At 61.1% G+C, this 55902-nt stretch carries 54 protein-coding genes and 1 pseudogene (2 of these 55 cut by a window edge); 30 read left to right on the top strand and 25 right to left on the bottom strand.

What is annotated here, in order from left to right; all coding sequences use genetic code 11:
• A protein-coding gene (locus V9L13_RS21120) for a zinc ABC transporter substrate-binding protein (protein WP_338800447.1) crosses the window boundary here: on the top strand, nt 1-466 show its 3' portion. It extends 455 nt beyond the left edge of the window; only the last 466 of its 921 coding nucleotides appear in the window; the start codon falls outside the window, past its left edge; it ends in the stop codon at nt 464-466.
• A gap of 128 nt (nt 467-594) precedes the next feature.
• Here V9L13_RS21120 and V9L13_RS21115 read toward each other — a convergent pair whose 3' ends face one another.
• A complete protein-coding gene (locus tag V9L13_RS21115) occupies nt 595-1548 on the bottom strand; it encodes a homoserine kinase (RefSeq protein WP_338800446.1) in 954 nt (317 codons plus the stop codon).
• A gap of 61 nt (nt 1549-1609) precedes the next feature.
• A complete protein-coding gene (locus tag V9L13_RS21110) occupies nt 1610-1906 on the bottom strand; it encodes a DUF2782 domain-containing protein (RefSeq protein ID WP_329696835.1) in 297 nt (98 codons plus the stop codon).
• Between the two features lie 74 nt (nt 1907-1980).
• Here V9L13_RS21110 and polA point away from each other — a divergent pair, with 74 nt between their 5' ends.
• Nucleotides 1981-4785 (top strand): DNA polymerase I, encoded by a 2805-nt coding sequence (gene polA, locus V9L13_RS21105; RefSeq protein WP_338800445.1) that lies wholly within the window; start codon nt 1981-1983, stop codon nt 4783-4785.
• A gap of 412 nt (nt 4786-5197) precedes the next feature.
• Here polA and yihA read toward each other — a convergent pair whose 3' ends face one another.
• Nucleotides 5198-5842, bottom strand: a complete 645-nt coding sequence (gene yihA, locus V9L13_RS21100) for a ribosome biogenesis GTP-binding protein YihA/YsxC (protein WP_338800444.1) — start codon at nt 5840-5842, stop codon at nt 5198-5200.
• 175 nt (nt 5843-6017) lie between these two features.
• Between yihA and V9L13_RS21095 the strand changes: the two genes are divergently transcribed.
• The 7 genes from V9L13_RS21095 to V9L13_RS21065 all read left to right on the top strand — a co-directional run bounded on the left by V9L13_RS21095 (nt 6018) and on the right by V9L13_RS21065 (nt 13351).
• A complete protein-coding gene (locus V9L13_RS21095; RefSeq protein WP_338802889.1) occupies nt 6018-6317 on the top strand; it encodes a c-type cytochrome in 300 nt (99 codons plus the stop codon).
• Nucleotides 6318-6362: 45 nt separating this feature from the next.
• Nucleotides 6363-6974 (top strand): c-type cytochrome, encoded by a 612-nt coding sequence (locus V9L13_RS21090; RefSeq protein WP_338800443.1) that lies wholly within the window; start codon nt 6363-6365, stop codon nt 6972-6974.
• Between the two features lie 200 nt (nt 6975-7174).
• Nucleotides 7175-7816 (top strand): thiol:disulfide interchange protein DsbA/DsbL, encoded by a 642-nt coding sequence (locus tag V9L13_RS21085; protein ID WP_338800442.1) that lies wholly within the window; start codon nt 7175-7177, stop codon nt 7814-7816.
• Nucleotides 7817-7830: 14 nt separating this feature from the next.
• Entirely contained in the window at nt 7831-8709 is an 879-nt protein-coding gene (locus V9L13_RS21080) for an endonuclease/exonuclease/phosphatase family protein (RefSeq protein ID WP_338800441.1), read from the top strand.
• Nucleotides 8706-10781, top strand: coding sequence for a diguanylate cyclase (locus V9L13_RS21075; RefSeq protein ID WP_338800440.1), 2076 nt, complete (start codon nt 8706-8708; stop codon nt 10779-10781). Before V9L13_RS21080 ends, V9L13_RS21075 begins: the two co-directional genes overlap by 4 nt.
• A 100-nt stretch (nt 10782-10881) precedes the next feature.
• Nucleotides 10882-11661, top strand: a complete 780-nt coding sequence (locus tag V9L13_RS21070) for an N-acetylmuramoyl-L-alanine amidase (RefSeq protein ID WP_338800439.1) — start codon at nt 10882-10884, stop codon at nt 11659-11661.
• A gap of 73 nt (nt 11662-11734) precedes the next feature.
• Nucleotides 11735-13351, top strand: a complete 1617-nt coding sequence (locus V9L13_RS21065) for an EAL domain-containing protein (RefSeq protein WP_338800438.1) — start codon at nt 11735-11737, stop codon at nt 13349-13351.
• Here V9L13_RS21065 and V9L13_RS21060 read toward each other — a convergent pair.
• Together V9L13_RS21060 and algB are read right to left on the bottom strand one after the other, a co-directional pair.
• A complete protein-coding gene (locus tag V9L13_RS21060; RefSeq protein ID WP_338800437.1) occupies nt 13348-15138 on the bottom strand; it encodes a KinB sensor domain-containing domain in 1791 nt (596 codons plus the stop codon). The two genes, V9L13_RS21065 and V9L13_RS21060, sit on opposite strands and share 4 nt — an antisense overlap.
• Nucleotides 15139-15148: 10 nt before the next feature.
• Entirely contained in the window at nt 15149-16495 is a 1347-nt protein-coding gene (gene algB / locus V9L13_RS21055) for a sigma-54-dependent response regulator transcription factor AlgB (RefSeq protein WP_003220286.1), read from the bottom strand.
• 426 nt (nt 16496-16921) lie between these two features.
• Here algB and V9L13_RS21050 point away from each other — a divergent pair, with 426 nt between their 5' ends.
• The 5 genes from V9L13_RS21050 (at nt 16922) to V9L13_RS21030 (ending at nt 21378) form a co-directional block, all read left to right on the top strand.
• Nucleotides 16922-17206 (top strand): hypothetical protein, encoded by a 285-nt coding sequence (locus tag V9L13_RS21050; RefSeq protein WP_047297449.1) that lies wholly within the window; start codon nt 16922-16924, stop codon nt 17204-17206.
• 72 nt (nt 17207-17278) lie between these two features.
• On the top strand, nt 17279-17443 hold the full coding sequence (locus V9L13_RS21045; RefSeq protein ID WP_003177151.1) for a DUF1328 domain-containing protein: 165 nt from the start codon (nt 17279-17281) through the stop codon (nt 17441-17443).
• A gap of 2 nt (nt 17444-17445) precedes the next feature.
• Nucleotides 17446-17910, top strand: coding sequence for an inhibitor of vertebrate lysozyme family protein (locus tag V9L13_RS21040; RefSeq protein ID WP_338800436.1), 465 nt, complete (start codon nt 17446-17448; stop codon nt 17908-17910).
• 702 nt (nt 17911-18612) lie between these two features.
• A complete protein-coding gene (gltP, locus tag V9L13_RS21035; protein WP_103519952.1) occupies nt 18613-19944 on the top strand; it encodes a glutamate/aspartate:proton symporter GltP in 1332 nt (443 codons plus the stop codon).
• Between the two features lie 204 nt (nt 19945-20148).
• Entirely contained in the window at nt 20149-21378 is a 1230-nt protein-coding gene (locus V9L13_RS21030) for a nucleoside recognition domain-containing protein (protein WP_338800435.1), read from the top strand.
• Nucleotides 21379-21499: 121 nt separating this feature from the next.
• On the opposite strand, the gene V9L13_RS21025 is transcribed toward V9L13_RS21030, so the two are convergent.
• The 5 genes from V9L13_RS21025 to V9L13_RS21005 are packed head-to-tail and all read right to left on the bottom strand — an operon-like array spanning nt 21500 to nt 26095.
• Nucleotides 21500-22126, bottom strand: coding sequence for an ABC-type transport auxiliary lipoprotein family protein (locus V9L13_RS21025; RefSeq protein WP_103519954.1), 627 nt, complete (start codon nt 22124-22126; stop codon nt 21500-21502).
• On the bottom strand, nt 22123-23061 hold the full coding sequence (locus tag V9L13_RS21020; RefSeq protein ID WP_103483975.1) for an MlaD family protein: 939 nt from the start codon (nt 23059-23061) through the stop codon (nt 22123-22125). The genes V9L13_RS21025 and V9L13_RS21020 overlap by 4 nt, the downstream gene beginning before the upstream one ends.
• A 1-nt stretch (nt 23062) precedes the next feature.
• The gene (locus V9L13_RS21015; protein WP_338800434.1) at nt 23063-23866 is read right to left on the bottom strand and encodes an ABC transporter ATP-binding protein; all 804 of its coding nucleotides are present in this window, start codon (nt 23864-23866) and stop codon (nt 23063-23065) included.
• Complete coding sequence (locus tag V9L13_RS21010) at nt 23863-25011, bottom strand: ABC transporter permease (protein ID WP_338800433.1); 1149 nt, start codon at nt 25009-25011, stop codon at nt 23863-23865. Before V9L13_RS21010 ends, V9L13_RS21015 begins: the two co-directional genes overlap by 4 nt.
• 55 nt (nt 25012-25066) lie before the next feature.
• Nucleotides 25067-26095, bottom strand: coding sequence for a DUF5924 family protein (locus tag V9L13_RS21005; RefSeq protein WP_338800432.1), 1029 nt, complete (start codon nt 26093-26095; stop codon nt 25067-25069).
• A 93-nt stretch (nt 26096-26188) separates the two neighbouring features.
• Here V9L13_RS21005 and V9L13_RS21000 point away from each other — a divergent pair.
• Nucleotides 26189-26287: pseudogene (locus V9L13_RS21000) on the top strand (metal ABC transporter ATP-binding protein); the annotation flags it as partial.
• On the opposite strand, the gene V9L13_RS20995 reads toward V9L13_RS21000, so the two are convergent.
• The 4 genes from V9L13_RS20995 to V9L13_RS20980 all read right to left on the bottom strand — a co-directional run bounded on the left by V9L13_RS20995 (nt 26287) and on the right by V9L13_RS20980 (nt 32096).
• Complete coding sequence (locus V9L13_RS20995; RefSeq protein WP_338800431.1) at nt 26287-27675, bottom strand: insulinase family protein; 1389 nt, start codon at nt 27673-27675, stop codon at nt 26287-26289. The pseudogene V9L13_RS21000 and the gene V9L13_RS20995 overlap by 1 nt on opposite strands.
• Before the next feature lie 176 nt (nt 27676-27851).
• Nucleotides 27852-29510: a Na/Pi cotransporter family protein gene (locus V9L13_RS20990; RefSeq protein ID WP_003220268.1), complete on the bottom strand. Its 1659-nt coding sequence runs from the start codon at nt 29508-29510 to the stop codon at nt 27852-27854.
• A gap of 440 nt (nt 29511-29950) precedes the next feature.
• Nucleotides 29951-30718 (bottom strand): TerC family protein, encoded by a 768-nt coding sequence (locus tag V9L13_RS20985; protein WP_027610258.1) that lies wholly within the window; start codon nt 30716-30718, stop codon nt 29951-29953.
• A gap of 70 nt (nt 30719-30788) precedes the next feature.
• Nucleotides 30789-32096 (bottom strand): CitMHS family transporter, encoded by a 1308-nt coding sequence (locus V9L13_RS20980; RefSeq protein ID WP_007954069.1) that lies wholly within the window; start codon nt 32094-32096, stop codon nt 30789-30791.
• A 416-nt stretch (nt 32097-32512) separates the two neighbouring features.
• Between V9L13_RS20980 and V9L13_RS20975 the strand changes: the two genes are divergently transcribed.
• Genes V9L13_RS20975 through V9L13_RS20965 form a run of 3 tightly spaced genes read left to right on the top strand, consistent with a single transcriptional unit; the run spans nt 32513 to nt 34446 of the window.
• Nucleotides 32513-33526 carry an ATP-binding protein gene (locus V9L13_RS20975; RefSeq protein ID WP_201136160.1) on the top strand — a complete coding sequence of 338 codons (1014 nt, stop codon included), beginning with the start codon at nt 32513-32515 and terminating at the stop codon, nt 33524-33526.
• Complete coding sequence (locus V9L13_RS20970) at nt 33523-34029, top strand: hypothetical protein (protein WP_103483982.1); 507 nt, start codon at nt 33523-33525, stop codon at nt 34027-34029. Before V9L13_RS20975 ends, V9L13_RS20970 begins: the two co-directional genes overlap by 4 nt.
• A 15-nt stretch (nt 34030-34044) precedes the next feature.
• Complete coding sequence (locus V9L13_RS20965; protein WP_338800430.1) at nt 34045-34446, top strand: GFA family protein; 402 nt, start codon at nt 34045-34047, stop codon at nt 34444-34446.
• Here V9L13_RS20965 and V9L13_RS20960 read toward each other — a convergent pair whose 3' ends face one another.
• The gene (locus tag V9L13_RS20960) at nt 34447-34773 is read right to left on the bottom strand and encodes a DOPA 4,5-dioxygenase family protein (RefSeq protein WP_338800429.1); all 327 of its coding nucleotides are present in this window, start codon (nt 34771-34773) and stop codon (nt 34447-34449) included. It lies immediately after the preceding gene.
• An 80-nt stretch (nt 34774-34853) separates the two neighbouring features.
• Here V9L13_RS20960 and V9L13_RS20955 point away from each other — a divergent pair, with 80 nt between their 5' ends.
• Nucleotides 34854-35516: an NAD(P)H-binding protein gene (locus tag V9L13_RS20955; RefSeq protein WP_338800428.1), complete on the top strand. Its 663-nt coding sequence runs from the start codon at nt 34854-34856 to the stop codon at nt 35514-35516.
• A 4-nt stretch (nt 35517-35520) separates the two neighbouring features.
• Here V9L13_RS20955 and V9L13_RS20950 read toward each other — a convergent pair whose 3' ends face one another.
• A complete protein-coding gene (locus V9L13_RS20950) occupies nt 35521-36471 on the bottom strand; it encodes a LysR family transcriptional regulator (protein ID WP_338800427.1) in 951 nt (316 codons plus the stop codon).
• Between the two features lie 114 nt (nt 36472-36585).
• On the opposite strand from V9L13_RS20950, the gene betC reads away from it, so the two are divergent.
• The 3 genes from betC (at nt 36586) to V9L13_RS20935 (ending at nt 40816) form a co-directional block, all read left to right on the top strand.
• A complete protein-coding gene (betC, locus tag V9L13_RS20945) occupies nt 36586-38100 on the top strand; it encodes a choline-sulfatase (protein WP_338800426.1) in 1515 nt (504 codons plus the stop codon).
• 15 nt (nt 38101-38115) lie between these two features.
• Nucleotides 38116-39036: a choline ABC transporter substrate-binding protein gene (gene choX / locus V9L13_RS20940; RefSeq protein WP_338800425.1), complete on the top strand. Its 921-nt coding sequence runs from the start codon at nt 38116-38118 to the stop codon at nt 39034-39036.
• Between the two features lie 211 nt (nt 39037-39247).
• Nucleotides 39248-40816 carry a SulP family inorganic anion transporter gene (locus V9L13_RS20935; RefSeq protein ID WP_003220253.1) on the top strand — a complete coding sequence of 523 codons (1569 nt, stop codon included), beginning with the start codon at nt 39248-39250 and terminating at the stop codon, nt 40814-40816.
• A 90-nt stretch (nt 40817-40906) separates the two neighbouring features.
• On the opposite strand, the gene aroE is transcribed toward V9L13_RS20935, so the two are convergent.
• Together aroE and hemF are read right to left on the bottom strand one after the other, a co-directional pair.
• The gene (aroE, locus tag V9L13_RS20930; protein WP_003220251.1) at nt 40907-41728 is read right to left on the bottom strand and encodes a shikimate dehydrogenase; all 822 of its coding nucleotides are present in this window, start codon (nt 41726-41728) and stop codon (nt 40907-40909) included.
• Nucleotides 41729-41737: 9 nt separating this feature from the next.
• Nucleotides 41738-42652, bottom strand: coding sequence for an oxygen-dependent coproporphyrinogen oxidase (hemF, locus tag V9L13_RS20925; protein WP_003220249.1), 915 nt, complete (start codon nt 42650-42652; stop codon nt 41738-41740).
• A gap of 164 nt (nt 42653-42816) precedes the next feature.
• Between hemF and V9L13_RS20920 the strand changes: the two genes are divergently transcribed.
• Nucleotides 42817-43794 carry an NADPH:quinone reductase gene (locus V9L13_RS20920; protein WP_262142534.1) on the top strand — a complete coding sequence of 326 codons (978 nt, stop codon included), beginning with the start codon at nt 42817-42819 and terminating at the stop codon, nt 43792-43794.
• Nucleotides 43795-43859: 65 nt separating this feature from the next.
• Here V9L13_RS20920 and V9L13_RS20915 read toward each other — a convergent pair whose 3' ends face one another.
• The 4 genes from V9L13_RS20915 to V9L13_RS20900 form a co-directional block, all read right to left on the bottom strand.
• A complete protein-coding gene (locus V9L13_RS20915) occupies nt 43860-44534 on the bottom strand; it encodes a hypothetical protein (protein WP_003220245.1) in 675 nt (224 codons plus the stop codon).
• A 239-nt stretch (nt 44535-44773) separates the two neighbouring features.
• Complete coding sequence (locus V9L13_RS20910) at nt 44774-45331, bottom strand: L-threonylcarbamoyladenylate synthase (protein WP_003220243.1); 558 nt, start codon at nt 45329-45331, stop codon at nt 44774-44776.
• 55 nt (nt 45332-45386) lie between these two features.
• Complete coding sequence (gene dprA / locus V9L13_RS20905) at nt 45387-46484, bottom strand: DNA-processing protein DprA (protein ID WP_338800424.1); 1098 nt, start codon at nt 46482-46484, stop codon at nt 45387-45389.
• A gap of 82 nt (nt 46485-46566) precedes the next feature.
• Nucleotides 46567-47592 carry a LysM domain-containing protein gene (locus V9L13_RS20900; protein ID WP_338800423.1) on the bottom strand — a complete coding sequence of 342 codons (1026 nt, stop codon included), beginning with the start codon at nt 47590-47592 and terminating at the stop codon, nt 46567-46569.
• Between the two features lie 159 nt (nt 47593-47751).
• Between V9L13_RS20900 and def the strand changes: the two genes are divergently transcribed.
• The 5 genes from def (at nt 47752) to V9L13_RS20875 (ending at nt 52448) form a co-directional block, all read left to right on the top strand.
• The gene (gene def / locus V9L13_RS20895; protein WP_027610272.1) at nt 47752-48258 is read left to right on the top strand and encodes a peptide deformylase; all 507 of its coding nucleotides are present in this window, start codon (nt 47752-47754) and stop codon (nt 48256-48258) included.
• Nucleotides 48259-48315: 57 nt separating this feature from the next.
• Nucleotides 48316-49275, top strand: coding sequence for a methionyl-tRNA formyltransferase (fmt, locus tag V9L13_RS20890; protein ID WP_338800422.1), 960 nt, complete (start codon nt 48316-48318; stop codon nt 49273-49275).
• Nucleotides 49272-50582: a 16S rRNA (cytosine(967)-C(5))-methyltransferase RsmB gene (gene rsmB, locus V9L13_RS20885; RefSeq protein WP_338800421.1), complete on the top strand. Its 1311-nt coding sequence runs from the start codon at nt 49272-49274 to the stop codon at nt 50580-50582. Before fmt ends, rsmB begins: the two co-directional genes overlap by 4 nt.
• Nucleotides 50583-50604: 22 nt before the next feature.
• Entirely contained in the window at nt 50605-51981 is a 1377-nt protein-coding gene (trkA, locus tag V9L13_RS20880; RefSeq protein WP_003220233.1) for a Trk system potassium transporter TrkA, read from the top strand.
• A 152-nt stretch (nt 51982-52133) separates the two neighbouring features.
• Complete coding sequence (locus tag V9L13_RS20875; protein WP_103483994.1) at nt 52134-52448, top strand: tetratricopeptide repeat protein; 315 nt, start codon at nt 52134-52136, stop codon at nt 52446-52448.
• A gap of 1 nt (nt 52449) precedes the next feature.
• Here V9L13_RS20875 and V9L13_RS20870 read toward each other — a convergent pair whose 3' ends face one another.
• The 3 genes from V9L13_RS20870 to V9L13_RS20860 form a co-directional block, all read right to left on the bottom strand.
• Nucleotides 52450-52689 (bottom strand): PilZ domain-containing protein, encoded by a 240-nt coding sequence (locus V9L13_RS20870; RefSeq protein WP_003220229.1) that lies wholly within the window; start codon nt 52687-52689, stop codon nt 52450-52452.
• Between the two features lie 110 nt (nt 52690-52799).
• Nucleotides 52800-53687 (bottom strand): lysophospholipid acyltransferase, encoded by an 888-nt coding sequence (locus V9L13_RS20865; protein WP_027610276.1) that lies wholly within the window; start codon nt 53685-53687, stop codon nt 52800-52802.
• A 40-nt stretch (nt 53688-53727) separates the two neighbouring features.
• Complete coding sequence (locus V9L13_RS20860; protein ID WP_003220226.1) at nt 53728-54285, bottom strand: DNA-3-methyladenine glycosylase I; 558 nt, start codon at nt 54283-54285, stop codon at nt 53728-53730.
• A gap of 81 nt (nt 54286-54366) precedes the next feature.
• Between V9L13_RS20860 and glyQ the strand changes: the two genes are divergently transcribed.
• Nucleotides 54367-55320, top strand: coding sequence for a glycine--tRNA ligase subunit alpha (gene glyQ / locus V9L13_RS20855; protein WP_003187265.1), 954 nt, complete (start codon nt 54367-54369; stop codon nt 55318-55320).
• Nucleotides 55317-55902, top strand: partial view of a glycine--tRNA ligase subunit beta gene (gene glyS / locus V9L13_RS20850; RefSeq protein ID WP_338800420.1) — the 5' portion only. Its footprint extends 1469 nt past the window's final position; 586 of the gene's 2055 nt are visible here — the first part of the coding sequence; it begins with the start codon at nt 55317-55319; its stop codon lies off the right edge, out of view. Before glyQ ends, glyS begins: the two co-directional genes overlap by 4 nt.

Here is a 55902-nt window from a genome sequence, read left to right as displayed (position 1 = left end):
CAAAATGGCCGCCGACCTCAGCGCAGCCGATCCGGCCAACGCCGAGCGCTATCAGAGCAACGCCAAGGCTTTCGATGAGCGCCTCGACGCACTGGATGCACGCTTGAAAAAGCGCATGGCTGATGTCGAGGGCAAACCGTACTTCGTGTTCCACGAAGCCTTCGATTACTTCGAGGACGCTTACGGCCTGAAACACACTGGCGTGTTCAGCGTGGCCGCCGAAGTGCAGCCGGGTGCGCAGCATGTGGCTGCGATGCGCAAGCGCCTGCAGGAAGTGGGCAAGACCTGTGTGTTCAGCGAACCGCCGCTGCGTCCGCGCCTGGCGGAAACCCTGGTGGCAGGCCTGCCGGTGAAGCTGGCGGAGCTGGATGCATTGGGCGGTTACACCCCGGCAACCGCTCAGGGTTATGAGCAGGTGCTGGAGAAATTGGGCAACGATCTGGCCGGGTGCCTGGAATCGTTGTAACCCCACAAGACCTGTGGCGAGGGAGCTTGCTCCCGCTTGAGTGCGCAGCACTCACAAAATATGGGCTGAATGCCAGAATTTTGGGGGCCGCTTCGCAGCCCAGCGCGAGCAAGCTCGCTCGCCACACTTTAGAGAGCGAATGGTAGCGGCGTATGCACCTGCTGCCGCTGCGCCAAACGCTGCTCGAACTCCTGCGGATCGTGAATCAGCACGTCCTGCCCGGCAAACTGCTCGGCGGCGATCAACCGCGACAACCAGAACCGCACACACGCCACGCGCAACATGGTCGGCCATAGCTCCGCTTCAGCGGCCGTGAACGGACGTAGCGCCGCATAGGCACCGAGGAATGCGCGGGCACGCGGCCCGTCAATCAAACCTTCCTCGTCCGAACACCAGTCATTCAAGGCAATCGCCACGTCATAGAGCATCGGCCCCGAGCAGGCGTTGTAGAAGTCGATCAACCCGGTCAGGTGCGTGCCTTCGAACATCGCATTGTCGCGGAACAGGTCAGCGTGAATGTTGGCCCGTGGCAGCGCGAGAATTCTGTCTTTCTGGTGGGTGATTTCATCCAGTGCCTTGTGCAGCAACGCACGCGGTTCGTCACTCAGGTGCGAAAGAAACTCGGTGCCCTCCTCCAGCATCCAGTCCAGGCCACGGTCGGTCTTGCGCTTGATCATGCGCTCGCCCTGGGTCGCCAGGTGCAGATGCGCCTGCAACTCGCCGACCTGCGCGCAATGCTGGGCGTTGGCGACCTTGATGTGCTTGCCGGACAGGCGCGGCTGCAGCAGCGCCGGTTTGCCCTTGAGCTCACGCAGCGCCACGCCGTCGGTGGTACGCAGCGCGTAGGGCACCGGCAGATCGGCCTCGTGCAGTACGTCGAGCAGGTCGATGAAGAACGGCATTTCCTGCACCGGGCCGCGTTCGACCAGGGTCAGGACGAACTCGCCCTGCTCCAGGCTGATAAAGAAATTGGTGTTTTCGCTGCCGGCGGCGATCCCCTGGAAATCAAGCAGACGGCCGAGCCCGTAAGGGGCGAGAAAGGTTTCCAGCTCGGGCCGAGCCAGGGGGGTGAACACAGACATGGTTAAAAACTGCTCAGTTCGGGCGCCGCAATCAAGCGACGCCGATTAAAAGTCGGGAATCTTACTTCCAGGTAAAGATTTCCCACGACGGAATCAGCATATCCGGTTGGTCGGAACGGATGTAGTTCACGTCCGAACCATCGGCGCGCACCAGAAAATACGGTTTGCCGCCCTTCGGCGTGACCTTGATCGCATACACGAAGCCACTGCGGCTGTATTCCTGAATGACCTTGTCGCCTTCGGTGTGCGTGTTGATGGTAACTTCCGGCTCCTTTGACGGCGCATCATCCGCCGCCATCGCGGCCATTGGTGAGGCAGCAATCAAACCGACCAGCAGCAAGCGATTTAACGTACGCATGATAACCTTGTCCCTTTGTCGTCAACGGTCCCGCTATTCTAGCGCCGGGCCCGCCGAAAAGGTTGATTCTGCTCATGAGCCAAGCCCCCCTCGTCCTGGTGGACGGTTCGTCTTACCTGTACCGCGCGTTCCATGCACTGCCACCGCTGACCACCTCCAAAGGCCTGCCGACCGGCGCGGTCAAAGGTGTGCTGAACATGCTCAAGAGTCTGCGCAAGCAGTACCCGGACAGCCCGTTCGCCGTGGTCTTCGACGCCAAGGGCGGGACGTTTCGCGATGAGATGTACGCCGAATACAAGGCCAACCGTCCAAGCATGCCCGACGACATGCGCGTGCAGATCGAGCCACTGCACCAGAGCGTGATCGCCCTCGGCTTCCCGCTGCTGTGCGTGGACGGCGTCGAGGCTGACGACGTTATCGGCACGCTGGCCCGCAGCAGCGCAGCAGCGGATCGCCCGGTGATCATCTCCACCGGTGACAAGGACATGGCGCAACTGGTCGACGGTCACATTACCTTGGTCAACACCATGTCCGGTAGCTCGATGGACGTGGAGGGCGTGAAGGAGAAATTCGGCGTCGCTCCCGAGCAGATCATCGATTATCTGGCGCTGATGGGCGATTCTTCCGACAACATCCCGGGCGTTCCCGGCATCGGCCCGAAAACCGCTTCCGGCCTGCTGGTCGGGGTCAACGGTGGACTCACCGAGCTTTACGCGAATCTCGACATCGTGCCGACGCTGCCGATCCGCGGGGCCAAGACCCTGCCGGCCAAGCTCGAAGAGCACAAGGAGATGGCCTTCCTCTCCTATCAACTGGCAACGATCAAGGTCGACGTGCCGCTGGACATCGGCCTCGACGACCTGCAAATGGGCGCGGAAGACCCGGCCAAGCTCTACGAGCTCTACACCCTGCTGGAATTCAAGAGCTGGCTGAATGATCTGGATCGCGACGCCAAGCGCCAGGAACTGAGCGCAGCCGCCGAGCCTGCGCCGGCTGGCGATCTGTTCAGCGCACCAGCGGACGAAGCGCCTGCCGCCCCCGCTGAAGCCGCCTACGAAACCATTCTCGACCAGACGCGTTTCGACGCCTGGCTGGAGAAACTGAACAACGCCAAGCTGTTCGCCTTCGACACCGAAACCACCGGCATCGACGCGCAGCAGGCGCAACTGGTCGGCCTGTCGTTCGCGGTGCAGGCCAACGAAGCGGCGTACATCCCGCTGACCCACTCCTACATCGGCGTGCCGGAGCAACTGGATCGCGACACTGTGCTGCGCGCGCTCAAGCCGATTCTGGAAGACCCGAACAAACTCAAGGTCGGTCAGCACGCCAAGTTCGACATGAACATCCTGGCCAACTGCGCCATCGGCGGCGATCAGAGCCAAGGCATCAACGTGCGCGGCATCGCCTTCGATACCATGCTTGAGTCCTACGTGCTCAACTCCACCGCGACCCGCCACGACATGGACAGCCTCGCGCAGAAGTACCTGGATCACACCACCGTGAGCTTCCAGGACATCGCCGGCAAAGGCGCCAAGCAACTGACCTTCGACCAGATCGCTTTGGAGCAGGCCGGCCCGTACGCCGCCGAAGACGCCGACATCACCTTGCGCCTGCACCAGACTCTGTTCGACAAACTCAGCGCCATCCCGAGCCTGGCCAGCGTGCTGACCGACATCGAGATCCCGCTGGTGCCGGTGCTGGCGCGCATCGAGCGTCAAGGCGCGTTCGTCGACGCCGAACTGCTCGGCATCCAGAGCATCGAGCTGGGCAACAAGATGGTCGCGCTGGAGCGCGAAGCATTCGAGATCGCCGGGGAAGAATTCAACCTCGGCTCGCCGAAGCAGTTGGGCGTGATCCTCTACGAAAAGCTCGGCCTGCCGGTGCTGAAGAAGACCGCCAAGGGCCAGCCATCGACCGCTGAGGAAGTGCTGGCCAAGCTCGCCGAGGACGATCACCGTCTGCCGAAAGTGCTGATGGAACACCGTTCCATGAGCAAACTGAAAAGCACCTACACCGATCGGCTGCCGGAGCAGATCAACCCGCGCACCGGGCGTATCCACACCTCGTACCACCAGGCCGTGGCTTCTACCGGACGCCTGTCCTCCAGCGATCCGAACCTGCAGAACATTCCGGTGCGTACCGCTGAAGGCCGGCGTATTCGCCAGGCGTTCGTTGCGCCAAAGGGCTACAAACTGCTGGCGGCGGACTATTCGCAGATCGAGCTGCGGATCATGGCCCACCTGTCCAAAGACGAAGGCCTGATGAACGCCTTCCGCAACAACCTGGACGTGCACACCGCGACCGCCGCTGAAGTGTTCAAGGTTGAGCTGAACGAAGTGACTTCCGACCAGCGCCGTGGCGCCAAGGCGATCAACTTCGGCCTGATCTACGGCATGGGCGCGCAGAAGCTCGGCAAGGACATCGGCGTCGACACCAAGATCGCCAAGGCCTACATCGACACCTACTTCGCCCGCTACCCGGGTGTGCGCGAATACATGGAGCGCACCCGCAAGCAGGCCGCTGATCAGGGCTATGTCGAGACCTTCTTCGGTCGCCGTCTGTATCTGCCGGAAATCAACTCGAACAAGCCGCAGGAACGCGCTGCCGCCGAGCGCACGGCGATCAACGCGCCGATGCAGGGCACTGCCGCCGACATCATCAAGAAAGCCATGGTGGCGGTGGATAACTGGCTGACGGCTTCGGGGCTGGACGCCAAAGTCATCCTGCAGGTGCACGATGAACTGGTGCTGGAGGTTCGCGAGGATCTGGTCGATCAGGTCAGCCAGGAAATCCGCCTGCACATGAGCGAAGCGGCGAAGCTGGACGTGCCGTTGCTGGTGGAAGTCGGCGTCGGCAACAACTGGGATGAAGCGCACTAAGGCATCTGGCCCGGGCGTTTGCCGCGACACACCGTCGCGGCAAACGCCCGAAACGCGCTTATTTCGAAACGCGCTTGGGGTAATTCCAAAGCTTTTTGAAAAAAATCTGAACTAATCTGACAACTCACTACTCAGAGATACTGAATGGCTGGTGAAGCCCTTCAATGCTCCTATGTTGTGTTAAGTGTTGGCAGATATCTGAACCCCGCCCTAGCGGTTCGGAGCTTAAACCCCGGAACTTCTCCCTCCCCATACGAAGTCCGGGGCTTTTTTTACCCAAAAATCGGCTGTAGCGCGGTCATGCTGCGTTAAAAGCGTTACTAAAAATGCTCATTTAGGTCCCCTAAACTCCGCTTTTTATTAACGCTTTTGCCTTGCCTGACCGCACTACAACCAATTTTCCATAATCCGATTATTCAGCTGTTGTTTCCGCACCCTTGTCCGCCAGTTCCATCCAGCCTGCCAACACAGTGTAGGCCTCTTCCAGACCCATGCGTTTTGGCGCCGAGAACAGCTGGATCGTCACCAGATCACCCCAGCCCTTGCGGATTTCCGACTGCACTTTCAGCAGCGTGTTCTTGGCTGCGCCATAGGTCAGCTTGTCGGCCTTGGTCAGCAGAATGTGCATCGGCATGCCGGCGGCAACGGCCCAGTCGAGCATCAGCAGGTCGAAATCGGTCATTGGATGGCGGATGTCCATCATCAAAATCAAACCCTTCAAACTCTCGCGGCCACCGAGGTAAGCCTCGAGGTGACGCTGCCAGTGTTGCTTGAGCGGGATCGGTACTTTTGCATAACCATAGCCCGGCAGGTCGACCAGACGCCGTTCATCGTCTAGCTTGAAGAAGTTCAACAGCTGTGTGCGACCCGGGGTTTTCGAGGTGCGCGCCAGGCTGGCGTGAGTCAGGGTGTTCAGTGCACTGGATTTACCAGCGTTGGAACGACCGGCGAACGCCACTTCGAAGCCTTCGTCGTCAGGGCATTGATCGACTTTGGCGGCACTGAGCATGAACGTGGACTGTTGGCACAGGCCGAGGATGGGATTCTTGAGTTGCATGGGATTTCCGATGTGGGCGGCGCCGGGATTGGGCGCGGAACGCGGTGTCGCTTCCGTTTCAGTGACGCCAGTATATAATGCCGCAGATTTTGTGTGTGCTTTGTCCCAGCGAAGGATGAAGTTCACGAGAGCGACAGACCTTGATTGCGCATTAGAACGCAGAACGCTCTCAACCCTGAAAAGGTCGTTTAAATGGCTGCTGGCTGCCGGAGTCCTGCTACCGCTTTACAGCGCACAGGCTACACAGGATCCGGAAGCCGTGTACAACCATGTTTGTGGTGCCTGTCATGCCGGCCAACTCCCCATGGCGCCCGAAAGAGGCGATAAGGAAGCCTGGACGCCGAGGTTGGCGAAAGGGATGGCGACGCTGGTGCAACACGTGACCCAGGGTTTCAAGGCGATGCCGCCGCGTGGTTTGTGCATGGACTGCAGTGCCGAGGATTACCAGGCCATCATCCTCTGGATGAGCGAGTAAACCCGGTCCATAACTTTTAACCCTTAGCCGTAGTTGGATTAGCTGATGAACAAATTGATCGTGAGTCTGCTGTTGACCGTGGGAATCTCAGGCATCGCCCATGCTGCTGGGGATGCAGCAGCCGGCCAGGCGAAAGCCGCCGTTTGCGGGGCCTGCCATGGCCCGGACGGAAACAGCATGGCGCCAAACTTCCCGAAACTGGCCGGTCAAGGTGAACGCTACCTCGACAAGCAGTTGCACGACATCAAGTCGGGCAAGCGCGTCGTTCTGGAAATGACCGGCCTGCTGACCAACCTGAGCGATCAGGATCTGGCCGACATCGCCGCCTACTTCGCCAGCCAGAAAGGCAGCGTCGGCGCCGCCGATCCAAAGATCGTCGCGCGAGGTGAAGCCCTGTTCCGTGGCGGCAACCTGGACAAAGGCCTGCCAGCCTGTACCGGCTGCCACTCGCCGAACGGTGCCGGCAACGCCGCCGCAGGCTTCCCGCACCTGGGTGGCCAACACGCTCAATACATCGCCAAACAACTGACCGAATTCCGCAAGGAAGAAGGCGGTCGCGCCAACGACGGCGACTCCATGCCAATGCGCACCATCGCTCGCAAACTGAGCGACGAAGATATCGCCGCGGTCGCCAGCTACATCCAGGGCCTGCACTAACCGCCCTGAATCGAGCGTTAACGCTGATGGACATCTCCTGCAACGTTAACGCTCGATTAATCCGTCGCAGCAAGTATAAAAAGGGTGGCTTTGGCTGCCCTTTTTTGTGGCCGCTGCCGTTACACTACAGAACTCATGCCCGCCAGGATCTGTCTGAAAACAGGTCGCGCGAGGCGACCAAAATTGTCCAGGAGTAAAGCATGCGTAATCTGATCATCAGCGCCGCTCTCGTCGCTGCCAGCCTGTTCGGCTTCACCGCCCAGGCTGCCGAAGCACCGGCCGCCCCTTATGTCGAACTGGCCAACCCGGTGCCGGTGGCAGTACCTGGCAAGATCGAAGTGGTGGAGCTGTTCTGGTACGGCTGCCCGCATTGCTACTCCTTCGAGCCAGTGATCAATCCCTGGGTTGAAAAACTGCCATCCGACGTCAACTTCGTGCGTATTCCGGCCATGTTCGGCGGCCCGTGGGACGCTCATGGCCAGATGTTCCTGACCCTGGAAGCGATGGGCGTCGAGCACAAGGTTCATGCTGCGGTATTCAATGCCATCCAGAAAGAACGCAAACCCCTGACCAAGCCTGAAGACATGGCTGACTTCCTTGCCACTCAAGGCGTCGACAAGGACAAGTTCCTGGCCACCTTCAACTCGTTCGCCATCAAAGGGCAGATCGTCAAGGCACGTGAGCTGGCCAAGAAGTATGAAATCACTGGCGTTCCAACCATGATCGTCAACGGCAAATACCGCTTTGACGTCGGCTCTGCCGGTGGCGAGAAAGAAGCGCTGCAACTGGCTGATCAACTGATCGCCAAAGAGCGAGCGGCCAACAAGGCAGCTGCCAACTAAGCGCGGCAATCGCCATGCGCCGCTGGGGCACCGAACGCATCGTTGGCCTGCATGATCCGCAGGTCAACGAGCATCACCTGGAGTCCACGGGCCTGCCCGCAGACCATCGTCTGCGCTTGCTCAGCTTCAACATCCAGGTCGGCATCAGCACCGAGCGCTATCGGCACTACCTGACCCGCAGCTGGCAGCATCTGCTGCCGCACACCGGGCGCTCAGGCAATCTGCAAAAAATCGGCGACCTGCTTGGCGACTTCGATCTGGTCGCCCTGCAGGAAGCCGATGGCGGCAGCCTGCGCTCAGGCTACGTCAATCAAGTCGAACACCTGGCCCACCTCGGCGCCTTCCCCTACTGGTATCAACAACTCAATCGCAACCTCGGCCGACTGGCCCAGCACAGCAATGGCGTGCTCAGTCGCCTGAAGCCGTGGGCGATCGAAGATCATCCGCTGCCCGGCCCGAAAGGTCGCGGCGCGATCCTGCTGCGCTTCGGCGAAGGTCCGGAGGCGCTGGTGGTGGTGATGATGCACCTGGCGCTCGGTGCCAGAGTGCGCAGCCTGCAATTGGCCTACATTCGCGATCTGATCAGTGGCTACAAGCACCAGATATTGATGGGCGACATGAACACCCATGCCAGTGATCTGCTACAACAGTCACCGTTACGCGATCTCGGCCTGCTGGCCCCGCAGATGGAGGCGACGTTCCCCAGCTGGCGGCCGCAGCGTTGCCTGGATCACATTTTGCTCAGCCCGACCCTGACCCTGGAAAAGGTCGAGGTGCTGGCTCAACCCATTTCCGATCACCTGCCGGTCGCGGTAGAGATCCGTCTGCCGGGTTCGCTCACGGCCGATGCATTGCCCGCGATGAGTCCTGCCCCTCGCGGAACCCCTGAATGAGCGACGACGCCCAGCGCTGGAAAGAGAAGTACCTTAAAAGCATCGAACAACAGGACAAGCTCGAACGTCGCTGGGCCGCCCGGCTCGACTTGCTGCGTCGCGGTCTGGTGCGCAGCACGCTGGCCGCCGAAGGCACCGACAAAGTCGTTGATCAGTGCATGAAAGAGATGCGCGACGTGGTGCGCACCGACGACATGGACGCCGGCCTCGCAGCCCTGCTGCCGCGCCTGGAAAAAGCCGTGCTCGATTCCGAGCAGCGCCGCGAGACCCGTATCGATCAGGTCAGCACCGCGCTGACCGCGCTGGTCACCCAGCTGCAAGCCTTGCCGCTGCCTCGGGAAGTCGCCCAGCCGCTGAAGAAATTCGCCAAGCAACTCGACAGCCGGGTCGGTCAGGCGCGGGAAATGCCGCTGCTGCTGAGCGAACTCAGCGGTTTGCAGGGCAAGGCGCTGAGCCAGCTGGAAACACCGGCCGAGCCGGACCGTCCGGGCTTTCTGCAGCGTTTGTTTGGCAGCCGCGAGAGTGAAGAGGCAACAGCCGCGCCGCCGGCCCCGGATCAGCCTCAAGCGCCTGCACCACCCAGCGCGGGACCTGCGCCAGAGCCAGAGCCCGTGCCGACAAGAGCAATCGAACCGGTGCCGGTAGCGCCGCTCACCGCAGAGACCATCGCGCAACCACCGGAGGCTGAGCTTCAGCAAACGCCAGCCGTGCAACCCCAGGCCGAATCGCCCGTGGTTTCATTTGTGCCACCCGTGGTTGCAGTCGAGCCGATCAGCGAACCCGCTGCCGCGCCCGCACTGCCGGCAACCGAACCGGAAGTCGCGCGGCCGGCCACCCCGATCACATCACCAGCGCTGGTTGCCGCGATCAACCCCGACGAGTTGATCCACCCCGGTGACAGCCCGACACCGTTGCTGCTCGACAGCCTGCCCCTGCCCGAACCGATCGCCCAGGCCCTGGCCGCCATCGACCCGGAGCAACCCGAGCAGGACATTCTGTTCGCCCTGCCCGACTCGCCGGAGCCGTCCTACAGTTCGGTGGCCAAACACATTGAAGACACGCTGATCGGGCTACTTGACGACCTGACCTTGCCCGAGCGCCATCGCCCGCAGGCCGAGGCGATGCGCGACCGTTTGAAAAATGGCCTGAACTGGTACGAACTGCTGCCGATTCTCGACGATCTTGCGACCTTGATGCTGGCCATCACCGACAGCGGCCAGCACGAGTTCGAAGCCTATCTGCAACAACTCAACGAACGCCTCGAAGCGTTCCAGAGTAACTTGCAGGCCGCCAGCGAGGGCCACGCCGACAACAGCTCGGCGGCACGGGCAATGGACACGCAGATCCGCGAGCAAGTCGACGGCTTGCAGACCAGCATGCAGGAGGCGGCTGATCTGGATGACCTCAAACAGGTGCTGGAGAACCATCTCGAAGGCCTGCTCGGCACCATGGACCAGCACCAGAAACAACGCGATGCCCGCGAGCAGGAAGTGGCGGCACGTCTCAAAGGTCTGGCCGAGCGCGTGGCGCACATGGAGCAGGAAGCCCTGGGCTTTCGCGAACACCTGGAAGAACAACGGCAGAAAGCCCTGATCGATCCGCTGACCGGCCTGCCCAACCGCGCCGCCTGGAGCGAACGGCTGGAACACGAGATCAAGCAGTGGCAGCAACACGGCAATACCTTGAGCCTGGCGATGCTCGACCTCGATCATTTCAAGCGCATCAACGACAACTACGGCCATCTGGCCGGCGACAAGGTACTGAAGATCATCGCCACCGTACTGCGCAAACGCCTGCGCGGTGCAGATTTCATTGCCCGCTTTGGTGGCGAAGAATTCGTTCTGCTGCTGCCGGCCACCACGCCGGCCGTCGGCGCCAAACTGCTTGAAAGCCTGCGCGCGGCGATCGAAGCCTGCCCGTTTCACTTCAAGGGTGAACGGGTGACGATCACCATTTCCATGGGCCTGGCGTCGTTCAGGACGGGAGAACACAGCGATCTGGTGCTCAAAAGAGCCGATCAGGCGCTGTACCGCGCGAAAAACAGCGGGCGCAACCGGGTCGAGCTGGGCTGAGCAATTGTTCCATTTTGTTTAAATCAGCCCATCGGCCGTCGATACGCAAGGCAGTACGTTACACTGTTGCATTACTGTCTTGCGTGTACTGTCTTCTGCCATGAAATTTTTTGCTCTCCTTGCGTCGCTGCTCGTTCTGGCCGGTTGTGCCAGCGCCCCGCGTTACGACACCAGCCATCCTTCGGCCAATCACGACAGCCGCGTGCAGTTCGTGATCGTGCATTACACCTCTGCATCGTTGGCACGTTCGCTGCAGCTGTTGACCCACGGCGAAGTCAGCAGTCACTACCTGATCGGCGACGACAAAAGCGCCACCATCTACAAACTGATGGATGAAAACCAGCGTGCATGGCATGCCGGGGAAAGTCAGTGGCAGGGCCGCACCTGGCTCAACTCCAGCTCGATCGGCATCGAAATCGTCAATCCGGGCTTCAAGGACACGCCGACCGGGCGCCTGTGGTTTCCGTACAGCGAAGCGCAGATCCAGTCGCTGATCGTTCTGCTCAAGGACATCAGCCAGCGTCAGGGCATCAGCCCGCGCCATATCATCGGTCACAGCGACATCGCCCCCCTGCGCAAACTCGACCCGGGGCCGCTGTTCCCTTGGAAACGCCTGGCCGCCGAAGGCCTGGGCGTGTGGCCCGATGAACAAGCCGTGGCGCGCCAGCAGGCACAGTTCAACGCCGAGCTGCCGAGTATCAGCTGGTTCCAGGCACAACTGGCGCGCGTCGGTTACGACACCCCGCAAACCGGCGAGCTGGATGTCGCAACCCGTCATGTACTCGCCGCCTTCCAGATGCACTTCCGCCCTTCACGCTTCGACGGTACGCCGGACGCACAAACGGCGGCATTGTTGCTGGTACTCAACCAGACAAAATAATGACGCCCGCCCGACGGTCAGGGCGAAACCGTAATCAGCAGCTATAACTCATTGGTAATTCTTCGGATATTCCATGATGGTTGCTACCCGAGCGACGCTGCGTAGCTGGTTCTATCGCCCGTGGTTTTTGGCGATGATCGCGGCTGTCCTCAGCGCTGCGTTGCTGATCGCCGGTGGAATGTTCTTCGCCATTCACCAGATCGAACAAAACGAGAGCCAGGAGATGAACGCTCAGGGCGAGCGTTTTCTGGCTCGTCTGGAGCAACTGTTCGGGCAATTGCGCGAAAGTCTCGACGACCTCGAAGCGCAGCCGTTACGCAGTTGCGATGACGAAATGATCGCCACCCTGCAACAGGTCACCTTCAACTATCGCTTCGTCTATGAGGCGGCCTACATGGACGGCAAGCGAATCTGCTCCAACCGGCCCCGGCAAGAAGGGCTGTCGGTCGTCCGTGCGCCAGACATCAAAGGCCCGACTTACAGCTACTGGCTCAACACAACCACCGAACCCGATGAAAACCGCGCAGCCCTGATGCTCGGGCGCGGCAATTTCCGCGTGGCCACATCCCGTGGGCATTTGACTGACATGGTCGACCTGCCACCGGACAGCAGCCTGCTGGTGGTGCTCGATCACGGCAAGCGAGCTATTCCGGTACTCGGCAAAGCCCAGGCATGGCCACCGACCGAGGCCTGGCCACCAAAAAGCCGCGAGGCGCTGCAAGTCACCCAGTCACGGCTGATCTACCGCATGCCAACTAAAAATCCGGAATACCAGTTGGTGCTGATCACGCCACGAACCGGCATGCACATTCCCACCGTCTGGTGGTGGATGGTGCCGGTCTGCCTGCTGCTTGGAGCGTTGTCGGGGTTTCTGGTGTTTCTGCTGGTGCGCCAGCGTCAGTCGCTGGACGCCGAGCTTCAGGGCGCGATTCGTCGCGGCGAACTGCAAGTGCTGTATCAACCGATCTTCGACCTCGACAGCCGCAACTGCGTGGGCGCCGAAGCCCTGCTGCGCTGGCGCCGGCCAGACGGTACGTTGACCAGTCCCGACCTGTTCATCCCCATGGCGGAAAACACCGGGCAGATTCGCCAGATGACCGATTTCGTCCTGCAACGGCTGCTTGAACAACTGGGGCCGGTGCTGCGCGCCAACCCGCAGCTGTACATCTCGGTCAATCTGGCTGCGTGCGACGTGATGGTGCCGCGCATCGGTCAGGTCATGGCCAAGCTGTTGACCCTGCACCGGGTCGCGGCGCGGCAGATTGCCTTTGAGGTCACCGAACGCGGGCTGATCGACGTGGTAGTGGCGCGGGAGAACCTGCAAGCCTTGCGCGATGTCGGGCATCAGGTGTTGATCGACGATTTCGGCACCGGTTATTGCAGCCTCGCCTACCTGCAGACGTTGCCGGTGGATTGCCTGAAGATCGACAAGGCCTTCATCGACGCACTCGGTCATGACGCGGCCAGCAGTGGCGTTGCTCCGCACATCATTCACATGGCGCAGGCACTGGATCTGAAGGTGATTGCCGAAGGCATCGAGCACGAAGCGCAAGCCGTGTTTCTGAGCAGTGAGGGGGTCAAGTTCGGTCAGGGCTGGCTGTTCGCCCAAGCCTTGAGTGCGGTGCAGTTCATCGAACTGATCACCCGCGGACGGCGCCTCGCCGGACGCCGGCTGGATGACGAAGCCTAGACCGCCAGCGCCATGTAGAACTGCGTGCCCTGTCCCGGCCGCGAATAGACGCCCATCCGCCCGCCATGCAACTGGACGATTTCCTTGCACAGCGCCAGGCCAAGGCCGGCGCCGCCCTTCTTGCGCCCGACCTGCACGAACGGTTCAAAAATCCGCCCCTGCTGCCCGTAGGCAATGCCTTCGCCGTTGTCTTCGACGCTGATGATCACCCGCTCGCCATGCCGGCGCGCCTGCAGGCGGATCTGTCCGTCGCGGGCAGTGTGGCGCAGGGCGTTATCGATCAGGTTATCCAGCACCCGGTCCAGTTGCGCCTGATCGGCCTGCAGGCGCGGCAACGGCCCCTGCACTTCGACGTTCAAGGCAATGCCCTTGGCCGCCGCCGAATCGGCGAAACGCGACTGTGCCTGCTCGAGCAGATCTTCGATGGAACACGGCGCCAGGGTGAGTTTCTGCAAACCGTTCTGATAGCGCGAGAAGTTGAGCAAGTCGTTGATCAACTGCATCAGGCGCTGCATCTCTTCGTTGACCGTGTCGAGCAGGTCCGCCTCGCGTGACTCCGGGGGAAACTTCGCCCGCTCGCGAAACAGGCCGAACGCCATGTGCATGCCGGTGACCGGCGTGCGCAGCTCATGGGAGGCGCGCAGCACGAACTCGCTGCGTACCCGTTCGAAGGCGCGCTGCTCGGTGACGTCGTGCAGCACCATCACCGCGCCAAGAATATGTCCCTGGGTGTGGCTGACCGGGGTCAGGCTATAGGTCAACAAGCGTGATTCGCCATCGACCTCGATGCTCAAATCCTCCGGGGCGCGCTCAAGGGTGCCGCCGCGCAGCACCAGTTGCAGTTGCGCATCAAGCTCCGGGCGCTCAAGCGCAGTGCCCAGGCCCTGCCCCAAGCGGTCACTGTCCCAGCCCAGCTGGCGCTGGGCCACCGGATTGAGGTGCTCCAGATGCCCTTCGCGGTCGATCATCAACAAACCGTCGTCGATGCTGTCGAGCACCGCCTGCAAGCGCTGCTGACCGGCCAGCAGCTCGTCGATATTGGTCGCCTGATGCTCGCGCAGCGCCTCGGCCATGAGGCCGAAGCGCTTGGTCAACTGATTCATTTCCATCGCCGAGGAAATCGGCAGCGTCACCTCGAAATTGCCTTGGCCGATGTTGTCCGCCGCTTGCGCCAGCGCCTCGATCGGCGCGCCGAAACGCCGGGCAATCGCATGCGCAGTGACAAACCCGATGATCAACACCGCCAGCCCTACCAGTCCGAGCAAGCCAGACACCAGCAGCGCCCGCTCCCGGGCGTCATGCTGTACCGCGTTGATGTTGTCCAGCGCATGCTTGTGTTCGGCGATCAGACCGTTGCGCAAGGTGTTGAAGCGCTCTCTGAGTTCGCTGTTGCCACTGAGCACGTTGCCGGGTTCACGCAACTGCTCGAACGCCTGGAGAAAACTCAGGTAATCGGCTTTGGCCTGAGTAAACCCGTACTGTCGGCCATCGCCGTCTGCCTCCTGCGAAATGCCTTCATCGAGTAATTGCAGGTAATGCTGCTTGGACGCCTCGAACGCCGCAGGATCGGGCTTTTCAGCCAGCATCAGCACCAGTTGGTCGCCGAGGGTCTGGCGCAATTTGAGCCCCAGATCCAGGGTCACGAAGTTGCTGCGGATCGTTGCTTCCTGAGTACCGGCCATCTGCATCACGCTGACCAGCCCGAGCAACAGCCCGAGCAAGGCGACCGTGATCAGCGCAGAAATGCTCAGGAACAAGCGAGTGCGCAACTTCATCGCCAGCTTCATCGTCGGGCGCTCACAGGTTGTACTGCTTGCGCTTGCGATACAGGGTCGACGCATCGATGCCCAGGGTTTTCGCCGCCTGATCGAGGGTGCCCGCTGTCGCCAGCACCGCACCGATATGGGCTTTTTCCAGCTCATCGAGGCTCAGCGCCGCGCCGACCCGTGGTGCGTTGTTCGCCGGTTGCTCGGCCATGCCCAGGTGGCTGATTTCCACGCGTTCCTGCGGGCAGATGATGCTCGCCCGCTCCACCACGTTGCGCAGCTCGCGAATATTGCCCGGCCAGCGATAACCCAGCAGCGCCTCCCGCGCCTCGTCACTGAAGCCGCGAGCCGGACGCGCGTACTCTTTGACGAAGCGCGCGAGGAAGCGGTCAGCCAGGGTCAGAATGTCTTCGGCACGCTCGCGCAGTGGCGGCAGATGCAGTGTGATCACGTTGAGGCGATACAACAGGTCTTCACGGAAGCGCCCGTCGCGCACCATGTCCTCGAGGTTGAGGTTGGTCGCCGCGAGAATCCGCACATCGGCGCGGCGGGTCACCGGATCCCCTACCCGCTCGTATTCCTTGTCCTGAATAAAACGCAGCAACTTGGGTTGCAATGTCAGCGGAAAATCGCCGATCTCGTCGAGAAACAGCGTACCGCCGTCAGCCTGATTGACTCGACCAAGCGTGCTTTCGCTGGCGCCGGTAAACGCGCCGCGACTGTGACCGAACAGCTCGCTTTCCATCAGCTCGGCGGTCAGCGACGGACAGTTGATGGTCACACAGGATTTCTTCTCACGCTTGCTCCAGCCGTGAATGGCCCGGGCCAGCTCGCCCTTACCCGTGCCGGATTCGCCAAGGATAAGGATGTTGGCGTCGGTACCGGCGACCTGACGTGCGGTTTCCAGCACGACTTTCATCGCCGGGCTGTGGGAATCGAGGCCATCCTTGGGTTTGCGGATCTCGCCTTCGAGCGCTTCCAGGCGCGCCGAGAGCTGGCGCACTTCCAGTTGCTTGGCGGTGGCCAGACGCAACTGGTCGGGGCTGCACGGTTTGACCAGATAATCGGCGGCGCCCGCCTGGATTGCGTCCACCGCGGTATCGACTGCCGAGTGCGCGGTGACGATCACCACCCGCATCCACGGCGCCTGAACGCGCATCTGCGCCAGTACATCGAGACCGTTGTCTTCACCCAGACGCAAATCAAGGAAGCACAGGTCGAACACCTGGCGTTGCAACAATGCCTCAGCCTGGGCCGCGCTGTTGGCGGTGGCCACCGTATAACCTTCGTCTTCGAGGCAGTAACGAAAGGTTCGCAGGATGGCGGACTCGTCGTCCACCAGCAGAATGCGGCCTTGATGCTCAGTGGCAGATTCCATTTTTCCTACGCTCCATAGTGATTGATCTTGGGTTAGTCCCGGAAAAATCGGGCAAGTTGCATGGTTGATTCTGAACGATGCGAGCCATAGGAGGGTAGCTCTCTCCTGCTTTAACGGCCAATCCATTGATTTTGTTGGGTTTTTAAACAATCACCGATTTGCAGGGGGTTCCCTGCGTACTTTTCTGACATCCGCGACGTGCTCTCAATTCAATAAGAATGAAATCTCCTACGAAATAATCGTGCATTCCGCACGACCGCAGACGACCCATCGTGCAGGATGCGTCCGTCGCTGAATTTTCATCACTTATAACTTCTTGATTTTATTGAATATTTTTCAAATAAAAAACTGGCATGCAGCCTGCAATAACTCATTCAGCCCGGGCAGATTCCCCTGCCCCAACCGAATAAGAGTGAGGAACCCAGGATGACTCGCCAACGTGCCGCCCAAGTGCGTATCTCGCCACTGCATATTCAGCAAGGCCTGTTTGGCGTACTTGCGCTGTTGATCACCCTGATCGCTTGCCAGCAATACCTGAGCTGGGAAAACAGCCAGAAGCCTGAGCCACTGATCTCGATTCAACACAGCACGCAGACGCACTTCAGCGCCGTCAGCAGCAGTCAGGCCGAAAGCGCCTCGATGCGCATGATGGATGTCGATCAGCCACAGCCGCTGGATCAACTGCCACGTGAAGAGCGCTGGGTTTTCTGACGAACCGAAGAATTCGGGCGCATCGCGCCAGAACACGCAATATCCCTAAATAGAGAAGTAAGGAGAATCACCATGTTGAGCTGGGCAATTACATTCTTGATCATTGCCATCATCGCCGCCGTTCTGGGCTTCGGTGGTATCGCGGGCACCGCCACGGGTATCGCCAAGATTCTCTTTGTCGTGTTCCTGGTGATGTTCATCGCTTCCTTCTTCTTTGGCCGTCGCGGCCGAGGTTAACGATGATTGCTTTAAAGACACTGGCAGCCGCCCTGCTTCTGGGCGGTAGTGCCATGGCGATGGCGGCCAATGATGGCCAGGCGCGGGTCAACGAGCTGCTCAGCTCCGACCCGCAATACCGGGAAACCTGGCAAGGCATTGTGAAGCATGAAGAGCGCCTGCCGGAATGGGTGATGAACCTGTCCGGTACGCCAGACCAGCAGATGAATGCTGTGACTGAAGATGGCGACAAGTATCTGGTCGGGCCGCTCTGCGAATCCGCAGACAAGTGCCTCAACCACCGCTTGATCGTGGCTTTCAGCTTCGACAAGAAAGATGCGTACGCCATGCTCGTCGATGTGCCCGAAGGACTGCCGGCCGACAAGTCGCCCACGCGACATGCGACCTACCGCTTCCTCGGCAAACCGGATCAGGGCATGCAGAACCTGTTGATGGAAACGCTGAAGAAAGATCCGAACTGGTACTGATTCGAACATGAGGGCAGCGCCCCGCTGCCCTTTATTGCGCCTGCCCGAGGAAGGCCGGCGCATGACCAGGGGGCCGGGACGTTCTGACTGTTACAGGGTCGGAGTGACCTACGGGTACAGGGAGTGCCTGCGCGAGGGCCGGGTCAGGGTAAAAGCTGCGACGCAGGTTCGCCGACCCACAGCGGTTCGACGGACTTGCGCTGAGCTTTGTCCGATGCAAAAACATTGATCTAGAGCGTCCTGCTCGTCTTTTAATGCCTCACACTGCGCGCGAAAACATTTCGCGGTGTTTCCTGGCGACCGTATATCGAGAAAGAGTCCCTTTAAACAGTGGGAGATCTAGTCTGCAAATGTAGGCTTTTTCCTAAATTTTCCGACGAATTCACTCGTTCAAAAAATAACCAACCTCGGCTGTAATGGCCGGTTCACGGCACTTATGCCGGCTGAAATGTCGTAATCGAACCGGTTGGGACGCCAGTTTCATTTAAAAAAGCTCATGCCGATTCGGCATAGGGTAGGCGTTTACGGCATTAGACGGCGCAACCTTGCATCGGAATAGTTGCGCCTTTTTTCGCCTGCCGAAGAGCCGTAAACACGCGCTTCGGGGCACCTTATACGGAGGCAGATGCACAGACTTTTCCGCTGAAAGAGCGTTCCAGTTCCTGCATGTGCCTGAGTCAAACGCAAGTAAGGGTAAAGATAATGAAGAAGGCAAAACTCAGCCTCGCCTGGCAGATCCTCATCGGTCTGGTATTAGGGATTGCAATCGGAGCGTTGCTCAACCACTTCAGTGCCGAGAAAGCCTGGTGGATCAGCAACGTCCTGCAACCGGCAGGCGATATCTTTATCCGTCTGATCAAGATGATCGTGATCCCGATCGTCATCTCTTCCCTGATCGTCGGCATTGCTGGCGTGGGCGACGCCAAGAAGCTCGGGCGTATCGGCCTGAAGACCATCATCTACTTCGAAGTCGTCACCACCATCGCGATCCTCGTCGGTCTGGTGCTGGCCAACGTCTTCCACCCGGGCGCCGGCATCGACATGAGCACCCTGGGCACAGTGGATATCTCCAAGTACCAGGCGACCGCCGCCGAAGTGCAGCATGAACACGCGTTCATCGAGACCATCCTCAACCTGATCCCGTCGAACATCTTCGCGGCCATGGCCCGCGGCGAGATGCTGCCGATCATCTTCTTCTCCGTGCTGTTCGGTCTCGGTCTGTCGAGCCTGCAGTCGGACCTGCGCGAGCCGCTGGTGAAGATGTTCCAGGGCGTCTCGGAAAGCATGTTCAAAGTCACCCACATGATCATGAACTACGCGCCGATCGGCGTGTTCGCCCTGATCGCGGTGACCGTGGCCAACTTCGGCTTCGCCTCGCTGCTGCCGCTGGCCAAACTGGTGATCCTGGTTTACGTCGCCATCGCTTTCTTCGCCTTCGTGGTGCTGGGCCTGATCGCCAAGCTGTTCGGCTTCTCGGTGATCAAGCTGATGCGCATCTTCAAGGATGAGCTGGTCCTGGCTTACTCCACCGCCTCCTCGGAAACCGTGCTGCCACGCGTCATCGAGAAGATGGAAGCCTACGGCGCACCGAAAGCCATCTGCTCCTTCGTGGTACCGACCGGCTACTCGTTCAACCTCGACGGTTCGACCCTGTACCAGTCGATCGCCGCGATCTTCATTGCCCAGCTGTACGGCATCGACCTGTCGATCAGCCAGCAACTGCTGCTGGTACTGACCCTGATGGTCACTTCCAAAGGCATCGCCGGCGTACCGGGCGTGTCCTTCGTGGTGCTGCTGGCGACTCTGGGCAGCGTGGGTATCCCACTGGAAGGTCTGGCGTTCATCGCCGGTGTCGACCGCATCATGGACATGGCGCGTACCGCACTGAACGTGATCGGCAACGCCTTGGCCGTCCTGGTTATCGCGCGTTGGGAAGGCATGTACGACGACGCCAAGGGCGAGCGCTACTGGAACTCCCTGCCGCACTGGCGCAGCAAGGAAAAACTGCCGGCTGGCGAGATCTCCAAGCCATAATGCAAACACCCTTGTGGGAGCGGGCTTGCTCGCGAAGAGGCCGGCACATCCAACAATTATGTTGATTGACACACCGCCTTCGCGAGCAAGCTCGCTCCCACAGTGACTGATGCAAGCCTTACCGACAAACCCCGGAGCAATCCGGGGTTTGTCGTTTCTGGCGACCCCGCTATCATTCGCCGCATCTTCCGGGGGATTTGACTGATGCTTAATGGCCTGTGGCTTGGCTTCTTCGTCGTGGCGGCAATATCTGCGCTGGTGCAGTGGCTGGTCGGTGGCAACGCCGGGATTTTCGCGGCGATGGTGGAAAGCATTTTCGCCATGGCCAAACTCTCGGTCGAGGTCATGGTGCTGCTGTTCGGCACGCTGACCCTGTGGCTGGGCTTTCTGCGCATCGCCGAGAAGGCCGGGATCGTCGAATGGCTGGCCAAGGTGCTCGGCCCGCTGTTTCTGCGGCTGATGCCGGAAGTCCCGGCCGGTCACCCGGCACTGGGCCTGATCACCCTGAACTTCGCCGCCAACGGTCTGGGGCTGGACAACGCCGCCACGCCGATCGGCCTCAAGGCCATGAAAGCGCTGCAAGAGCTCAATCCCAGCGCGACCATCGCCAGCAACGCGCAGATCCTGTTCCTGGTGCTCAACGCCTCGTCGCTGACCCTGCTGCCGGTGACGATCTTCATGTACCGCGCCCAGCAAGGCGCGCCGGACCCGACCCTGGTGTTTCTGCCGATCCTGCTGGCGACCAGTTGCTCGACCATCGTCGGCTTCCTCTCGGTGGCGTTCATGCAGCGCCTGCGTATCTGGGACCCGGTGGTGCTGGCCTATCTGATTCCCGGCGCACTGATCCTCGGCGGCTTCATGGCGCTGCTGGCGACGATGTCGGCCACAGCGCTGGCCGGACTGTCGTCGATCCTCGGCAACCTGACGCTGTTCGGCCTGATCATGCTGTTCCTGGTGATCGGCGCGTTACGCAAGGTCAAGGTTTACGAGGCGTTCGTCGAGGGCGCGAAGGAGGGTTTCGACGTCGCCAAGAACCTGCTGCCGTATCTGGTGGCGATGCTCTGCGCGATTGGCGTGCTGCGTGCTTCGGGAGCGCTGGACTTCGGCCTCGACGGCATTCGGCATCTGGTGCAGTGGGCCGGTTGGGACACGCGTTTTGTCGATGCGTTGCCGACCGCGATGGTCAAACCGTTTTCCGGCAGCGCCGCACGGGCGATGCTGATCGAGACCATGAAGACCTCCGGCGTCGACAGCTTCCCGGCACTGGTCGCGGCGACGATTCAGGGCAGCACCGAGACAACCTTCTATGTGCTGGCAGTGTATTTCGGTGCGGTGGGGATTCAGCGGGCGCGGCATGCGGTAGGTTGCGCGCTGCTGGCGGAACTGGCTGGCGTGCTCGGCGCGATTGGCGTCTGCTACTGGTTCTTCGGTTAACCACAAATCCCCATTGTGGGAGCGGGCTTGCTCGCGAAAAGGGCGTGTCAGTCGATGGATGCATTGCCTGACACACCGCCTTCGCGAGCAAGCCCGCTCCCACAGGGGTTATGCACAAGGTTTAAGGTCTGGGTTGTTGGGTGAATTGCTGGCCTTGCTGAACAGCCCAGGCGACGACCTTGGCCGTCAACCGATCACTGGCCTGCCCAAACCCAGCCACCACCGCTGGCACCTGCACATCATTCAGAGGCTGACGCTCTTCGAAGCGGCGGCTGGCGAGGATCTTCTGGTCATAGCCGCGCACCAGCAACGCATCGACGCGCACCACGACGCTGGCCTGATTGCCCTGATACTCGGTCTGAAACGCCTGCAAGCTGCCACCCAGTTCCAGATCCGCCGCGAAGTTGCTGTCATCGGTACTGAGCAGCGTCACCCGACCATCCCGGGCAAAGCCATCCAGCAGCCGATTACGCACCAGCACCGGCGCCGGATCGCTCCAGCGCGAAGCCTTGTAGCTGCTGATCACGTCACCCTGTGGAATCACCGCGATGTTTGGCCGGTTCAGCGCTTCGCTGGCCTGCAACTTGTTCAGACGCAGCGACCAGTGCTGGGTCGCCGCTGAGCTGGCCGAGGCGGGCGCTTGCGCGGCGGGCAGGCGATAGACGTCCGAAGGCTCGGCCTTGGGCAGGATCGAGCACGCCGAGAGCAGCGAGAAACTGGCGAGGAGAGCGAAGTGAGTCAGCTTCATGGGGTGAATTCCTTGTTCTTGTCACTGCCCAGCAGGTAGCCGCTGGGGTTGGCCTCAAGGCGTTGGGAAATGCCGCGCAGCGAAGTCAGGGTTTCGCGCAGTTCGCGGATCGCCGGGGCCAGGCCATTGAGGCCCTGCAGGCCGTTGTCGAGCGAGTTCTGGTTCTTGCTGAGCAAGCCGTTGATGGTGGCGCTGCTCTGTTCCAGCGACTTCATCGCCTGCTCGGCACTGCCCAGCGCCTGCTTGCCCTGATCGTTGAGCAGACCATTGGCGTTGCGCATCAACGCCGAGGTTTGCTCGAGCATGCTGCCGGCCTGCTTGCCGACGCTCGCCAGTTGCTGCATGGCCTGACGCAGGTCGCCGCGCTGATCGTTGATCGAACCGGTGGTTTGCTCCAGGTGCGCCAGGGTGTTGCTGACGCGCTCGACGTTCTCCGGGGAAAACATCTGGTTGGCATTGTTCAGCAGCGCGGTGATGCCGGTCATCAGGTCGTTGCTGTCGTTGAGCAGCCGGGAAATGGGCGAGGGCGCCGCGACGATGGTCGGCAATTCGCCGTCATGCCCGCGCAGTTTCGGGCTCTCCGGGGTGCCGCCGCTGAGCTGGATGATCGAAGTGCCGGTGATCCCGGCCAGCGCCAGTTTGGCCTGGGTGTCTTCCTTGACCGGGGTATCACCTCCCAGACGAATCCGCGCCAGCACCCGGCGGGGGTCTTTCGGGTCGAGACGCAGGCTGACCACGTCACCGACCTTGATCCCGCTGTACTGCACGGGGCTGCCCTTGGACAGGCCGCTGACCGCCTCGTTGAAGACCACTTCATAATCCTTGAACTCGCTGTCGACGCTGGACTTGGCCAGCCACAGGCCGAAGAGCAGGGCGCCTGCCACGACAATCACTGAGAACAGGCCGATCAACACATGATGGGCTCGGGTTTCCATGTCAGACCTCGTTGAGCAATTTGGCGGCGGCCAGCGCCGAGCGGCCACGCGGGCCGTGGAAGTATTCGTGAATCCACGCGTCGTTGGTTTCCGAGACCACATCGATCGGGCCGGCCACCAGCACTTTCTTCTGCGCCAGCACTGCCACGCGGTCGGTGATGGTGTAGAGCGTGTCGAGGTCGTGGGTCACCAGAAACACGCTCAGACCCAGCGCATCACGCAGGGTCAGGATCAGTTGATCGAACGCTGCCGCGCCAATCGGGTCGAGGCCGGCGGTGGGTTCGTCGAGAAACAGGATGTCCGGATCCAGTGCCAGCGCTCGGGCCAGTGCAGCGCGCTTGATCATCCCGCCGGACAGCGAGGCCGGATATTTGTCCGCCGCCGACAGCGGCAACCCGGCCAGCGCCAGCTTCACCGCCGCCAGATGCTCGGCGTCGTTGCGGCTCAGGCCGGCGTGTTCGATCAGGGGCAGGGCGACGTTTTCGGTGACGGTCAGCGAGGAGAACAGCGCGCCTTTCTGGAACAGCACGCCGAAGCGCCGCTCAACCAGCGAACGCTCATGCTCGGACAGGCTCGGCAGGTTCTGGCCGAACACTTTCACGTTGCCTTCGCTGGGCCGGCGCAAACCGACAATGCTGCGCAGCAGCACCGATTTGCCGCTGCCGGAACCGCCAACCACGGCGAGGATTTCGCCTTTGTACAAATCCAGATCGAGGTTCTCGTGCACGCTCTGGCTGCCAAAGCGATTGCACAGGCCACGGACTTCGATCACCGCCTCCGAGGGCGCGCGGGGTAGACGACTCACCAGCCCATCTCCATGAAGAACAGCGCAGCCACCGCATCGAGCACGATCACCACGAAAATCGACTGCACCACGGCAGACGTGGTGTGCGCGCCGACCGATTCGGCGCTGCCGCTGACCTTGAAGCCTTCCAGGCAACCGATCGTGGCGATCAGGAAGGCAAAGATCGGCGCCTTCACCAGGCCGACCAGAAAGTGCTGAATACCGATGTCGCTTTGCAGCAGCGAGAGGAACATCGCCGGCGAAATTCCCAGCGACACCGCGCACACCACGCCACCGCCGATGATCCCGCAGAGCATCGCCAGAAACGTCAACATCGGCAGCGCCACCAGCATCGCCAATACCCGCGGCACCACCAGCAGCTCCATCGGATCGAGGCCGAGGGTGCGGATCGCGTCGATCTCTTCATTGGCCTTCATCGAACCGATCTGCGCGGTGAACGCACTGGCGGTGCGGCCGGCCATCAGGATCGCCGTGAGCAGCACACCGAACTCGCGCAGGAAGGAGAAGCCCACCAGATCCACGGTGAATATCGTCGCGCCGAAACTGGCGAGCACCGTGGCGCCGAGAAACGCCACCACCGCACCGACCAGAAAGGTCAGCAGCGCCACGATCGGCGCGGCGTCGAGACCGGTCTGTTCGATGTGGGCGACGACGGGGGTGATGCGCCAACGCTTGGGGCGCAGCAGATTGCGGGCGATGGTTTCGAGGATCAGGCCGATGAAGCCCAGCACTTGCAGGGTGTCCTGCCAGACGGTTTCCACCGCGCGCCCGATGCGGGTGAGCAGTTGCACGCTGACGCTGACTTCCGGCTCCTTGATCGGCACGCAGAAATCGGTCAGCGAGCGATACACCGTTTGCAGCAGTGCGCGGTCAGCCTGGGAAATCGTGCAGTCAGGGTGTTCGGCGGATCTGCCGAGGCGTTCGGAACCGAGCAGTTCTACCAGCAGGGATGCGCCAGCGGTGTCGAGGGCGCCGAGGCTGTTGAGGTCGACCACGGTATTGGCGTCGTACTGGCCGTGGAGTTTTTCGGTCAGGTGCTTGAGGTCGGCGTAATGGGCAAGCGTCCAGTCCCCGGACACCCGCAGGCGGGCAGGGCTGATCGAGGTGTCCAGCTGGGCATTACCGCTCATTGAGCTGCTGATCATAAGCTCCGTGCTTGTTCGGCTAAATACGCTGGCATACGTAATAGCACGAACCGGATTACTTTTCTTTGATCGCTGTGCTGTCGGTCACTTCGAAACGCAGCACGCCGATCACCTGACCGTCCTCGGTCAGCACCCGCACCTGCCACTTGCCCGCCGGGTTGCCGGGGAAGTTCTGCTTGTGCGTCCACGCCCGGTAGCCTTCCTTGCGCCCGCCGTGGATGTCGAGGGCGATGCGGTCGACTTCCTGACCGTTGAACTGCCACACATGGTAGATCCGCTCATCCAGCCCGCGCGGCGCATTGATCGCGGTGTAGGCGTAGAGACCGCCGTTGCGGATCTGCTCGGCACTGACCTGGTCGAGGCTGTCGCCCGGGGTGCGATCCTGCAGTTGGGTGCTGATCGCCACGTCGGTCATCCACAGCGTTGCCGGCGGCACCCACGAGCGCAGCGTCCATCCGACCGCGCCGATGCCGAAGGTGATGCACAGAATCGCCAGCGCGTTGCGCACCGTGCGGATCGGGAAGATCGACGCCAGACTCGGGAACGACAACACCACCGCCGTGCCCAGCGCCCACTTGAAACTCTGCGCGGTGGTCAGGTGCATGATCACCGGCAGCGCGGTGAGCAGGGCGGCGAACAGGGTCAGGGTGTGCAACGCGAGAAAAGCCCAGCGCCGTGGCGCCAGCCATTTGTAATAGAGCGGATCGACAATCGAGATCAGCGCGGCGATGCACAGCAGGCCGGTGAAGATCAGTTGGCCGCTGTTCCAGGTGGTGGTGATGAAGAAGAACGGCAGGACGAAAAACAGGCTTTCCTGGTGGATCATCTGCGTCGCGTAACGCAGCAGCGGCTGGGGGATTTCCCGCTTGAAGATGCGCGTGAACAGGCCGGTCAGGGTGTTTTCCAGCATCAGCCAGATCCAGCTGAGCAGCATGATGATGGTGATCCAGCTCGCCAGCCCCTGCTGGCGGTCGACCAGAATGAAACTGCCGACCCCGGAGATGAAACCGCCAAGCGCAATCACCCCGGGATAGCGCTTCATCAGCTCGAGAATACGCTGGATCAGGAGGGGGATTTTCGGCATGTGGGCGGTTCACGACTGAATAGGAAAAAACCTCGACAGAGTACCGTCCGCCGGGCGACGTGGCGAGGCTCCCGGTCAGTAAAATCACCACAGATCCCTGTGGGAGCGGGCTTGCTCGCGAAGGCGTCGTATCAGTCAGTGCATGTGTTGCATGACACACCGCATTCGCGAGCAAGCCCGCTCCCACAGGTTCAGTGTTCGGCTGGCTTACGGCGATGCAAGCGCCAGCCAATCAGCACCAGCAGCACCACGCCCAGACCACCGGCAATCAGCCACAACACCTCATCATCACTGAGCAACGGTTTCTCGATCCGCAGATACCCCGGTTGCAACAGCAACTCGCGCATGGCCTTGTTCGCCGTTTCCAGCGTCACGCCTTGCAGCTCGCGGGCGGGGTTGGCGAAGCGGCCGTCTTCGTAGTCGCCCAGCGCGCTCCAGTAATAGTCAGCCATCGCGCTGTTGCCTTGCACGGCCCAGGCCTGATGGGCGATGGCGGCCTGTTTGATCCGGGCGAAGGTGTCGGGGTCGAGGCCGTTTTTCAGCAAATCGGCTTTAAGGTCTTCCAGCACCTGTTTGGCTTCGGCGAGGTCATCGCGATCCACGTCAGCGTTGAGGCTCATGAAACCCACTCCGCCAAACACTTCACGCTCGGCCCACGGCCCGTAGGACAACCCATGGTTCAGGCGGATCTGCCGGTACAGCGCCCAGTCGAGGTAGTCCTTGAGGATGTCGAAGGTCTCGTCGTATTGATCGTCGAGCATCGGCTCCGGCACCAGCCAGTGCAACTTGGCGCTGTCGCCGATGAAGCCGCGGGTGAGGGTGCGTTCATGGGCGGCGCTGGTGCGGATGTCCGGCAGCTCACGGTGCTCCGCCGGGTCCACCGCTTCGAGCGCGCCCCAGGTGCGTTCCAGATAGGCTGGCAGCAGTTTGTCGAGCTCGCCGACGACGATCAGGGTCATGTTGTTCGGCGCGTACCAGGTCTTGCGCACCGTCTCCAGTTGCTTCTGGGTCAGGTGACCGACCTCGGCCCGTTGCGGGCACTTCAGGCCCAGTTCCACTGCCAGTTGATTGCTCGCGGTGTGGCCCAGATCCTGGCGGTCGAGGAAGCGCTGCAGGCGCGTGTAGTGACCGCCGTCCTCACGCTCGACCACACGTTTGGCAGCGTTGATCGCGTTGTCGTCGATGCGGGTCTGGGTCAAAAGGTCGAGCAGCAGGTCGAGCACCTTGCGCTGATTCTTTGCCGGGGCTTCGATGACGAACGTGGTGTCGGCGTTGCTGGTGAACGCGTTCCACTCGCCACCCAACGCCTGCATGCGCTCCTCGAGGCCACCTTCACCAGTGGCGTCGACGCCGCTGAACAGCAAATGCTCGAGCAAGTGCGGCAGCTCTTTCTCATCGCAATCGAAATCGTCGAGGCCGACGCCCACCACCAGACGAATCGCCACATGCCCGCGCTCGGTGCCGGGCTTGAGCAGCAACTGCAAACCGTTGGGCAGCGCATAGCCTTCGACCTGAAATCGATCAACAGCGAAGGCGGGCAGGGAACCGAGCAACAGACAGGCGAACAACAGGCAACGCATAACAGGCTTCCATACGGCTGATTTGGAGATCCGTGTCGTCAGTCAGGCCCTCATCGCTGGCAAGCCAGCTCCCACAAGGATTGGCGGCATTCACAAAACCCTGTGGGAGCTGGCTTGCCAGCGATGGGGCCCTGAGGCTGAACTCTGAGTTACTGACTGACCCCAGCCCCAGACGTTCAAGGCGAATGCGTAATGTCTACCATATCGTCCGACTCCAGCGCCCCGGTGTCCGAGGTTTCCAGCACCACATAAGCACTGCTGCAAAACAGCGAATTCAAGCGTTTCATATCGGCAATCAACTCCAGATGCAGCGAACTGGTTTCCAGACTCTGCACGATCTTGCGTTGCAAACGGCTGACATGCGCATGGGCCAGACGCCGTTCCTGTGCGCGGAAACGACGTTTCTCGCGTAGCAGTTGCCGAGCACTTTCCTTGTCGCCGCTGAGGAACACCGACAGGCCCAGGCGCAGGTTGGCGATCAGTTGCTGATGCAACCCGGCCAGCTCTTCCAGACCGTCCTCGGAGAACGAGCGACGCTGCGAAGTCTTCTGCTGCTGCACCTTGCGCAGCATGCGTTCGATCAGGTCGCTGGCCAGTTTCAGATTGATCGCCAGCTCGATGGTCTCCGCCCAACGCCGACTGTCCTGCTCGCCGAGATCCTCGCGGGGCATTTGCGCCAGATACAGCTTGATCGCGCTGTACAGCGCTTCGACGTCATCGGTCAGACGGCGCATTTCCTGGGTGATGGCGGTCTGCTTGCCGCGCAGCACATCGAGCATCGCGTCGAGCATGTTGTCGATCAGGTCGCCCATGCGCAGGGTCTCGCGGGCGGCATTGGCCAGCGCCAGGCTCGGGGTGACCAGCGCCGTTGCATCGAGATGACGCGGCTTGGCGGTGCCGTTGACCTCCGCACGCTCCGGCAGCAGCCAGGCACACAGGCGTGCCATCGGCGAGACGCTGGGCAGCAGGATCAGGCAGCGCGCGGTGTTGTAGAGCAGGTGGAAGCCGATGACCATTTCCTGCGGGCTGAAATCCAGGCCGTCCATCCAGTGCACCAGCGGATCGAGCACCGGGATGATCAGCAGCAGGCCGATCAGCTTGTACAACAGACTGCCCAGCGCCACTTGCCGGCCCGCCGAGTTCTGCATGCTGGTGCTCATGAACGCCAGCACGCCGCTGCCGATGTTGGCGCCGATCACCAGACCGATCGCCACCGGCAGGCTGATCACGCTGGCGCCAGCCAGCGTTGCGGTCAGCAGCACGGCGGCGAGGCTGGAATAGGAAATCATCGCGAACAACGCGCCGACCAGTGCGTCGAGCAGAATGTCGCCGGTCAGCGAGGCAAAAATCACCTTCACCCCTTGGGCGTGGGTAATCGGCGCAGCGGCCTCGACGATCAATTGCAGCGCGAGAATGATCAGCCCCAGGCCAATCGCCACGCGACCCATCTGCCCGAGCCGCGTCTGTTTGCGCGACAGAAAGAAAATCACCCCGAGGAAAATCAGCAGCGGCGACAGCCACGACAGATCGAACGTCAGCACCCGCGCCATCAGCGCGGTACCGACGTCGGCGCCGAGCATGGTCGCCAGCGCCGGGGTCAGCGCCATCAGGCCCTGGCCGACGAAGGAGGTCACGAGCATGGCGGTGGCATTGCTGCTCTGCACCATCGCGGTCACGACGATGCCGGCGACGAACGCGAGCCAGCGTTTGGACATGTTCTGGCCGATCACATGGCGCAGATTGGTGCCGTACACCCGCAGGATGCCGGTTCGGACGATATGCGTGCCCCAGATCAGCAGGGCCACGGCAGACAGCAAATTGAGCAGGGTGAGCATGCAGACCCCCTGTAATGGCAGCGCCCCAGAGGGGCAAGTTGACGGTACCGCGCGGTTTCTACGTTTTTGATACTTAAGCTGTAGTTGGCTAACGGACTGGGCGCCAGCATTGCACAGCTAAAGTGCGGATTGAAACAAAAGTGTCATGAAAACGGGTTTATTCACCTCATCTGAAATCAACGCGGTCCCCTGTAGGAGTGAGCCTGCTCGCGATAGGGCCATCAACTTCAACATCGTTGTTTACTGAACGACCGGCGATCGCGAGCAGGCTCACTCCTACAGGTATTACGGCTGCCCCGGATTCTTCAGTACCCCAAACAATTGTGGGAGCGAGCCTGCTCGCGAAAGCGGTGGATCAGCCAACATTGTTGTCGACTGACACTCCGTCTTCGCGAGCAGGCTCGCCCCACAGGGGTGTTGCGTGATTCAGGACTTCCGGATTACTGCCCCGGAACGTCCTTGCGCAGTTTCACCGGATCTTGCTGCTGTTTCTTCCTGGCCATCGCGCCGCGCAGTTTGATGTTGATCGCTTCCACCGCCAGCGAGAACGCCATGGCGAAGTAGACGTAGCCTTTCGGTACGTGCACGTCGAACGATTCGGCGATCAGCACGGTACCGACCACCAGCAGGAACGACAGCGCCAGCATCTTCAGCGACGGATGCTTGTCGATGAACTCGCTGATCTTGCCCGAGGCCGCCATCATCACCAGCACGGCGACGACGATTGCCGCGACCATCACCGGCACATGGGAAACCATGCCGACAGCGGTGATCACCGAGTCCAGCGAGAACACGATGTCGATGATCGCGATCTGGATGATCGTGTAGAGGAAGTTGCCGCCCTTGCCCGAAGGCTCGTCGCCGCTTTCGTCTTCGCCTTCCAGCGCGTGGTACATCTCTTGCGAGCTCTTCCACAGCAGGAACAGGCCACCGAAGAACAGGATCAGGTCACGCCCGGAAATGCCTTGGCCAAACACCACGAACAGGTCGGCGGTGAGGCGCATGACCCAGGTGATCGACAGCAGCAACAGGATCCGCGTGATCATCGCCAGGCCCAGGCCGAAGATGCGCGTGCGCTGCTGCATGTGCTTGGGCATGCGGCTGACCAGGATCGAAATCATGATGATGTTATCGATGCCCAGAACGATTTCCAGGGCGGTCAGGGTAAAGAAGGCAACCCAGATTTCGGGGTTGGTCAGCCAATCCATGTGTATTCCTTTGAGCGAGTGTTAAACCATGACGCCAGCAAGCAGCTGGCGTCATGGTGAGTGAATGCCGTTACAACGTGCTGAACAGCGGGAAAGTCCCCAGCAGCAAGGCGGCCACCAGTATGCACAGGCAGACCAGCACTGCCCACTTCAGGGTGAAACGTTGGTGATCACCGAACTCGATACCGGCCAGCGCCACCAGCAGGTAGGTCGACGGTACCAGCGGGCTGAGCAAGTGGACGGGCTGACCGACGATCGAGGCACGGGCCATTTCCACTGCGGTGATGCCGTAATGGCTGGCCGCTTCGGAGAGCACCGGCAATACGCCGTAGTAGAACGCGTCGTTCGACATGAAGAATGTGAACGGCATGCTCACCAGCGCCGTGATCACCGCCAGGTACGGGCCGAGGAAGTCCGGAATCACTGCCAGCAGACTTTTCGACATGGCGTCGACCATGCCGGTTCCGGACAGGATACCGGTGAAGATACCCGCAGCGAAAATCAGACTGACCACCGACAGCACGCTGCCGGCGTGGGCCGCAACGCGGTCCTTCTGCATTTGCAGGCACGGGTAGTTGACGATCATCGCGATGCTGAACGCCACCATGAACAGCACCGGCAGCGGCAGCAGGCCGGCGATCAGGGTGCACATCAGCGCCAGGGTCAGCAGGCCGTTGAACCAGATCAGCTTCGGACGGCGGGCATCGGGGAATTGCGAGACGCTGATTTCACTGTGATCGATTTCGTCGCCGATCAGGTGCAGCTCGCCCAGACGTGCACGCTCACGTTTGCCGTAGAAGTAGGCAATGATCAGGATCGCCACCACACCGGCGGCCATGGCCGGGATCATCGGCACGAAGATGTCCGACGGGTCCACATGCAGCGCACTGGCGGCACGGGCGGTCGGGCCGCCCCACGGGGTCATGTTCATCACGCCACCGGCGAGGATGATCAGACCGGCCATGATCCGCGGGCTCATGCCGATGCGGCTGTACAGCGGCAGCATGGCGGCCACGCAGATCATGTAAGTGGTCGCGCCGTCACCATCGAGGGAAACGACGAGCGCCAGCACGGCGGTACCGACCGAAACTTTCAACGGGTCGCCCTTGACCAGTTTGAGGATCTTGCGCACGGCCGGGTCGAACAGGCCGGAGTCGATCATCAGGGCGAAGTACAGAATGGCGAACATCAGCATCACGCCGGTCGGCGCAAGCTTGGTAATACCTTCGAGCATCATCGGGCCGATCTTCGGCGCGAAACCACCGAACAGGGCGAACAGGATCGGGATGATGATCAGGGCGATCAGCGCAGACAGGCGCTTGGTCATGATCAGGAACATGAACGTGATGACCATGGCAAAGCCAAGGAAAGTCAGCATGGGAATACTCCAGGCGTAGCGCGGCTAATTGAGTGAGCGGATCGGAAGGGATCAGCGCAGAGCGGGAAGCACGAGACGTACGGGCGGAGTTTCAGCGAGAAGGCGGGCTACAGAGGACATCAGAATCACCATTGTTGTTGTTAATTGGGCCTGACGTGCGAGCGATCACACGCGCTGGCCAACCGGTCTGTTGCCGGTAGTGGCGGCGATCCTAATCGGGCAACCTTTCAGCTACCTTTCGCGGATGAAAGGTCTGACGAGAGGCGCGGCCACTTTCATGCAACTGGAAGCAGATACAACGATGAACGTCGTAAGACCTTTCTGTAGTTTCTGAGGGAGCGTCTTCACCCGCTGTATGGAAGGGAAACGCAATGCTAGGCTTGCGCCACTGCAATGTTTGAGAGGAGCTCCAACCAATGCTTAATAGCGTTGAATTAGATAATTTCGGCCCGCTACAAAAAATCCGCTGGGGCAAGCTCTCAAACTTGAATCTGATTATCGGAGCAAACAGCAGCGGCAAGACGTTTTTGCTCAAAGCGCTTTACTGCACGATGCGCACGCTCGAAGAGTACCAGCGTGGAAATGAACAACGTTCCGCCGCGGAGATACTGGCAGACAAACTTTACTGGACGTTTCAGGCAGACAAGATTGGCGACCTGGTAACAAAAAGTGCAGACGGTCCGTTGATGTGCAAGGTCAACGTTGACTCTCGAGCGTTTCGGTACGGATTCGGCAAAGACACGACAAAGAACATTGCCACGTTAGAAAATCACGTCCCTCCACGAGGCAGCAACTCAATATTTCTTCCTCCCAAGGAAGTACTTTCCCTGCAACACATTATTCTGAAAAGCCGTGACATCGATAAAGACTTCGGTTTCGACGACACCTATTACGATCTGGCGAAAGCACTCCGCCTCCTACCGACGAAAGGAAAAAATCACGCTCATTTCGCAAAGGCCAGGGAGAATCTGGAGGAGATGTTCGGCGGCAAGGTGGAATTCGACAGCAGTACAAATCGCTGGCAATTCAAAAAAGGCAATCAGAAGTTCCAGATTGGCTCTACTGCTGAGGGCATCAAGAAAATTGCCATTCTCGACACCTTGCTGGGCAATCGATTCCTGACCAAAGATTCCATGGTATTCATCGACGAACCCGAGTCGGCCTTGCATCCGGTAGCCATCACCAGGCTCGTCGATATCATTGTGTCTCTGGCCGCAAGCGGGATTCAGTTTTTCATTGCCAGCCACTCGTATTTCGTCATTAAAGCGCTGTATCTCGCGGCGCAAAAACAGAACATGTCTATCCCTGTTCTCTCGTCAATTGACGGCGAATGGCTCGGTGATGATCTTCTCAAAGGTATGCCGGACAACCCCATCGTCGATGAGTCCATTCGTCTTTATGAAGAGGAAGTGGAGCTGGCTCTGGGATGACTATTTCAATCGAAGAATCAGGGATGATTTTCGGGCCGTTTTCAGAGGATCAGCTTTTTCCGATCGAAAACAGTCCACTGTCCAAAAAAATAGGAAACGGCATCAAGGTCACTGAGTTTGTTCTACTTCGCGATCTTCAGGACAAACCTCAGGAAGTCTGGTTTGTAGAGGCAAAATCAAGTGCTCCTCGGCAGACCGAAGTATTCGTAGAAGAGATCAGGCAAAAATTCACCAACTCAGTGCAATTGACGCTTGCGGCCTGCCTTAGGCGGCACCCTCACAGTGATGAACACCTTCCAGCAGGTTTCTTGAATCTTGATCTCTCAAACTGCGCCATAAAATGCATTCTGGTCATAAACCAATTTCCAAAGGAATGGATGATCGGACTACGTGACGCGCTGAATAAGGCAATGAGCTCTTTAGCGAAGACTCTCGGGCTAAAACCGGGCTCAGTCGTCGTCATTAATGACGAAATGGCACGGGCCAGGAATCTGATAAGTTAACTAAGAGGGCAGGCGATGACTTTATCGCACAGCGGTGGCTGCCATTGCGGACATATCCGCTATCGGTTCAGCGGGCCATTGCAGGACATCGCCCACTGCCACTGCTCGATCTGCCGCAAGGTCAGCGGCGGGATCGTCACCACATGGATCACGCTGCCAGCGGCCAACTTCCAGTGGCTGGTCGGGACGCCTTCGCGCTATGACTCGTCGGGCAGTTGCGCGCGGTATTTCTGTCCGCACTGTGGCGCGCAGCTGGCGCTGGTGACATTGCTCAGTCCCGAGAGCATCGATGTGACCATCGCCACGCTGGATCACCCGGAGCGGGCGCCGGCCGAGCGGCACATCTGGACGGACAGCCAATTGCCCTGGCTGCATCTGGACGAGCATCTGCCGGGCGAGCCTGAAGAAACGCTTTGATCAGAAAATAGACAGATCCAGCGGACGCATCGCCCCCATCCAGATCGCATGCTCGGTGTGATCGAGCAAGTTATCGCCGGTGTCCGGGTGGAGGAACACCACCAGCCCCTTGCGATTGAGCGCCAGCCACGGCAACAGATCGCCGATCAACTGCGGGCCGAAAGCCAACTGGCAGCTCCAGTCCGGGTGTGGGCCGACCGGACGTTCGTGCATCCGGCCCATCTGCACTGGAAACAACTGCGCGGCCTGTTCGCACAAGGCCCGGGCCTGAGCAATCGTGCTGGCGTCGTAATAAATATGGGCGTGGTAGCCCTTGATCGTGTGCATTTGAAAGCCTCTGAATCGAATTCGAACCCTCGCCGTTTCCTGTAGGTCACACGCCATATGACAGGAACAGGAGCTCAGCCATGAAAAATGCCGAAACCCCGACGGTGAAAGTGGTGCTCTATGGTGCCATGGCCAGCCTCGGCGGTGCGTTGATGGCTGAATTGCTGCGACGGCAGCACGAAGTCATCGCGATTCTCGACGATTTGAACGTACTCGCGCCACGTCCCGGCCTGCGCACCAAAAGCGGCGATCTGTTCGATGCCGAGCGGGTCAAGCAAAGCGTAGCGGGCAGTTCGGCGGTGATCTGTCTGCTGGATGCTCCCGGTTTGCCGTTCAGCAGCGAACATGTGGAAAGGTCCGTGGTGCTCGGCCCAGTGGAACAGGTGCTGGCGGTCGATGCGTTGGTCGACGGCCTGCAAGCGGCCAACGTTTCCAGGTTGTTTCTGGTGGGGAATTTTGCCGTGCTCGACGAGCCGGAACTGGACGACGCACTGCAACGCCACGCCGCCGAAGAAATCCGCGAAGCCCTGCAAAGCAGCCCGCTGCAGTGGACACTGGTGAATGCGCCCCACGGGGTGGCGGGGCTGACCATTGAGCATTTCAGTCAGGTGGGCGGCAATCTGGAGCCGGGACTGGCGGAGCCGCTGGAACGGCTGAACCGGGTCGCGGTGGGGATTGCCGATGAGCTGCGATTGAACCTGCATGTGGGGCAGCATGTGAATTTTGTCGCCGCAACTGGCTGAGCCTTTAAATCGCAATTGACGGCAGCGCCACCCCGGCGAGAGATTCGGCGCTGCTAGCCTGTTCCGCCATCAACCAATCGACAAACTGCTGAATCAACGCGCCCCGGCGTTTGCGTTGCGGCAGCACCACGTAATACCCCAGACGCGACAACGTGGTCTCGGCGATTGGCCGACAGAGCAAGCCTTGGCTCAGCAAGTTATCCACAAGGTGGCGCCAGCCGATGGCCACGCCCTGACCGCCAATCGCCGCTTGAATCAACAGCGTGTAATTGTCGAAACGCAATTGGCCCGGCGCGGGTGGCGTGCTGATGCCCAGTTCGCGAAACAGCCCGCTCCAGTCAAACCAGTTGCTGCTGTTCTCCCCGCGCAGGTGCAGCAGAGGCAATTCCAGCAATGCCTGGGCAGGCAAGGGCAGGGGCCGGTCCTTGAGCAATTGCGGACTGCATACGGGAAACACTTCTTCGCTGAACAGCCAATGGCTTTCGCCCTGCTTGAAACGCCCGTCGCCAAACAAGATCGCGACATCGATGTCGGTGCGTAGCATGTTGTGGTTGCGCTCGCTGGTGACCAGGCTGACGTCGACATTCGGATTGGCTTCGTGGAAGCGATGCAGGCGCGGCATCAGCCAGTACGCGGCGAAGGCGAAATCGGTGGCGACCTGCAACACCTCATGTTGTTGTTGCGCGCTGATCGCACTCAATCCTGCGTCGATGTTCTGCAAACCGAGCTGAACCTGCTCGAACAGGATCGTCCCGCCCTCGGTCAGTTCGATCCCGCGGTAGATACGGTCAAACAGTCGTGCGCCCAGCTGTTCTTCCAGACGCTTGATCTGCTGGCTGATCGCTGGCTGCGTGGTGCCCAGCTCCACCGCCGCCGCGGTAAAGCTGCGGTGACGGGCCGCCGCCTCGAAGGCGCGCAACAGGTCGAGGGACAGATTGCCGAGGGCTTCATACATAAGCTGTGCTTATCCTAGTCATTGTCCGGCGCGGGCTTTACCGGACAGGGCATGGACTCCATGCTCGATCGCAGCAATGTCGCATAAATATTCACTATGGAATGCCGCGATCACATGAAGCGCAAGAACATTCTTTTCATCATGGCCGATCAAATGGCCGCGCCAATGTTGCCGATCTACGGCCCGTCGCCGATCAAACTGCCGAATCTTTCGCGCCTCGCCGCTCAGGGCGTGGTGTTCGACGCCGCTTATTGCAACAGTCCGCTGTGCGCGCCGTCGCGCTTCACCCTGGTCAGCGGGCAGCTGCCGAGCAAGATCGGCGCCTACGACAACGCCGCCGATTTCCCCGCCGACGTTCCGACCTACGCCCATTACCTGCGCCGCCTCGGCTACCGCACCGCGCTGTCGGGCAAGATGCATTTCTGCGGCCCGGATCAATTGCACGGCTACGAAGAGCGCCTGACCAGCGACATCTACCCGGCCGATTACGGCTGGGCGGTGAACTGGGACGAGCCGGACGTGCGCCCGAGCTGGTATCACAACATGTCGTCGGTGCTGCAGGCCGGGCCGTGCGTGCGCACCAACCAGCTCGACTTCGATGAAGAGGTAGTGTTCAAGGCCCAGCAATACCTGTTCGATCACATTCGCGAGGACGGCGATCAGCCGTTCTGCCTGACCGTGTCGATGACTCACCCACATGACCCGTACACGATTCCCAAGGCGTTCTGGGATTTGTACGACGACGGTGACATCCCGATGCCGACCACCCCGGATCAACATTCCCTCGATCCACACTCGCAGCGCCTGCTCAAGGTCTACGATCTTTGGGACAAACCGCTGCCTGTGGATAAAATTCGCGACGCGCGCCGTGCCTATTTCGGCGCGTGCAGCTATATCGACGCCAACGTCGGCAAACTCCTGCAAACCCTCGAAGATACCGGGCTGATCGATGACACCATCATCGTCTTCTCCGGCGACCACGGTGACATGCTCGGCGAGAAAGGCCTCTGGTACAAAATGCACTGGTTCGAGATGGCCGCGCGGGTGCCGCTGTTGATCAGCGCTCCGGGGCAGTTCGCTGCCGGCCGGGTCAGCGCCGCGGTGTCCACCGCTGACCTGTTGCCGACCTTCGTCGAACTGGCCGGTGGCAGCATGGAGCCGAACTTGCCGCTGGACGGCCGCTCGCTGCTGACGCACCTGCAAGGGCAGGGCGGGCATGACGAAGTATTCGGCGAGTACATGGCGGAGGGCACGGTCAGCCCGCTGATGATGATCCGTCGCGGCGCCTACAAATTTATCTACAGTGAAAGCGACCCGTGCCTACTCTTCGATGTGCACAACGATCCGCGTGAACTCGAAGAACTCAGCCAGTCGCCGCAACATCGCCAGCTGTTCGACGAATTTCTCGCCGAAGCGCGGGCCAAGTGGGACATCCCGGCGGTTCACCGCGAGGTGCTCGCCAGCCAGCGTCGCCGACGTTTTGTCGCCGACGCCCTGACCATCGGCAAGCTGAAGAGCTGGGATCACCAGCCGCTGGTGGACGCCAGTCAGCAGTACATGCGCAACCACATCGACCTCGACGATCTGGAGCGCAAGGCCCGTTATCCACAACCCTGCCAAAATCAATAATGTAAGGGGAAGTTCATGCGCAAGTTATCCACAGCACTGACGATTGGCCTGCTGGCTCTGGGCAGCGCCTCGGCATTCGCCGAGCAAAGCTGCGAAACGGTGAAAATGGCCGACCCGGGCTGGAGCGACATCGCCGCGACCAACGCCATCGCCGGGTTTCTGCTGGACGGTATGGGCTACAAGGCCAAGGTCGACACACTCGCGGTGCCGATCACCTTCGGCGGCTTGAAGGACGGTCAGGTGGATGTATTTCTCGGCAACTGGATGCCGGCGCAGCAGGGCTTCTACGACAAGTTCGTCGCCACCGGTGACGTCACGCAACTGGCGAAGAACCTCGACGGCACCGAGTTCACCCTCGCCGTCCCGGATTACGTGTGGGACGCCGGTGTGCATGACTTTGCCGACCTGAACAAATACGCCGACAAGTTCGACAAGAAGATCTACGGCATCGGTTCCGGGGCGCCCGCGAACATTTCGCTGCAGGAAATCATCAAGAAGAACGATTTCGACCTCGGCCAGTGGAAGCTGATCGAATCCAGCGAACAGGCGATGCTCGCCGAAGTCTCGCGGGCGGTGAAGAAACAGAAATTCGTCACCTTCCTCGGCTGGACACCGCACCCGATGAACGTGCAGCTGAAGATGCATTACCTCAAGGGCGGCGAGAAATACTTCGGCGACACCGGCAGCGTCTATACCCTCACGCGCAAGGGTTATGCCGAGGCCTGTCCGAATGTGGGCAAGTTGCTGACCAACCTGGCGTTCACCCAGGACATGGAGAACAGCATCATGGCTGAGGTGGTGAACAAGAAAGTCAGCAATGCCGATGCGGTGAAGGCATGGATCAAAGCCAATCCGGCGGTTCTGGACAAGTGGCTGGAGGGGGTGAAGACCGTGGATGGCAAGGATGCGTTGCCTGCGGTGAAGGCCAAGCTCTAACGCTTTCTACTTGACGACAACTTACCCGTGGCGAGGGGATTTATCCCCGATCGGCTGCGCAGCAGTCGCAAAGTCTATGCACTCGGTATACCTGACTCACCGAGACCGTCGGTTTTGGGGCCGCTTCGCAGCCCATCGGGGATAAATCCCCTCACCACAGTGATTGGCGCGTCCTGATAACCTTGCATAAACCCACACCCCGCGAGGACCCATGGCCCTGCCCAGTCGCCATTCACTTTTCCCCTTCCTGACCTGGCTGCCCCGGCAAACCCGCGCCAGCGTCGGCCGGGATCTGGTCGTTGGCCTGAGCGGTGCCATTCTCGCGCTGCCGCAGTCGATCGCCTACGCGCTGATCGCCGGCCTGCCGCCGGAATACGGCCTCTACGCCGCAATCATTCCGGTACTGATCGCCTGCCTTTGGGGTTCCTCGTGGCATCTGATCTGCGGCCCGACTGCAGCGATTTCGATTGTGCTGTATGCCAGCGTCAGTCCCTTGGCCGTGCCCGCGTCGCAGGACTACATCACCCTGATTCTGCTGTTGAGCTTTCTGGCGGGGATTTTTCAGTGGCTGCTCGGCCTGCTGCGCTTCGGCGCGCTGGTGAATTTCGTCTCGCATTCGGTGGTGCTCGGCTTCACCCTCGGCGCGGCGGTGGTGATTGCCATCGGCCAGTTGCCGAACCTGCTGGGGCTGGATCTGCCGGCCAAAGCCACGGCCCTGGACAGCCTGATGGATCTGCTGCAGCACCTGCAGGCTGTGGATAAACCTTCATTGGTATTGGGCGTGGCCACGGTGGTGGTCGGTTTCGTGCTCAGGCAATTGCTGCCGCGCTGGCCGACACTGTTGATCACCCTGGTGCTCGGCAGCCTGCTGGTGTGGCTGTGGCCGACGATGTTCGGCCACGTGCATCGGGTCAGTGCCTTTGTCGGGCGCTTGCCGCCGTTCAGCGCGTTGCCGCTGGATCTGGATCTGGTGCTGCGCTTGCTGCCGAGCGCCGTGGCGGTGGGCATGCTCGGGCTGGTGACGAGTCTGTCGATTGCCCGTTCGATTGCCGCGCGCTCCCAGCAGTTGCTCGATGCCAATCAGGAAGTCCGTGCGCAGGGTCTATCGAACATCGTCGGGGCGTTCTTTTCCGGCTCGTTGTCCGCCGGCTCGTTCACCCGCTCAGGTCTGAGTTACGAGGCCGGTGCCTGTTCGCCGCTGGCCGGGGTGTTTTCGGCGATCTGGGTCGCGCTGTTCGCGATTTTCGGCGCCGGGCTGATTTCACACATTCCCATTCCGGCGATGGCCGGAAGCATTCTGCTGATCGCCTGGGGGCTGGTGGATCATCGCGGGATTCGTTCGCTGCTGCGGGTCAGCCGCGCCGAGTTCGTGGTCATGGCCCTGACCTGCCTCGCCACGCTATTGCTGGAATTGCAGACGGCAATCTACGCCGGGGTGCTGGCGTCGCTGTTCTTCTACCTCAAGCGCACCTCGCAACCGCGGGTACAGCATTGGCGCGAGGGAGAGGAGGATGTGCTGCGGGTTGGCGGCTCGATTTTCTTCGGCGCCAGCCATTACCTGCAAGTGCGCCTGCAACGGCTGCACGGCACGCGGGTGGTGATCGAGGCGCAGCAGATCAACTTCATCGATTATTCGGGGGTGGAGATGCTGCATCAGGAGGCGCGGCGCCTGCTGCGGCAGGATCGCAGCCTGACTCTGCGCCGGGCGCGGCCGCAGGTGGTGGAGGAGTTGAGAAAGCTGGAAGGGCCGGAGAAATGCCCGATCCGGTTTGAGGATTGATCCAGAATCGGCGGTGCGGCCATTCGCGAGCAAGCCCGCTCCCACATTTGATCGCATTCCAATGTGGGAGCGGGCTTGCTCGCGAAGCTTTTAAAGGGCCAACTGGCGGCGTAGTTCGGCGAGCACCGGCGCCGTATCCGGACGTACCCCGCGCCACAGGAAAAATGCCTCGGCAGCCTGTTCAGCCAGCATCCCCAGACCATCCATCGACACCGCCGCGCCATGCTCGCTGGCCCAGCGGCAGAACGCGGTCGGTTCCTTGCCATACATCATGTCGTAGCACAGGGTCTGGCCCGGTTCGATCAGGCTCGGCGCAATCGGCGGTACATCGCCGGTCAGACTGGCGGAGGTGGCGTTGATGATCACGTCCACCGGCTCCTGCAACCAGTCGAAACCACTGGCCGACACCGGCCCCAGATCACCGAACAACTCCGCCAGCAGCTCGGCCTTGTCCACCGTGCGATTGGCGATGATCACCGATGCCGGCTTCTCGGCCAGCAACGGCTCCAGCGCGCCACGCACCGCGCCGCCAGCGCCGAGCAGCAGGATGCGCTTGCCGGTCAGGCTGAACCCGGCATTCACCGTCAGGTCGCGCACCAGTCCGGCACCGTCGGTGTTGTCACCGAGCAACGAGCCGTCGGCCAGTTTGCTCAGGGTGTTCACCGCACCAGCGCGTTGCGCACGGGCGGTCAGGCTGTTCGCCAGGCGAAAGGCTTCTTCCTTGAACGGCACAGTGACGTTGGCGCCACGACCATCCTGGAAAAACGCCACGGCGCAGCCAGTAAAGTCGTCGAGTGGCGCCAGCAAGGTGCTGTAGTCGAGGCGCTGGCCGGTCTGCTCGGCGAACAGTTTGTGAATCATCGGCGACTTGCTGTGGCCGATCGGGTTACCGAAAACGACGTAACGATCCATCAGCAGTCCTCAGGCTTCGGCCAGCCAGTCGCGGTCTTGCAGGAAGTAGTCGGTCAGGCGCGCTTCTTCACTGCCGGGCTCGGCCTTGAAGTCATAGGCCCAGCGCACTTGCGGCGGCAGCGACATGAGGATCGACTCGGTACGCCCGCCCGATTGCAGGCCGAACAGCGTGCCACGGTCGTAGACCAGGTTGAACTCGACGTAGCGGCCACGGCGGAATTCCTGGAATTCACGCTGTTTCGCGGTGAACGCATCGTTCTTGCGGCGTTGCACGATGGGCAGGTACGCATCGATGTAAGCGTCACCGATGGCGCGCATGAAGGCGAAACTGGTGTCGAAGTCCCACTCGTTCAGGTCATCGAAAAACAAGCCGCCGATGCCGCGCGGTTCGTGGCGATGCTTGATGTGGAAATAGGTGTCGCACCACGCCTTGTAGCGCGGGTAGACGTCCGCACCGAACGGCGCGCAGGCCTGTTCGGCGACGCGGTGCCAGTGGATGCAGTCTTCTTCGTTGCCGTAATACGGCGTCAGGTCGAAGCCGCCGCCGAACCACCAGACCGGCTCTTCGCCTTCCTTCTCGGCGATGAAAAAGCGCACGTTGGCGTGGGACGTCGGCACATGCGGGTTGTGCGGATGGATCACCAGCGACACGCCGAGGGCTTCGAAACCGCGACCGGCCAGTTCCGGACGGTGGGCGCTGGCCGACGGTGGCAGGCCGCTACCGAACACGTGGGAAAAGTTGACGCCGCCCTTTTCGATCACCGTACCGTTCTCGATCACGCGAGTACGACCGCCACCGCCGGCAGGCCGGGTCCAGGCGTCTTCGACGAAGCGCGTGCCGCCGTCTTCGGTTTCCAGCGCGGCGCAGATGCGGTCTTGCAGGTCGAGCAGATAGGCCTTTACGGCGTCGGTGCGGGTCGTCATGGCTTCACCTTGAATCAGGGGCATCACTACGCGGGCGCCCCGCAGGCAGGGGGCGGCGCAAATGGGCGCGTAGCATAACACCGCAGACCCGAGCGCCGCAGTTGACGAAGATCAAGCATGGGAGTTGGATAGGGGCCTCGCAAAACGACCCAAGGAGTAGGCAGATGGCAAAGCGTATCCAGTTCCGCGCCCACGGCGGACCCGAAGTACTCGAGTATGTCGATTACCAGCCCGCCGCCCCCGGCCCGCAACAGGTGCGAGTGGCCAACAAAGCCATTGGCCTGAACTTCATCGACACCTATTTCCGCAGCGGTCTCTATGCGCCACCGGCGCTGCCATCGGGTCTGGGCGCTGAAGGCGCGGGTATCGTCGATGCCGTGGGCAGTGAAGTCACCCGGTTCAAGGTCGGTGATCGCGTGGCGTATGGCAGCGGCCCATTGGGTGCCTACAGCGAGTTGCACGTGCTGCCCGAGGCCAACCTGGTGAAACTGCCGGACGAGATCAGCTTCGAAACCGCCGCCGGGGTCATGCTCAAGGGCCTGACCGTGCAGTACCTGCTGCGCCAGACCTATGAACTCAAGGGTGGCGAAACCATTCTGTTCCACGCCGCTGCGGGGGGTGTCGGTTCGCTGGCCTGCCAATGGGCCAAGGCACTGGGCGTGAAACTGATCGGCACCGTCAGCTCCAGGGAAAAAGCCGAACTGGCCAAAGCCAACGGCGCCTGGGCAACCATCGATTACAGCCACGAAAACGTGGCACAGCGGGTGCTGGAGCTGACCGACGGCAAGAAAGTCCCGGTGGTGTACGACGGCGTCGGCAAGGACACTTGGCTGACCTCGCTCGACAGCGTCTCGCCGCGCGGGCTGGTGGTGAGTTTCGGCAATGCCTCCGGTGCGGTGGACGGGGTGAACCTGGGGATTCTTTCGGCCAAGGGCTCGCTGTACGTGACCCGCCCGACCCTGGCGACCTACGCCAACAACGCCGAGAACCTGCAGCGCATGGCCGACGAGCTGTTCGAGATGATCATCAGCGGCAAGATCAAGGTGGACATCAGCCAGCGTTATCCACTGGCTGACGCGGCAAAGGCGCAGACCGAACTGTCGGCGCGGCGCACCACCGGCTCGACCATCCTGCTGCCCTGATCAACCTTCGGCATCTTGCCAGTCAGGGGTGCGAACCCACGGCTGGCAAGACAGTTCGAACGCGTTCAGCACCTCGGCAGAGGACACTCCAACGGTTTTTGCACCAGGTGGCCAACCGTCGCGTGATCGGGCTGTTGAACCGCCGCGAGGATTTGCCGCCACTCGGCTGACAACACCCAATAATCGCCGCGTGCGCGCTGGTCGATGTGCAGCGCATTGGAAGCGATCGGCATCAGGCCGAAACGCTGATAAAAGCGCAGTTGTTGCGATCTGCACAACGCGGTCACCCCCTGATAGCCGCGTTTTATCGCCCACTCGGTAGCGGCCGCCAACAGACCGTTGATCGCAATGGGCAGTTGATTGGGCGTGTACGAGATCAAGCGGCTGAATTCGACATGGCGCGACAGCGCCACCGTGGGCGAAACGTGTTGCTGCGCCAGCGATACCCATTCGAACGGCGCCGGAGTCGCCCTCAATACTGCCAACAGTTGATCGTGCCGATACAGCAGAAAGTGGGTACTTCGCGACTTTATCGCCAGTCTGGTTTCGAGCATCCGCGCCCGTGAAGTCAGCATGTAATGCTGCAGCCGGAGTCGAAATTGCCGATCGACAAACCGGTCGAACTCCTGAGTATCCGCCCCCGCTTCAAGCATCACGATACGGCAACCCTCATGGTGACTCTTTAACGTCACCTGAAGCGCCTGCAGATAATCCGTGAGTTGCAAATTCGTAGTGTCCATTCTTTCTCCGCAGACCTTAACTTATCGAAGTATTTCGAGTGCAGGGAAAGGATGGTTGCTTTTGGCGATTCCGCCACGCCAGAAAGTCTGATAATCCGGTGGGAAAACTCAATGAATCCGGGTACTTGGCGACTTTTCCGACACAGAAACGGGCGTCATTGCAGGACAAATCGCAGGTACGCGTAGTCCTCCTCGCCATCAAGGCGAAGAGGACTCACGTAAAGGTTTTCGAGCCAGGATCAGTCGGGACGAATGACCTTGCCGGTCGCCAGATCACGGATCACGCTGGGGTTCTTGCGCCCACCCAGTTGCCCGCCGAGGATCAGGTCGATCTGCCCACGGAAATACTGCTCGACGCGCAACCGCGTGCGCGCCGCCGGCCGTCCTTGCGGGTTCGCCGAGGTGGAGATCAGCGGCCCGACCATCGAGCACAGATCCCGCACCTGCGGATGATCGCTGACCCGCAGCGCCACCGTGTCATGCACGCCCGTCACCCACTCCGGCAGCAGGTTTTGATGCGGCACCAGCCAGGTGTTCGGCCCCGGCCAGGTACTGGCCATGCGGTCGAGCCACTCTTGCGGGAAGTCTTCGAACAGGAAGTCGAACTGGCGAATGTTGTCGGCGACCAGGATCAGGCCCTTGTCCACCGAACGGTTCTTGATCGCCAGCAGACGATCCACTGCCTCTTCGTTCCACGGGTCGCAACCCAGCCCCCAGACGGCTTCGGTTGGATAGGCAATCACCGCCCCGGCGCGAATCTCTCGTGCGGCTTGCTGCACACGCCAACTGTTGACCATGAAAAAACTCTCCGCAAACAGGTTTTGCGCAGTTTACCGATCTTCCCTGTAAAACCTAGCGTGTCCTGGCCTGCCAGCGACCGTTTTCACACACTGCCCGGCCTTCCATTTCCAGCTCGGTGAGTGCCGCGAGAACTTTGGGCAACGCCCAGCCGCTGCTGTCGACCAAGGCTTCGCTGGTGTGCGGCGCCGCGTGCAGCAGGCGCAGCAAGGGGTGCCCGGCATCCGGCGTCTCTGTGGATAACGGCACATGCTGCCAGCCGCGCAGGGCTTCGAGGATGTGTTCGATGGTTTCGACCAGCACCGCACCGTCGCGGATCAACTGGTGACAGCCGCGTGCGCCAGGGTGATGGATCGAGCCCGGAATCGCGTACACCTCGCGGCCCTGCTCTGCCGCCAGCCTGGCAGTGATCAGCGAACCGCTGGCAACACTCGCTTCGACCACCAGCACACCGAGGGACAAACCGCTGATGATCCGGTTGCGCCTGGGGAAGTTGCTCGCCGTCGGACCAGCGTCCAGTGGAAACTCCGAAAGCACCGCGCTGCCCGAGGCAATCATCGCGTCGGCCAGTCGGCGATTGCGCTGTGGATAAAACTTTTCCAGGCCAGTGCCGAGCACGCCGACGGTTTGCCCGCCGACGTCCAGCGCCGCTTGATGGGCAGCTGCATCGATGCCCAGCGCCAAGCCACTGGTGATGACAAAACCGGCCCCGGCGAGGCTGCGGGAAAATGCTGCAGCGGTGTCCATTCCCGGGCGTGAAGCACTGCGACTGCCGACCATCGCCAGTTGCGGTTTTTCCAGAATCAGCGGGTCGCCCGCAACAAACAACAGCGGTGGTGGGTCAGGGATCTGCGCCAGCAGCGCCGGATAGTCCGCCTGGCCCAACAGCAATAGGTGCTGGCCGGGCCGCTCTAGCCAGCGCAATGCATGGCTCGCGCCGTCGCGCACTTCGGGGCTGCGCCGGGCCTCGGCCGGCGCCGCCGGCAACCCCAGCGCACGCCAGGCACTGGCCGGCGCGCTCAGGGCTTTTGACGCCGAGCCGAAGGCTTCAAGCAGTTTGGCAAAACGTTTCGGACCGATTTCCGGCAAGCGGTGCAGGCGCAAACGCGCTTCCAGTTCCGCAGGGGAAACCGGCGTACAGGCAGACAGCATCGTGGATCATCCTTGATCGTTATAAGTCCCGAACCATTCGGAACAAGCTGTGGATAACTCTGTTGGTAACTTGTGAAGCCAGCTAAGGATTTCGTACCTTGTCGAGCACCGCGAGCGAGCGCGATGCGTTGAGTACCAGGCCATAACTGATTTTTTCGTAGGTGCGGAACACCATCAGCAAACCGGCGCGTTCGTCGGGGATTTTCAACGGCTGGCCGGTGACCCGGTCACGTACGGTTTCCCCGGTTTTCATCACTGCCAGAACGTTGCCTTCGACCAGGCCGTCGCGCTGGCCCTTGTTCAGGGTGACCACGTCCATCACGCCGATCTGCGTGACGCCGCGCGGCACGTCGATGATCACGCCGTTGATGTTGGTGCTCGGGGCGCTGGGCATGAAGGTCGAATTGATCGAGCGCTCTTCGCCGCTGAACAGACGATCGCCCAGACGTACTTCCTGGGTGGTGCGTTGCAGGGCGAGGGTGGCGACGTCGCCTTCGGTGGCGACGATTTCACCGCCACCGATATCGTCGGCGTTGATCCCGAGGAACTCCTTGGTCTGCGGGTCGGTGTAGACCTTGCCCTGGCGGAAGATGCCGTACACCGGCTGACTGGGGTCGAAATGGCCACGGGCATAAATCCGGTCACCGGTGCCGGAAAGCACCCGCTCGGCATCGCCGGCGACGATATAGGGTGCCTTGTCGAAGTCCTCGACCTTGTCGACGATGCGGTTGCTCAGCAGAAAGGCGTTGATCGATTTCAGCGGAATGCTCGGGATCGCCTCGGCCACCGGGCTGGTGCGGATGCGTGGCGACAGTTTGATGGTGCCGCGCGACTCGCCGCGATTGACGGTCAGTCGAGGCTGGCCGTCGACATAACTCAGCGTCAGCGTGTCGCCGGGATAGATCAGGTTGGGGTTTTCAATTTGCGGGTTGGCCCGCCACAGCTGTGGCCATTGCCAGGGCTCGCGCAGGTATTTGCCGGAAATGTCCCAGAGTGTGTCTCCCGAAACCACCGTGTATTGCTGTGGAAAACCATCCCTGAGTTGCACTTGCCCTTGCGCCACGCCGGCCGAGACCAGAAGCAGCAGGGCGAGTAGTGTTTTCCTCATGCAGCGAATCCCTTTATCATGTGCGTTCGCGTGAACCGTCAGAGCCCCCGTGGCTCGCTACTGCAAATTGCATTAGCTACGCTTCACAACGGTAGCCTGCATCTTCGGACCTGCCAGGCCATCGACCCGACTTTACTCAATACGTGCAGCAATCAGCCTATGGCCATTTTAAACATCCTCGAATTCCCGGACCCGCGTCTGCGTACTATCGCCAAGCCTGTGGCTGTAGTGGACGACGAAGTGCGTCAGTTGGTCGATGACATGTTTGAAACAATGTATGAAGCGCCGGGCATCGGCCTCGCCGCGACCCAGGTCAACGTGCACAAACGTATCGTCGTGATGGACCTTTCCGAAGACCGCACCGAACCCCGGGTGTTCATCAACCCCGAGTTCGAATCGCTGACCGACGAGATGGATCAGTACCAGGAAGGCTGCCTCTCGGTGCCGGGTTTCTACGAAAACGTCGACCGCCCGCAGAAGGTCAAGATCAAGGCGCTGGACCGCGACGGCCAGCCTTACGAACTGATCGCCGAAGGCCTGCTCGCGGTGTGCATCCAGCACGAATGCGACCACCTCAACGGCAAGTTGTTCGTCGATTACCTGTCCACGCTCAAACGCGACCGGATCAAGAAGAAACTGGAAAAGCTGCATCGCCAGAACGCTTGATGCCCTCCTTCAAAGGCTTGCTGCGGCAAGCCTTTTTCTTTTTATGAGACGCCCTTCATGACTGAGCCACTGCGCATCGTTTTTGCCGGTACCCCGGAATTTGCCGCCGAACACCTCAAGGCCCTGCTGAACAGCCCTTACGAGATCGTTGCGGTCTACACCCAACCGGATCGTCCGGCCGGTCGCGGGCAAAAACTGATGCCGAGCCCGGTCAAACAGTTGGCCCTGGAAAATAATATCCAGGTGTTGCAGCCGCCGACCCTGCGCAACGCTGACGCTCAAGCCGAGCTGGCCGCGCTGCAACCGGACTTGATGGTGGTGGTCGCCTACGGCCTGATCCTGCCGCAAGCGGTGCTGGATATTCCGCGTCTGGGCTGCATCAACAGCCACGCCTCGCTGCTGCCACGCTGGCGCGGTGCGGCGCCGATCCAGCGCGCCGTGGAACACGGTGATGCCGAAAGCGGCGTGACCGTGATGCGCATGGAAGCGGGCCTCGACACCGGGCCGATGCTGCTCAAGGTCGTGACCCCGATCAGCGCCGACGACACGGGCGGCACGCTGCACGACCGTCTTGCCGAAATGGGCCCGCCCGCCGTGGTCCAGGCGATTGCCGGCCTGGCCGCCGGAACCCTCGAAGGCGAAGTACAGAACGACGAGTTCGCCACCTACGCCCACAAACTGAACAAGGACGAAGCGCGCCTCGACTGGAGCCGTCCGGCGGTTGAGCTGGAGCGTCTGGTACGCGCCTTCAATCCATGGCCGATTACCCACAGCACCCTCAACGGTGAAGCGCTGAAAGTGCTGGCCGCGACCCTGGCTGACGGCAAAGGCGCGCCGGGTGCAATCCTCAGCGCCAGCAAGGACGGTCTGATCGTCGCGTGCGGTGAGCAGGCGTTGTGCCTGACCCGTCTGCAACTGCCCGGCGGCAAGGCGCTGAACTTCAGCGACCTGTTCAACAGCCGTCGCGAGAAATTCGCCGTCGGTACCGTGCTCGGCGCCGTGGTGGACGCGCAATGAACCCGCGTCTGGCTGCCGCCAAGGCACTCGCTGCCGTCCTCAGCGGCAAGGCTTCGTTGAACAGCTCCCTGCCGACGCAACTGGACAAGGTCGAAGACCGTGATCGCGGCTTCACCCAGGATCTGGCGTTCGGCACCGCGCGCTGGCAGCCACGGCTGTCGGCGCTGGCGGAAAAGCTTCTGCAGAAGCCGTTCAAGGCTGCCGACGCCGATGTCGAGGCGCTGCTGCTGGTCGGTCTCTATCAACTGCTCTACACCCGCGTGCCGCCGCACGCGGCCATCAGCGAAACCGTCGGTTGCGCCGACAAGCTGAAAAAGCCGTGGGCCAAGGGTCTGCTCAACGCCGTGCTGCGTAATGCCCAGCGCGAAAGCGAGACGATTTTTGCCGAGCTTGAGCGTGATCCGGTGGTGCGCACCGCCCACCCGCGCTGGCTGCAAAAATCCCTGAAAGCCTTCTGGCCGGAGCAATGGGAAGCGATCTGCGCCGCGAACAACGCGCACCCGCCGATGATCCTGCGGGTCAACCGCCGGCATCACAGCCGCGACGCCTACCTCGGCTTGCTCAGCGACGCCGGCATCGTTGCCACGCCCTGCGTCTATAGCCGCGACGGCATCGTCCTTGAGGCCGCTGCCGATGTGCGCAGCCTGCCGGGGTTTGCCGAAGGCTGGATCAGTGTGCAGGACGAAGCCGCGCAACTGGCCGCCGATCTGCTCGATCTGGCCCCGGGCCAGCGAGTGCTCGACGCCTGCTGCGCCCCCGGCGGCAAGACCTGCCACATCCTTGAAGCCGAACCGGCGCTGGCCGGCGTGGTGGCGGTGGATCTGGAAGCCAAACGTCTGGTGCGGGTGAAGGAGAACCTTGAACGGCTGGGCCTGAGCGCCGAACTGATCGCTGCCGACGGTCGCGATACCGCCGCGTGGTGGGACGGCAAACCGTTCCAGCGCATCCTGCTCGACGCGCCATGTTCGGCCACCGGCGTGATCCGCCGCCATCCGGACATCAAACTGACCCGTCAGGCCGACGACATCGCCGCCCTCGCGCTGCTGCAAGGCGAGCTCCTCGACGCCCTGTGGAAAACCCTCGAAGTCGGCGGCATCCTGCTCTACGCCACTTGCTCGACCTTGCCCACCGAGAACACCGAAGTCATCGCCGCGTTCCTCGAGCGCACGCCCGGTGCCCGCGAGCTGGATCTGGCCACCACGGCCGGGATCAAACAGCCCCATGGTCGCCAATTGCTGGCCCAGCAGGGCGGGCATGACGGGTTCTACTACGCCAAGCTGATCAAGATCGCTGCCCCGCGCGGCTAAACGGATTCAATGGAGTGACTGGATGAAAATCATCATCCTCGGTGCGGGGCAGGTCGGCGGTTCGCTGGCTGAACACCTGGCGAGCGAAGCCAACGACATCACCGTGGTCGACACCGACGGCGAGCGCCTGCGCGACCTCGGCGACCGCCTCGACATCCGCACCATTCAGGGCCGCGGCTCGCTGCCGTCGGTGCTGCGCCAGGCCGGCGCCGACGATGCCGACATGCTGGTGGCGGTGACCAACAGCGACGAGACCAACATGGTCGCCTGCCAGGTCGCGCACACGCTGTTCCACACCCCGACCAAAATCGCCCGGGTGCGCGAAGCGTCCTACCTCAATCGCGAAGAACAGCTGTTCCAGAACGAAGCGATTCCGGTCGACGTGCTGATCAGCCCCGAGCAAGTGGTTACCAACTACATCAAGCGCCTGATCCAGCATCCGGGCGCGCTGCAAGTGATCGACTTCGCCGAAGGCCAGGCGCAACTGGTGGCGGTGCGCGCCTATTACGGCGGGCCGCTGGTGGGCCAACAGCTGCGCCAGCTGCGCGAACACATGCCGAATGTCGAGACGCGTGTCGCGGCGATTTTCCGTCGCGACCGACCGATCCTGCCGCAAGGCGACACGGTGATCGAGGCCGATGACGAAGTCTTTTTCATCGCCGCCCGTGAGAATATTCGCGCGGTGATGAGCGAAATGCGCCGCCTCGACGAAACCTACAAGCGCATCGTGATTGCCGGCGGCGGGCAGATCGGCGAGCGCCTGGCCGAGGCCATCGAGAGCCGTTATCAGGTGAAGATCATCGAGATGAACCCGGCACGCTGCCGCTACCTCTCGGATACCCTCGACAGCACCGTGGTGCTGCAGGGCAGCGCGTCGGACCGTGATCTGCTGCTGGAAGAGAACATCGCCGACGCCGACATCTTCCTCGCCCTGACCAACGATGACGAAGCCAACATCATGTCGTCGTTGCTGGCCAAACGCCTGGGCGCGAAGAAGGTGATGACGATCATCAACAACCCGGCGTACGTCGACCTGATCCAGGGCGGCGATATCGACATCGCCATCAGCCCGCAACTGGCGACCATCGGCACCTTGCTGGCCCACGTACGGCGTGGCGATATCGTCAGCGTGCACTCACTGCGCCGGGGCGCGGCGGAAGCCATCGAGGCGATTGCCCACGGTGATGCCAAGTCGAGCAAGGTCATCGGCCGACCGATCGAAAAAATCGGCCTGCCGCCGGGCAGCACGATTGGCGCGATCATCCGCAACGAAGAAGTGATCATCGCCCACGACGATACGGTGATCGAAACCGGTGACCATGTGATTCTGTTCCTTGTGGATAAAAAGCATATCCGCGATGTGGAGAAGTTGTTTCATGTGGGTCTCAGCTTCTTCTGATCCGGATTACTGCGTGATCAGACCTGGCCCCATCGCGAGCAGGCTCACTCCTACAGGGGAACGCATTCCAAATGTGGGAGCGGGCTTGCTCGCGAAAGCGGTATAACTGACACCGATCAACACCTGACACTCCACAGAAAAGGACTCTGCCCATGCTCGAATCCCTGGAAAAAATGCTCGCCAAGGGTGTGGATAACTCATTGCTGCGCTTCGGCCTCGGCAAGGGTTATCTGGATTTGGGCGAGAACGCCAAAGCCGCCGAGCATTTCCAGCGCTGTGTCGGCTTCGACCCGAAGTACTCGGCGGCGTGGAAGCTATTGGGCAAGGCGCAACTCGCACTCGGCGATCACGCCGCCGCAAGGCAGGCATGGGAACAAGGTCTGGAAGCCGCCCGCGCCCATGGCGACAAGCAGGCCGAGAAGGAGATGGCGGTGTTTCTGAAGAAGCTCGACCGTCAGGCGCAATAAGCTAGAGATAGCGCAGGCCGATGCCCTCGGCATCCACCGTCACCACTTCCATTCGCACCCGTGGCGCGCCCGTGGGCAAGCCCTGCACTTGCCCGTAAACCACAGCGCCCTTGGGCAACGAAGCCAGCCGCGGATGCTGGACGTAGACCCCCGTAGTGGACAGATTGCGCGTTTGCCCGAGGCATTCGCCGAAGCTGTCGTGGGTGATCTTGATGCGGAAAGATTTGCAGTGTTCGGACATCTTTATGCGCCCTTGAATGAACGAGGCTGTGGATAAGCCGCAGAAGCAGGATCAACAGATCGCCGCCTGCGGCAGCTTCTACAGGTTATCCACAGAGTGTGCCAACTTGCTCAGTACCAGCGCGCTTCGCCCGGCGGCCGCTTTTTGAAACGCTTCATGCTCCACATGTACTGGCTCGGATACGCCGCGACATAGCGCTCGACCACCTTGCTCATGGCCGCGCAGGATTCCTCGGTATCGGTGCTGTACATGGCTTCCGGCGCCGCTTCGAGGATCACTTTGTAGCCGGAACCGTCCGGCAGGCGCAGGGCATGCAGGAACACGCCGACCGCTTTGCCGCCGGCGAGCATGTTCGGCACGAATTTGCTGGTCAGCGCCTGGGTGGCGAAGAACGGCACGAAGATCCCGGCGGATTCGGCCGGTTCCGGGTCAGCCGGAATGCCCACTGCACCACCTTTGCGCACTTCCTTGATGACGCTGAGGATGCCTTCCTTGGTGGAGGCAGCGACCTTGTTGCCCAGTTGCACGCGTTGCTTGCGCAGCAATTCATCCACCGCCTTGAGCTTCGGCGGGCGGTAGAAAATGATCGGTTTGCACTGGCTGCAATAGAAGTGGTTGAGCACTTCCCAGTTGCCCAGGTGGCTGGTGATGCCGACCACGCCTTTGCCCGAGGCCAGCGCATCCTTGAGGATGTCGAGGCCTTCGACTTCGCGCACCAGATCGATCGAACGCTGGGCCGGCCAGATCCACGCGCAGGCGCTTTCGGTCAGGGACTTGCCGATGTCCTTGAGGCTCTGGCCGACCAGGCGCTCGCGCTCGGCCGGGTCCATCTGTGGAAAACATTTGGCGAGGTTGATCCGCACCACGTCGCGGGAGCGGTTGGGGGTTTTCCACATGATCCAGCCGATCGCCGAACCCACGGCCTGCACGGCCCGCCATGGCAGCAGGGCAAACAGCCGCAGAGCGCCTACCAGCAAGGCGCCTTTAAACTTTTCCACAGGTCACTCCTGATTTTGTGCTGTGCGCGAGGCGGCCATTCTAACCGCCGTTGACCAGCTGCGCGTAGCGATCGCAGTCCTGGGTGTGATCCATGACCATGCCCGAGGCCTGCATCAGCGCGTAGCAAATGGTCGGGCCGACGAAGGTGAATCCGGCCTTTTTCAGGGCTTTGCTCATCGCCACGGCTTCGGGGGTGATGGCCGGGACTTCGCTGCGATCCTTGAAATGATTGATGACCGGTTTGTCACCGACAAACGACCAGAGGAAGGCCACCGGATCTTCCAGCGCCAGCCAGGCTTGCGCATTACGCCGGGCGGCATTGAGTTTGAGGCGGTTGCGGATGATCCCCGGATCGAGCATCAACTCAGCGATTTCCGCGTCGCTCATCTGCGCCACGCGCTGCACGTCGAAGCCGTACAACACCTCGCGGTAGCGCTCGCGTTTGCGCAGCACAGTGATCCAGGAAAGGCCGGCCTGGAACCCTTCGAGCAAAAGCAACTCGAACAAACCCTGCGCATCGCGTAGCGGCGTGCCCCACTCCTGATCGTGATAAGCCATGTACAGCGGATCTTCGGTACACCAAAAGCAGCGTGGCATAAGGCTCCAGGGGGTGGAGGTGCGACTGAATCGGGTATACTCCCGCTCTTTAAATCGCAGCCCAAGAAACAGGTGAATTTCGTGAGCCAGCCTACGCCAGCCGTGCGTACCTTCCAAGACTTGATCCTCGCGCTCCAGCAATACTGGGCCGAGCAAGGTTGTGTGGTACTTCAGCCCTACGATATGGAAGTAGGCGCCGGCACTTTCCACACCGCGACCTTCCTGCGCGCCATCGGCCCGGAAACCTGGAACGCCGCGTACGTGCAGCCAAGCCGCCGTCCGACTGACGGCCGCTACGGGGAAAACCCGAACCGTCTGCAGCACTACTATCAGTTCCAGGTCGTCCTGAAGCCGAACCCGGACAACTTTCAGGAACTGTACCTGGGCTCGCTCAAGCATGTCGGCCTGGACCCGTTGGTCCACGACATCCGCTTCGTCGAAGACAACTGGGAATCGCCGACCCTCGGCGCCTGGGGTCTGGGCTGGGAAGTCTGGCTCAACGGCATGGAAGTGACCCAGTTCACTTACTTCCAGCAGGCCGGCGGCATCGAATGCTACCCGGTGACCGGCGAGATCACTTACGGTCTCGAGCGTCTGGCCATGTACCTGCAGGGCGTGGATTCGGTCTACGACCTGGTCTGGGCCGACGGTCCGTTCGGCAAGGTGACCTACGGCGACGTGTTCCACCAGAACGAAGTGGAACAGTCCACCTACAACTTCGAACACGCCAACGTCGACAAACTGTTCGAACTGTTCGACTTCTATGAAAGCGAAGCCAAGCGCCTGATCGAACTCGACCAGCCGCTGCCGTTGCCGAGCTACGAAATGGTCTTGAAGGCCTCGCACACCTTCAACCTGCTGGACGCACGCCGCGCGATCTCGGTGACCGCGCGTCAGCAATACATCCTGCGCGTACGCACCCTGGCGCGTTCCGTTGCGCAAGCCTACCTGCTGGCCCGCGCCAAGCTGGGCTTCCCGATGGCGACCCCGGACCTGCGTGACGAAGTACTGGCCAAGCTGGAGGCTGCACAATGAGTGCTCAAGATTTTCTGGTTGAACTGGGCACCGAAGAACTGCCACCCAAAGCCCTGAACACCCTGGCTGAAGCGTTCCTCGCCGGTATCGACAAGGGCCTGCAAACTGCCGGCCTGAGCTACGAAAGCAAAACCGTCTACGCCGCACCGCGTCGTCTGGCCGTGCTGATCACCGCGCTGGCCACCCAGCAGCCGGATCGCAGCATCAACCTCGACGGCCCGCCGCGTCAGGCTGCGTTCGACGCTGAAGGCAACCCGACTCAGGCAGCCCTGGGCTTCGCCAAGAAGTGCGGCGTCGAGCTGAGCGAAATCGACCAGAGCGGCCCGAAACTGCGTTACAGCCAGAACATCGCCGGCAAGCCAACCGCAAGCCTGCTGCCGACCATCGTCGAAGATTCGCTGAACGACCTGCCGATCCCGAAACGCATGCGTTGGGGTGCGCGCAAGGAAGAGTTCGTGCGTCCGACCCAGTGGTTGGTCATGCTGCTCGGTGACCAGGTCATCGACTGCACCATCCTCGCGCAGAAGGCTGGCCGCGACTCCCGTGGTCACCGTTTCCACCACCCGGAAAGCGTGCGCATCG

Source organism: Pseudomonas sp. RSB 5.4 (assembly GCF_037126175.1).
Lineage (GTDB): Bacteria > Pseudomonadota > Gammaproteobacteria > Pseudomonadales > Pseudomonadaceae > Aquipseudomonas > Aquipseudomonas fluorescens_H.
Note: the sequence above shows the minus strand (reverse complement) of the source record. Positions and strands in the feature narration are given on the sequence as shown.

What these genes read in the sequence shown, in the direction of transcription:
- V9L13_RS21115 (WP_338800446.1), bottom strand. Translation starts at nt 1,548, where the DNA reads ATGTCTGTGTTCACCCCCCTGGCTCGGCCCGAGCTGGAAACCTTTCTC.
- V9L13_RS21110 (WP_329696835.1), bottom strand. Translation starts at nt 1,906, where the DNA reads ATGCGTACGTTAAATCGCTTGCTGCTGGTCGGTTTGATTGCTGCCTCA.
- polA (WP_338800445.1), top strand. Translation starts at nt 1,981, where the DNA reads ATGAGCCAAGCCCCCCTCGTCCTGGTGGACGGTTCGTCTTACCTGTAC.
- yihA (WP_338800444.1), bottom strand. Translation starts at nt 5,842, where the DNA reads ATGCAACTCAAGAATCCCATCCTCGGCCTGTGCCAACAGTCCACGTTC.
- V9L13_RS21090 (WP_338800443.1), top strand. Translation starts at nt 6,363, where the DNA reads ATGAACAAATTGATCGTGAGTCTGCTGTTGACCGTGGGAATCTCAGGC.
- V9L13_RS21085 (WP_338800442.1), top strand. Translation starts at nt 7,175, where the DNA reads ATGCGTAATCTGATCATCAGCGCCGCTCTCGTCGCTGCCAGCCTGTTC.
- V9L13_RS21080 (WP_338800441.1), top strand. Translation starts at nt 7,831, where the DNA reads ATGCGCCGCTGGGGCACCGAACGCATCGTTGGCCTGCATGATCCGCAG.
- V9L13_RS21075 (WP_338800440.1), top strand. Translation starts at nt 8,706, where the DNA reads ATGAGCGACGACGCCCAGCGCTGGAAAGAGAAGTACCTTAAAAGCATC.
- V9L13_RS21070 (WP_338800439.1), top strand. Translation starts at nt 10,882, where the DNA reads ATGAAATTTTTTGCTCTCCTTGCGTCGCTGCTCGTTCTGGCCGGTTGT.
- V9L13_RS21065 (WP_338800438.1), top strand. Translation starts at nt 11,735, where the DNA reads ATGATGGTTGCTACCCGAGCGACGCTGCGTAGCTGGTTCTATCGCCCG.
- V9L13_RS21060 (WP_338800437.1), bottom strand. Translation starts at nt 15,138, where the DNA reads ATGAAGCTGGCGATGAAGTTGCGCACTCGCTTGTTCCTGAGCATTTCT.
- algB (WP_003220286.1), bottom strand. Translation starts at nt 16,495, where the DNA reads ATGGAATCTGCCACTGAGCATCAAGGCCGCATTCTGCTGGTGGACGAC.
- V9L13_RS21050 (WP_047297449.1), top strand. Translation starts at nt 16,922, where the DNA reads ATGACTCGCCAACGTGCCGCCCAAGTGCGTATCTCGCCACTGCATATT.
- V9L13_RS21045 (WP_003177151.1), top strand. Translation starts at nt 17,279, where the DNA reads ATGTTGAGCTGGGCAATTACATTCTTGATCATTGCCATCATCGCCGCC.
- V9L13_RS21040 (WP_338800436.1), top strand. Translation starts at nt 17,446, where the DNA reads ATGATTGCTTTAAAGACACTGGCAGCCGCCCTGCTTCTGGGCGGTAGT.
- gltP (WP_103519952.1), top strand. Translation starts at nt 18,613, where the DNA reads ATGAAGAAGGCAAAACTCAGCCTCGCCTGGCAGATCCTCATCGGTCTG.
- V9L13_RS21030 (WP_338800435.1), top strand. Translation starts at nt 20,149, where the DNA reads ATGCTTAATGGCCTGTGGCTTGGCTTCTTCGTCGTGGCGGCAATATCT.
- V9L13_RS21025 (WP_103519954.1), bottom strand. Translation starts at nt 22,126, where the DNA reads ATGAAGCTGACTCACTTCGCTCTCCTCGCCAGTTTCTCGCTGCTCTCG.
- V9L13_RS21020 (WP_103483975.1), bottom strand. Translation starts at nt 23,061, where the DNA reads ATGGAAACCCGAGCCCATCATGTGTTGATCGGCCTGTTCTCAGTGATT.
- V9L13_RS21010 (WP_338800433.1), bottom strand. Translation starts at nt 25,011, where the DNA reads ATGATCAGCAGCTCAATGAGCGGTAATGCCCAGCTGGACACCTCGATC.
- V9L13_RS21005 (WP_338800432.1), bottom strand. Translation starts at nt 26,095, where the DNA reads ATGCCGAAAATCCCCCTCCTGATCCAGCGTATTCTCGAGCTGATGAAG.
- V9L13_RS20995 (WP_338800431.1), bottom strand. Translation starts at nt 27,675, where the DNA reads ATGCGTTGCCTGTTGTTCGCCTGTCTGTTGCTCGGTTCCCTGCCCGCC.
- V9L13_RS20990 (WP_003220268.1), bottom strand. Translation starts at nt 29,510, where the DNA reads ATGCTCACCCTGCTCAATTTGCTGTCTGCCGTGGCCCTGCTGATCTGG.
- V9L13_RS20985 (WP_027610258.1), bottom strand. Translation starts at nt 30,718, where the DNA reads ATGGATTGGCTGACCAACCCCGAAATCTGGGTTGCCTTCTTTACCCTG.
- V9L13_RS20980 (WP_007954069.1), bottom strand. Translation starts at nt 32,096, where the DNA reads ATGCTGACTTTCCTTGGCTTTGCCATGGTCATCACGTTCATGTTCCTG.
- V9L13_RS20975 (WP_201136160.1), top strand. Translation starts at nt 32,513, where the DNA reads ATGCTTAATAGCGTTGAATTAGATAATTTCGGCCCGCTACAAAAAATC.
- V9L13_RS20970 (WP_103483982.1), top strand. Translation starts at nt 33,523, where the DNA reads ATGACTATTTCAATCGAAGAATCAGGGATGATTTTCGGGCCGTTTTCA.
- V9L13_RS20965 (WP_338800430.1), top strand. Translation starts at nt 34,045, where the DNA reads ATGACTTTATCGCACAGCGGTGGCTGCCATTGCGGACATATCCGCTAT.
- V9L13_RS20960 (WP_338800429.1), bottom strand. Translation starts at nt 34,773, where the DNA reads ATGCACACGATCAAGGGCTACCACGCCCATATTTATTACGACGCCAGC.
- V9L13_RS20955 (WP_338800428.1), top strand. Translation starts at nt 34,854, where the DNA reads ATGAAAAATGCCGAAACCCCGACGGTGAAAGTGGTGCTCTATGGTGCC.
- V9L13_RS20950 (WP_338800427.1), bottom strand. Translation starts at nt 36,471, where the DNA reads ATGTATGAAGCCCTCGGCAATCTGTCCCTCGACCTGTTGCGCGCCTTC.
- betC (WP_338800426.1), top strand. Translation starts at nt 36,586, where the DNA reads ATGAAGCGCAAGAACATTCTTTTCATCATGGCCGATCAAATGGCCGCG.
- choX (WP_338800425.1), top strand. Translation starts at nt 38,116, where the DNA reads ATGCGCAAGTTATCCACAGCACTGACGATTGGCCTGCTGGCTCTGGGC.
- V9L13_RS20935 (WP_003220253.1), top strand. Translation starts at nt 39,248, where the DNA reads ATGGCCCTGCCCAGTCGCCATTCACTTTTCCCCTTCCTGACCTGGCTG.
- aroE (WP_003220251.1), bottom strand. Translation starts at nt 41,728, where the DNA reads ATGGATCGTTACGTCGTTTTCGGTAACCCGATCGGCCACAGCAAGTCG.
- hemF (WP_003220249.1), bottom strand. Translation starts at nt 42,652, where the DNA reads ATGACGACCCGCACCGACGCCGTAAAGGCCTATCTGCTCGACCTGCAA.
- V9L13_RS20920 (WP_262142534.1), top strand. Translation starts at nt 42,817, where the DNA reads ATGGCAAAGCGTATCCAGTTCCGCGCCCACGGCGGACCCGAAGTACTC.
- V9L13_RS20915 (WP_003220245.1), bottom strand. Translation starts at nt 44,534, where the DNA reads ATGGACACTACGAATTTGCAACTCACGGATTATCTGCAGGCGCTTCAG.
- V9L13_RS20910 (WP_003220243.1), bottom strand. Translation starts at nt 45,331, where the DNA reads ATGGTCAACAGTTGGCGTGTGCAGCAAGCCGCACGAGAGATTCGCGCC.
- dprA (WP_338800424.1), bottom strand. Translation starts at nt 46,484, where the DNA reads ATGCTGTCTGCCTGTACGCCGGTTTCCCCTGCGGAACTGGAAGCGCGT.
- V9L13_RS20900 (WP_338800423.1), bottom strand. Translation starts at nt 47,592, where the DNA reads ATGAGGAAAACACTACTCGCCCTGCTGCTTCTGGTCTCGGCCGGCGTG.
- def (WP_027610272.1), top strand. Translation starts at nt 47,752, where the DNA reads ATGGCCATTTTAAACATCCTCGAATTCCCGGACCCGCGTCTGCGTACT.
- fmt (WP_338800422.1), top strand. Translation starts at nt 48,316, where the DNA reads ATGACTGAGCCACTGCGCATCGTTTTTGCCGGTACCCCGGAATTTGCC.
- rsmB (WP_338800421.1), top strand. Translation starts at nt 49,272, where the DNA reads ATGAACCCGCGTCTGGCTGCCGCCAAGGCACTCGCTGCCGTCCTCAGC.
- trkA (WP_003220233.1), top strand. Translation starts at nt 50,605, where the DNA reads ATGAAAATCATCATCCTCGGTGCGGGGCAGGTCGGCGGTTCGCTGGCT.
- V9L13_RS20875 (WP_103483994.1), top strand. Translation starts at nt 52,134, where the DNA reads ATGCTCGAATCCCTGGAAAAAATGCTCGCCAAGGGTGTGGATAACTCA.
- V9L13_RS20870 (WP_003220229.1), bottom strand. Translation starts at nt 52,689, where the DNA reads ATGTCCGAACACTGCAAATCTTTCCGCATCAAGATCACCCACGACAGC.
- V9L13_RS20860 (WP_003220226.1), bottom strand. Translation starts at nt 54,285, where the DNA reads ATGCCACGCTGCTTTTGGTGTACCGAAGATCCGCTGTACATGGCTTAT.